Raw genomic sequence first — 56,005 nt, forward strand, 5'->3', positions numbered from 1 at the left:
ATTTTTCGAGACTGCCTGACCTGCCCGGCGCGCTGGAAGCCTTGCCACTACTGGCTTTCCCGCCTCCCCGTGCGCCGGTGTCCGGAGCACGAAAGAGCGGAATTCTAGCGAGCCCCAACGGGACTTGCAAGCGTTATTTTGACAAGCGTATTAACGATGCTTGAAAACCGGTTTGCGCTTCTCCACGAACGCGGCCATGCCCTCTTTCTGATCTTCAGTCGCGAAGAGCGAATGGAACAGGCGGCGCTCAAAATGTACGCCTTCCGCGAGCGTTGTTTCATATGCGCGGTTGACCGACTCCTTCACCATCATCACCGCTGGCAGCGGGAACTCCGCAATCGTCGCTGCCGCGGCGACCGCCTCATCCAATAGCAAGGCAGCCGGGATGACGCGCGAAACCAATCCCGCACGCTCGGCTTCATTCGCATCCATGAAACGGGCGGTCAGGCACAGATCCATTGCCTTCGCCTTCGAGACCGCACGCGGCAGCCGCTGTGTGCCGCCCGCGCCCGGCATGACGCCGAGCTTGATTTCCGGCTGACCGAACTTTGCGGTGTCGGCAGCGAAAATGATGTCGCACATCATGGCCAGCTCGCAGCCACCCCCAAGCGCAAAACCCGCCACCGCAGCAATGATCGGCTTGCGGATGGAGCGAACCGTCTCCCAGTTGCGAGTGATGTAGTCGCCCTTGTAGACATCCATATAGGTATAGGCCGACATCATGCCGATGTCGGCGCCCGCGGCGAACGCCTTCTCGCTACCCGTCACCACGATCGCGCCGATCGCCTCGTCGGCGTCGAACTCGCGCAGCGCGCTCCCCAGTTCGTCCATCAAGGCGTCGTTCAATGCGTTCAACGCCTTCGGACGATTCAATGTAATCAGACCGACCCGTCCCCGCGTCTCAACCAGAATGTTCTCGTAAGCCATGCCGCCTCCTAATCTCCTAGTGGTTAATCACACGCGAAAACGCTTCGCGTGGCTCTCTTAATAATGCTACCATTCACCAACCAACCGGTCGGTCAATTATTAGACAGGCTTCCTCCCAACGCACAGCCAAGCCCCTCTGCCATGACACATCCGCTATTCACGAAACACGAAGACACGCTGCAAAAGGCACTCACCGCGGTCCAAACGCGCGGCTACTGGAGTCCGTTCGTCGAGATGCCCAGTCCGAAAGTGTACGGGGAAACAGCCAATGCGGACGGCGAAGCCGCCTTCAAAGCTCTACTCAACGCGACATTCGAACTGGACCAACCTTCGACAGGCGAAACGGTCGGCGCTGAAGTCTCGCCGTTCGGTTTCCCGCTGGGCGTGCGCTATCCGAAAAGCGACCCCGATGCATTGATCGTGGCGGCCGCCACCGCACAGAGCCGCTGGCGCGCGGCAGGCCCGCAGGCGTGGATCGGCGTGAGTCTGGAAATTCTCGCGCGGCTGAATCGCGCCAGCTTCGAAATCGGCTACAGCGTGATGCACACGACCGGCCAGGCGTTCATGATGGCTTTCCAGGCCGGCGGCCCGCACGCGCAAGACCGCGCGCTCGAAGCGGTCGTGTACGCCTGGGACCAGTTGCGCCGCATCCCCGCCGACGCTCACTGGGAAAAGCCGCAAGGCAAGAATCCGCCGCTCGCGATGCACAAACGCTACACCGTCGTACCGCGCGGCACCGGCCTTGTGCTCGGCTGCTGCACGTTCCCGACGTGGAATGGCTACCCCGGCCTCTTTGCCGACCTGGCCACGGGCAACACGGTCATCGTCAAGCCGCATCCGGGCGCGATCCTGCCGCTCGCGCTGACTGTGCGAATCGCGCGCGACGTTTTGCGTGAAGCGGGTTTCGATCCGAACGTCGTCACGTTGCTGGCCACCGAACCGAACGACGGCGCACTCGTACAGGATCTGGCTCTGCACCCGGAGATCAAACTCATCGACTTCACCGGCAGCACGCAAAACGGCACGTGGCTCGAACGTAATGCACACCAGGCTCAGGTCTACACCGAAAAAGCCGGGGTGAACCAGATCGTGATCGACTCGGTCGACGACATCAAAGCCGCCGCCCGCAATATCGCCTTTTCACTGGCGCTGTACTCGGGCCAGATGTGCACTGCGCCGCAGAACATCTACGTGCCGCGCGACGGCATCCGCACCGCCGACGGCACGCTCGGTTTCGACGAAGTCGCGCAGGCCATCGCCGGCGCCGTGCAAAAGCTCGTCGCCGACCCGGCACGCGCGGTCGAACTGCTCGGCGCGATTCAGAACGAAGGCGTCGTCCAGCGCATCGACGAAGCCGCCAGGCTCGGCCGCGTTCTTGTCCAGAGCCAGACGCTCGAACATCCATCTTTCGCCGGTGCGCGCGTGCGCACGCCGCTCGTGGTGCAACTGGACGCAACGGCCGACTACGCGCAGTTCACCAAAGAATGGTTCGGCCCGATCTCGTTCGTGATCGCGACGGACTCGACCGCGCAGTCGCTCGAGCTCGCCGGAGCGATCGCCGCCGAGCACGGCGCGCTGACGCTGTCGGTATACAGCACGGATCAAGCCGTGCTCGACGACGCGCACGAGGCATCGATCCGCGGCGGCGTCGCCCTGTCGATCAATCTGACGGGCGCAGTGTTCGTCAACCAGTCCGCCGCCTTCTCCGATTTCCACGGCACGGGCGCGAACCCGGCGGCCAATGCCGCACTGGCCGATGCGGCTTTCGTCGCGAATCGCTTCCGTGTGGTTCAAAGCCGCGTTCATGTTGAACCGAAAGCGGCGCCGTCGGTAGCTGGCTGAATGGCCTAGGACAGCGGCATAAGAAAAGCACGGCCTCGTTCCTATGCCGTTTGGCCGAATGGACCGGGTCGTGCGCCCCAACTAACATGAGACATCGGATCGGCACTGCGCGCCGCTCCGCCCGAGCGGGAATTCCCATGAACGACGCCTTCATCTGCGATGCGATTCGCACCCCCATCGGCCGCTACGGCGGCGCCCTCAAAGACGTGCGCGCCGACGACCTCGGCGCCGTACCGATCAGGGCGCTGATCGAGCGCAATCCCGGCGTCGACTGGCGCGCCCTCGACGACGTGATCTACGGCTGCGCCAACCAGGCCGGTGAAGACAATCGCAACGTCGCGCGCATGTCGGCGCTCTTGGCGGGACTGCCCACGGATGCGCCGGGCGCAACCATCAATCGCCTGTGCGGCTCGGGCATGGACGCGGTCGGCACCGCCGCGCGCGCGATCAAGGCTGGCGAAGCGCGCCTCATGATTGCGGGCGGCGTCGAAAGCATGACGCGCGCGCCGTTCGTGATGGGCAAGGCAAGCAGTGCGTTCTCGCGTCAAGCCGACATTCACGACACCACCATCGGCTGGCGCTTCATCAATCCGCTGATGAAGCGTCAATACGGCGTCGACTCGATGCCGGAGACCGCGGAAAACGTCGCCGTTCAGTTCGGTGTGAGCCGTGCGGATCAGGACGCGTTCGCGCTCGCGAGTCAGCAAAAAGCAGCCCGCGCGCAACGTGACGGCACATTGGCGCAGGAAATCGTTGGCGTCGACGTCGCGCAGAAGAAAGGTGACCCCGTGCGCATCATGCTCGACGAGCATCCGCGGGAGACGTCGCTCGAAAGTCTGGGCAAGCTCAAGGGCGTGGTTCGTCCGGACGGCAGCGTGACGGCCGGCAACGCGTCCGGTGTGAACGACGGCGCTTGCGCCCTGTTGCTCGCGAATCAGCAGGCGGCCGAACAGTACGGCCTGCGCCGCCGCGCACGCGTGGTGGGCATGGCGACCGCGGGTGTCGAGCCGCGCATCATGGGCATCGGACCGGCGCCGGCGACGCAGAAGCTGCTCAAGCAACTCGGCATGACGCTCGAACAATTCGACGTGATCGAACTGAACGAAGCATTTGCGTCGCAAGGGCTGGCGGTGTTGCGCACACTCGGTCTGCGCGATGACGATCCGCGCGTCAATCCGAACGGCGGCGCCATTGCGCTCGGCCACCCGCTGGGCGCATCCGGCGCGCGTTTGATCACCACCGCGCTGTACCAGCTGGAACGGATCAACGGCCGCTTTGCGTTGTGCACGATGTGTATCGGTGTCGGGCAAGGCATCGCGCTGGTCATCGAGCGGCTTTCATAGCAACCGCAGTAGTGCCCATCGGCTAAAGAGACTTTGAGGAGACGCCCAATGTCATATGAAGCGATTCGCCTGGACATCGACGCATCGAGCCACGTAGCAACCATCACGCTGAACCGGCCGGACAAGCTCAACAGCTTCACGCGCGCAATGCATCAGGAACTGAGCGCCGCGCTCGATGAAGTCGAAGCCTCCGGCGCCCGCGCTCTCGTGCTAACCGGTGCGGGCCGCGGCTTCTGCGCCGGCCAGGATCTCGCCGATCTCGACTTCACGCCCGGCGCATCGACGGACCTTGGCGATCTGATCGACCAGCACTTCAACCCGCTGATTCGCCGTCTGCAAGCGCTGCGGTTGCCGGTGATCGCCGCGGTCAACGGCACGGCCGCCGGCGCCGGCGCCAATCTCGCGCTGGCTTGCGACCTCGTGCTCGCGGCCCGCTCAGCAAGTTTCATTCAGGCGTTCGTGAAGATCGGCCTCGTGCCGGACTCGGGCGGCACGTGGTTCCTGCCGCAGCGCGTCGGCATGGCGCGCGCGTTGGGACTCGCGATTACCGGCGACAAGCTCAGCGCGGAAAAAGCCGAAAGCTGGGGCATGATCTGGCAGGTGCTCGACGACGCGGAACTCTCCCTCGCCGCCGCCCAGCTCGCGTCCCGACTCGCGCAGCAACCCACGCGCGCCATCGCCGCGATCAAGCGGGCCATGCGCGCGGGCGCATCGCAAACACTCGAGCAGCAGCTCGATCTCGAACGCGATCTGCAACGCGAACTCGGCGCTTCGCACGACTACACCGAAGGCGTGCAAGCGTTTGTGGAAAAACGCGCGCCACGCTTCGAGGGCCGTTGATATGTCCACTCAAACCAACCACCCCAACCAGATGACACCCGACGAACTCGCTCGCGCGACCGCTGCCGCGATGTACGAGAACGATACCTGCAGCCGGGCGCTGGGGCTCGAAATCCTGGCCGTGCGTGCGGGCTATGCGCGCCTGCGCATGGCAGTGCGCGACGACTTTCTGAACGGCCATCAGATTTGCCACGGTGGCCTGATCTTCACACTCGCCGATTCGGCGTTCGCGTTCGCCTGCAACACGTACAACATCAACACGGTCGCGGCCGGTTGTTCGATCGAGTTCCTGAAGCCGGTACGAGGCGGCGACGTGCTCACGGCGGAAGCGGTCGAGCAAACACTGAGCGGCCGCACCGGCATCTACGATATTCGCGTCACGAATCGCGCTGACGAAACTGTCGCCATGTTTCGCGGCAAATCGGCGCAAATCAAAGGCAGCCTGATTCCCACGGGCAATTGACCGGCAAACGCGCGGCGAGCCGATCGCAAAGCAGCTATGAAATCCGCCGCAGCGCCGCGGCAGAGCCGCGAACCGATGGCGGCTCACCGACGCCACGCCCCGTATAGCAGCCAGTTCCTGTTTTTGCGCACGAGCGCACCGTACATCAGACTCAAGCATTGAGGCAGCAAGGAGACATTCAATGACGACCGCCCTTCCGCTCGACCCGATCGAGACCGCCAGCCGCGACGAACTTGCCGCGCTTCAACTTGAACGGCTCAAATGGTCGCTGAACCATGCCTATGAAAATTCGCCGGTATATCGGCGCAAATTCGACGAAGCCGGCGTCCACCCCAGTGAAGTCAAGACGCTGGCGGACCTCGCGCGCTTTCCCTTCACTACCAAGAAGGATCTGCGCGACAGCTACCCGTTCGGGATGTTCGCCGTGCCGCAGGAACAGATTTCGCGGATTCACGCGTCGTCCGGTACGACGGGTAAGCCCACCGTCGTGGGCTACACGGCGCGCGATATCGACACCTGGGCGAATCTCGTCGCCCGCTCGATCCGCGCCGCCGGCGCCAGGCGCGGTGACAAGGTCCATGTGAGCTACGGCTACGGCCTGTTCACCGGCGGCCTCGGCGCGCATTACGGCGCCGAGCGCGCGGGCCTCACCGTGATCCCGTTCGGCGGCGGCCAGACCGAAAAACAGGTGCAGCTGATTCAGGACTTCCGGCCGAACATCATCATGGTGACGCCGAGCTACATGCTCTCGATTGCCGACGAACTCGAACGCCAGGGCATCGATCCCGCCAGTTGCTCACTGCGCATCGGCATCTTCGGCGCGGAGCCTTGGACCAACGACATGCGGCAAGCGATCGAGAAACGCATGGGCATCGATGCGGTCGACATCTACGGACTGTCCGAGGTGATGGGACCCGGCGTCGCGTCGGAGTGCGTGGAAACGAAGGATGGTCCGACCATCTGGGAAGACCATTTCTATCCGGAGATCATCGACCCCGAAACCGGCAAGGTGTTGCCCGACGGCGAATTCGGCGAGCTGGTGTTCACGTCGCTGACCAAGGAAGCGCTGCCGATCGTCCGGTACCGCACACGCGATCTCACGCGCCTGCTGCCGGGCAGCGCCCGCACGATGCGTCGGATGGAGAAGATCACCGGCCGCTCGGACGACATGATGATCGTGCGCGGTGTGAACGTGTTCCCGACGCAGATCGAAGAACTGCTGCTCAAACAACATGCTCTCGCGCCGCATTATCAGATCGTGCTGACCAGGGAAGGCCCGCTCGACGTATTGACGCTGAACGTCGAGCCCTGTCCGGAATCCGCGCCGGATACGGCAGCGCTGAACACGGCCAGGCAGGCCCTGGCCTATGACATCAAGGCGCTGATCGGCGTAAGCGCGGTGGTCAATGTGTTGGCGGTGAACGGCATCGAGCGTTCGGTGGGTAAGGCGCGGCGCGTGGTGGACAAGCGCAAGTCGGGGCTTTAACTCGCGCGAAAAAAAAGCGTCACGTCCGGATTGACAACCCGGACGTGACGCCTTTTTCAGCTACCCCGCGAAGCTCGCCGGAAGCAGGCGATTCTGTTGAGAACTCAGCTCGTGCAAGCTTCGGTTTGCAAATCACGCAGCGGCGGATTCGATCCCGAAAGCCACTGCTTCACCGCTCAAAGAGCCCCACGATCACGAGTTCGGCAGCAGCAACCACATCCGGCCACCCTGCTTCATCTTGCCGGCCAAGTCGCCAGCGTCGTCGCCCAGCCCCCAGAAGTAGTCAGCACGTACCCCGCCCTTGATCGCCGTACCGGTGTCCTGCGCGAACACGAGGCGATTCATCGGCGAGTTCGTCAATGGACGCGTGGTCTGCAAAAACACCGGCGTCCCCAGCGGAATCGAAGTCGGGTCGACGGCGATCGACCGCTCCGGTGTCAACGGCACACCGAGCGCTCCGATCGGACCGTCCGCGCCGCCGCTCGGCATGCTTTCACCGGACGGCATCTCACGGAAGAAAACAAAGCGCGGATTCGTATCAAGCAGCGCGTCGACACGGGTCGGATTCGCGCGCGCCCATGCCTTGATGCCCTGCATGGTCGCCTGCGCCGGCGTGAGTTCGCCGCGATCCAGCAGCCAGCGTCCGATCGACTTGTAAGGCTGGTTGTTGGTGCCACCGAAGCCGACGCGCATCACGCTGCCATCCTCCATCACGATGCGCCCCGAACCCTGCACCTGCAGGAAGAACGCTTCGATCGGATCGTCGACCCAGACCAGTTCATTGCCGTTGAGCACGCCGCTGCGCTCGAGTTGCGCACGCGCCGGCAGCGGCGCGCCCGCGCGATAATCGCCGGGCCAACGATACAGCGCCGTCTGGTACACGCCGTGCCGTGTCCGCGAGCCGCGCAGCAAAGGCTCGTAGTAACCGGTGACGAGACCGTCGAGCGTGCCGTCGGTATTGGCTAGCTGGAAAGGCGTGAAATAGGCTTCGAAAAAGGCGCGCGCGCTGGTGACGTCGAGATCGTCGATTTGTGCAGCCGCCGCGCAGGCGCGCGACCAGTTCGGTTGACGCGCGAGCCTCACGCAGTTCTGCCGCAACGCGGCGGTCGCGCCGATCAGCGAGTCGTCCTGCCAGCCCGGCACCTGCCGCCACGCGACTGCCGTGAGGCGCGTCGCGGCGATCTGGCCGGGTATGATCGCCGCGCCCGTGGGCGGCGAAACCGAGGGCCGGACCGCGCCGCCGCCACCGCAGGATGCCAGCAGCACCGCAACCGAAAGCGCCCCGAGCCACGCCCCGGCCGTGCGGACAAAACGCATACAATGTTCGTTCTTGATGGAAACCGCCATGTCTGATCTGTTCGACGAATACCCGATGCTCATCTTCGCGCTGGAGTCGCTCGTCGCGCTCTTTCTGCTCGTCTTCATCGTTGTGTGGACTTCGTCCGGCAAGAAGAAAGCGAAGCGCGCCAACGCGAGTGAACAGCCCAGGCAGCAAAAACCGCGGTAACGCGCTGCGTCAAACCGCGCATTGAGCCTCGTGTCGAACCCTTCACCCATGCGCTCAAGATGCGTTTGACTGTGTTTAAAGACCGCTGGCCCACGCCCCGGTTCAATGCAACGTGCGCGGCATGCGCAGAATGAACTCCGGGACCGGCGCGTCGAAACGCTCGCCGTCTTCCGCGACGCAAAAATAATCGCCGCGCATGGTGCCGACCGGCGTGGCGATGACCGCCCAACTCGTATATTCGAAATGCTCGCCCGGTTTGAGCAGCGGCTGATGGCCGACCACGCCGAGGCCTTTCACTTCCTGCACGTGGTTCTCGCTGTCGGTAATCACCCAGTGGCGCGCAATCAGTTGCGCGGGCACCTGGCCGGTGTTACGGATAGTCAGCGTGTATGCGAACGCATACTGGCGGAGCTCCGGGTCCGACTCTTCGGGCAGGTATTGCACCTGCGCCGAGACGCTGAATTCGTACTGGCTCATCCTGATTCCGGTCTGACGAAACGGGTGGGAAAAATCGCGCGAAGCCCCGAACGCCAATGGTTTGCGGCGTATTGGCGAAGCGGCGCGCATGGATTGGCATTCTGCTTGATGCGCGGCGTGCCCGCAACCCGCTAAAACCTTTGGCCAGGGTTCATTAGGACGCTGGGTCACCTGCGCGGCTCGACCGAGCCCGTGCTGAACGCCCGCGCTCGGGCCCAGACCCGCGCAAAACGGTAAAATGGCGCTTTCCCGCTTGCATCCGCTCCCCGCCATGACGCAATTCCGCATCGCCCCCAGCATTTTGTCCGCCGACTTCGCCCGTCTCGGCGAAGAAGTCCGCAACGTCGTCGCGGCCGGCGCCGACTGGATTCACTTCGACGTAATGGACAACCACTACGTGCCGAACCTGACCATCGGCCCGCTCGTGTGCGAAGCGATCCGCCCGCACGTGGACGTGCCGATCGACGTGCATCTGATGGTGCGTCCGGTCGACCGCATCGTGCCGGACTTCGCCGAGGCCGGCGCGAATCTGATCAGCTTCCATCCCGAAGGCTCGGACCACATCGACCGCACGCTGTCGCTGATTCGCGACCACGGCTGCAAGGCCGGCCTGGTGTTCAATCCGGCCACGTCGCTGAACTACCTCGATCATGTGATGGACAAGCTCGATCTCGTGCTGATCATGTCGGTCAATCCGGGCTTCGGCGGCCAGTCGTTCATTCCCGAGGCGCTGAACAAGCTGCGCGAGGCCCGCAAGCGGATCGACGCGTACAAGGAGCGGACCGGCCGCGAGATTCATCTGGAAGTGGACGGCGGCGTAAAGGTCGACAACATCGCGGAAATCGCGGCGGCCGGCGCGGACACGTTCGTGGCCGGTTCGGCGATCTTCGGCCAGCCAGACCACAAGGTCGTGATCGACAAGATGCGCGCGGCACTCGCCAACGTTCAGCACTAAACCGACACGCTCCATGACCGCTCCGTTCCCCGCCCCGACCTTCACCGGCCCGCGCCTGCAAGCCGCGATCATCGACCTCGACGGCACGATGATCGACACCGCCGACGACTTCACCGCCGGCCTGAACGGCATGCTCGCGCAACTCGATGCGGAGGAAACGTCGCGCGAGGAAGTGGTCGGCTATGTCGGCAAGGGCTCCGAGCATCTGATCCGCAGCGTGCTCGCGCCGCGCTTCGAAGCGGACCATGCGCAGGACCGTTTCGACGAAGCGCTCGCCATCTATCAGGCTGAATACGCGAAGATCAACGGTCTGCACACGCGGCTTTATGCCGAAGTGGAAGCCGGTCTGCGCGCGATGCGCGAGGCCGGCCTCAAGCTTGCGTGCGTGACCAACAAGCCGCATCGGTTCGCGCTCGAACTGCTGCAGCAGTACGGGCTCGCGCAGTATTTCAGCGTCGTGCTCGGCGGCGACAGCCTCGCGAAAAAGAAGCCGGACCCGCTGCCGATGCTCACCGCCGCGGCCCAACTGGGCGTCGAACCGCAAGCAACGGTCGCGATCGGCGATTCGGAAAACGATGCGCTGGCGGGTCGCGCGGCCGGCATGGCGACGCTGACCGTGCCCTACGGCTACAACCACGGCCAAGCTATACAAACGATAAAATCCGATGGTATAGTTGCCTCGCTGCTCGACGCCGCCAAGGCAATCGCAGCGCACCAATCCACGACTTGAAAAGTCCTTCATCCTCATGTTTCTGAATAAAAAACGGAGTCTGATTAGCATCGACCGGGGAGCCTGGCCCTGGCGTCGCTGGTCGCGCTAACCTCGCCTGAGGTACGCTGAAGCTCGTCTTCGGCAACCGTTTTTTACTTCGCTGCGCTCACGCGTTTTTTCCATCGTCTTGTTTCGCTGCATCGGTTGATTCGGCCCGCGTGTACCCGCAAAGTACACCTATGCCCCGAAATCCGCTGCTCGCGCCGATGGGAAACTCGCGCCGGTCCGTATCATCATTGTCGACATGTCGACGCGCGTGCTGACCGGTCGCGCCCCGCCCCGCTTTGTCCGACGCACGCTGCCGCCGGACCACCGTACAGGATCGGAACATGACCGAACTCGAATTCCAGTCCCTCGCCAATGAGGGCTTCAACCGCATTCCGCTGATCGCCGAAGCGCTGGCCGACCTCGAAACGCCGCTCTCGCTGTACCTCAAACTCGCGCAGACCGAGCGCAACGGCGCCAACTCGTTCCTGCTGGAATCGGTGGTGGGCGGCGAACGCTTCGGCCGCTATTCGTTCATCGGACTGCCCGCGCGCACGCTGCTGCGCACGCGCAACGGCGTGTCGGAAGTGGTGCGCGACGGCCAGGTCGTCGAAACGCACGAGGGCGATCCGCTCGAATTCATCCAGCAATTCCAGAGCCGCTTCAAAGTGGCGCAGCGCCCCGGGCTGCCGCGTTTCGCGGGCGGCCTCGCCGGTTACTTCGGCTATGACGCGGTGCGCTATATCGAGAAAAAGCTCGCGCACACCGCGCCGAAAGACGATCTGAATCTGCCCGACATCCAGTTGCTGCTGACCGAAGAAGTCGCGGTGATCGACAACCTTGCGGGCAAGCTCTATCTGGTGGTGTACGCCGATCCGACACAAGCCGAGGCGTACACGAAGGCCAAGCAGCGTCTGCGTGAACTGCGTCAGCGTTTGCGCACGACCGTGCAGCCGCCGGTCACGTCCGCCAGCATGCGCACCGAGACCTATCGCGAATTCGCGAAAGACGACTATCTGGCCGCCGTGCGCAAGGCGAAGGAATACATCGCCGCCGGCGAACTGATGCAGGTGCAGGTCGGCCAGCGTCTGATCAAGCCGTACCGCGACAATCCGCTGTCGCTGTATCGCGCGCTGCGCTCGCTGAATCCGTCGCCGTACATGTACTACTACAACTTCGGCGAATTTCATGTGGTGGGCGCGTCGCCGGAAATCCTGGTGCGCCAGGAAAAGCGCGGCGAGGATCGCATCGTGACGATCCGCCCGCTCGCCGGCACGCGTCCGCGCGGCAACACCCCGGAACGCGACGCGGAACTCGCGACCGAACTGCTGAACGACCCGAAGGAAATCGCCGAACACGTGATGCTGATCGACCTCGCGCGCAACGACGTGGGCCGCATCGCGCAGATCGGCTCGGTCGTCGTGACCGACAAGATGGTGATCGAAAAGTACTCGCACGTGCAGCACATCGTGAGTTCGGTCGAAGGCAAGCTGAAGCCCGGCACCACCAATTTCGACGTGCTGCGCGCGACGTTCCCGGCCGGCACGCTGTCGGGCGCGCCGAAGGTCCGCGCGATGGAACTCATCGACGAACTGGAACCCGTGAAGCGCGGCCTGTACGGCGGGGCGGTCGGCTACCTGTCGTTCACCGGTGAAATGGATCTGGCCATCACGATCCGCACCGGCGTGATCGCGAACGGCAATCTGTATGTGCAGGCGGCCGCGGGTGTGGTCGCGGATTCGGTGCCGGAATCCGAATGGCAAGAGACCGAGAACAAAGCGCGCGCCGTGCTGCGCGCCGCCGAACAGGTTCAAGACGGCCTCGATAGCGACTTCTGACCGGAGACACACCATGCTGCTCATGATCGACAACTACGACTCGTTCACCTACAACCTGGTGCAGTACTTCGGCGAACTCGGCGAAGACGTGCGCACCTATCGGAACGACGAAATCACGCTGGCCGAGATCGCCAGGCTCAACCCCGAGCGCATCTGCCTGTCGCCCGGCCCCAGCAATCCGCAACACGCCGGCATCACGCTCGACGTGCTGCGCGAATTCGCCGGCAAGATGCCGATTCTCGGCGTCTGCCTCGGCCACCAGGCGATCGGCGAAGCGTTCGGCGGCCGCGTGGTGCGCGCGCAAACCATCATGCACGGCAAGGTGAGCACGATCGAAACGGACTGCAAAGGCGTGTTCGCCGACCTGCCGAAGCATTTCGTCGTGACCCGCTATCATTCGCTCGCGATCGAACGCGAATCGCTGCCCGATTGCCTCGAAGTGTCGGCATGGACCGAGGACGGCGAGATCATGGGGGTGCGCCACAAGGAACTCGCGGTCGAAGGCGTGCAGTTCCATCCGGAATCGATCCTGTCCGAACACGGGCACGCGCTGCTGGAAAACTTCGTGAAGCAGTCGAAGCTCGCCCGCAGCGGTGCGACCCACAGCACGTCCCCACGCAACGCCTGATAAGAGAGACGAAGCCATGTCGATTACACCCCAGGAAGCGCTGCAACGGACTATCGAGCACCGCGAGATTTTCCACGACGAAATGCTGCATCTGATGCGGCTCATCATGCGCGGCGAACTCTCGCCCGTGATGTCGGCTGCGATCATCACCGGCTTGCGCGTCAAAAAAGAGACCATCGGCGAGATCACAGCCGCCGCCACGGTGATGCGTGAATTTGCCCGGCACGTCGACGTGCAAGACAACTCGAACTTCGTCGATATCGTCGGCACCGGCGGCGACGGCGCGCATACCTTCAACATTTCCACCGCCACCATGTTCGTGTCGGCGGCCGCCGGCGCGAAGGTCGCGAAGCACGGCAATCGCGGCGTGTCGAGTAAATCGGGCAGCGCGGACGTGCTCGAAGCGCTCGGCGTGAATATCGATCTGCAACCGGACCAGGTGGCGGCGTCGATTGCGGAAACCGGCATGGGCTTCATGTTCGCGCCGAACCATCACCCGGCGATGAAGAACATCGCCGCCGTGCGCCGCGAGCTCGGCGTGCGTACCATCTTCAACATTCTCGGCCCGCTGACCAACCCGGCCGGCGCACCGAACCAGTTGATGGGCGTGTTCCACGCGGACCTCGTCGGCATTCAGGTGCGCGTGATGCAGCGCCTCGGCGCGAAGCACGTGCTGGTGGTGTACGGCATGGACGGCATGGACGAAGTGTCGCTCGGCGCGGCCACGCAAGTCGGCGAGTTGCGCGACGGCGAGGTCCGCGAGTACGAGATTCATCCGGAAGACTTCGGCATGCAGATGGTCTCGAACCGCACGCTGAAAGTGGCCGACGCGAGCGAATCCAAAGCGATGCTGCTCGAGGCGCTGGACAACAAGCCTGGCGTCGCGCGCGAAATCGTCACGCTGAACGCGGGCACGGCGCTGTATTCGGCGAACGTGGCGTCGTCGATCGCGGACGGCATTCAACTGGCGCGCGAAGCGATCGCGAGCGGCAAGGCCCGCGCGAAGGTCGACGACCTGATCCGCTTCACCCAGCAATTCAAGCAGTAATCACGTAGCGAGACACTTATGAGCGACATCCTCGACCGCATCATCGCGGTCAAACGCGAAGAAGTCCGCGCGGCCGAACAGAGCGCGCCGCTCGAAGAACTGCGCCTCGAAGCATCGTCGCGCGATATTCGCGATTTCGTCGGCGCGTTGCGCGCCAAGCACGCAGCGGGTCTGGCCGCGGTGATTTCCGAAGTGAAGAAGGCGAGCCCGTCCAAGGGCGTGCTGCGCGAGCACTTCGACCCGGCAGGGATCGCACGTTCGTATGAGAAGCACGGCGCGGCCTGTCTATCGGTGCTGACCGACGTGCAGTTCTTCCAGGGCAGCGTCGCGTATCTGCAGCAGGCGCGCGCCGCGTGCAAGCTGCCGGTGCTGCGCAAGGACTTCATCATCGATCCGTACCAGATCGTCGAAGCCCGCGCGATGGGCGCCGACGCGATCCTGCTGATCGCCGCCGCGCTCGACACCGCGCAGATGCAGGACCTCGAAGCGCTCGCGCATTCGCTGGGGCTCGCGGTGCTGGTCGAAGTACACGACAGCGACGAACTGCAGGAAGCGCTGACGCTGAAGACGCCGCTGATCGGCATCAACAATCGCAATCTGCGTACTTTCGAAACGTCGATCGTCACCACCATCGGCATGCTCGACTCGATTCCCGACGACCGCATCGTCGTCACGGAGTCGGGCATTCTGGCGCGCGCCGATGTCGAACGCCTGCGCGCGATGGACGTGCACACGTTCCTCGTCGGCGAGGCGTTCATGCGCGCGGATGAGCCGGGCGTCGAACTGGCGCGGATGTTTTTCTAGGCACGGCGGCCGCATAGCGAGCGAAGCAGATCATGGGCATGGAACGCGAAATCAAGCTGGCCCTGCCGGCTGAGCAGGTGCAAGCCGCGACGCAATGGTTCGTCGCGCGTACCGGTGAAGAAGGGCGCCGGGTCAAGCTGGTGAACATCTACTTCGATACGCCGCAGCTCACGTTGGCGACGTCGAAGAGCGCGCTGCGTCTGCGTCAGACGCCGGACGGATGGCTGCAAACCTTCAAGACGGTGGGCCATGCGAACAATGGTTTGCACAGCCGGCATGAATGGGAAATGCCGGTGGCGAGCGCGAAGCTGGAAATCGACGCCTTGCTGCGCGCCTGCGACGAGCCGGCCGCAGCCGACTCGTTACGCGAGGCGGCGCCCGCATTGACCGAACTGTTCCGCACGAATTTCACCCGCACGCTGTGGCATGTCAACGCGGATGGCGCGGAGATCGAAGCTGCGATCGATCAGGGCGAGGTGCTTGCCGAAGTCGACGGCAAGACCCGCCGCGCGCCGATCTGCGAAATCGAACTCGAACTGAAGTCCGGCGACGAAGCCGCGCTGCACGCGCTCGCCGCGCAACTCGGCAAACAAATAACCGCCCTTGCGCCCGACAACATTAGCAAGGCGCAGCGCGGCTATCGCCTGCGGGCGGGCTGAGTGGCTTCGCGAAGCGCACGTCGCCGTACCTTGAGCCAGAGCGCGTTTGCTGCGACACTCCCCCGCCATGACCTCTGCTTCCCGAAACCGCCCCCACCCGTCGCAGGCATCCCTGTTCGGCGACGCCGCATCTCAACTGGACAGTGACCTGACCACCCCGCCGCCGAGCGCCGACGCTCCGCCGATGCTCGAAGCCCAATTCGCCGCACTGCCCCAGGCATGGCGCGCGCATCTCAAGCCGTTCATCGAAAGCGACACGTACGCGCCGCTTTGCCGCTTTGTCGACGGCGAGCGTGCGGCCGGCAAAACCGTTTATCCCGCCGACGTGTTCCGCGCGCTGCGCCTGACGAGCCCCGACGACGTCAAAGTGGTGATCCTCGGCCAAGACCCGTATCACGGCGAGGACCGCGGCACGCCGCAAGCGCACGGGCTTGCATTTTCGGTCGCGCCGAACGTGCGCACGCCGCCTTCGCTGCGCAACATCTTCAAGGAAATCGCCGCGAGTCTCGGCCACGAACCGCCGCGCCACGGCTGCCTCGACACTTGGGCCAAGCAAGGCGTGCTGCTGCTGAACACGGTGCTGACCGTCGAGCGCGACAGCGCCGCGAGTCACGCGAAACGCGGCTGGGAAAAGTGCACGGACACACTGATCCATGAACTGGCGATGCGTCACGACGGCCTCGTGTTCATGCTGTGGGGCGCGCATGCGCAAGCCAAGCGTGCGCTGCTCGGCGGCAAGTCGCACTACGTGCTGGAGGCGCCGCATCCGTCGCCGCTCTCGGCGCATCGCGGCTTTCTCGGCTGCGGGCACTTTGCCAAGGCCAACGAATATCTCGTGAAACACGGCCGCGAACCGATCGACTGGCGCTTGCCCGACGAAGCGCAAATGCTTGCCTAGCCACGCAGGCCGCTCCTCAACAAGAAAAAACGCCACGGACTCACACGTCCGTGGCGTTTCTCATTGCACCGCTATCTGCCGCGTTGAAGCGGCAACTCCTTACGCAGCGGCGATCGCCTCGCGCGCGGCAGCCAGCGCTGCGTCCGCTGCTTCCGGGCCCATGTTCAGGCCTTCGGCGTAGATGAAGCTCACGTCGGTCATGCCGAGAAAGCTTAGGAAGCTCTTCAGATACGGCGTCTGGCTGTCGTTCGGCGTACCGAGGTACTTGCCGCCGCGTGCCGACACGATGTGGACCTTCTTGCCCTTCACGAGACCTTCGGGGCCGTTCGCCGTGTACTGGAACGTGATGCCGGCGCGGGCGATGAAGTCGAAGTACGTCTTGAGCTGCGACGAGATGCCGAAGTTGTACATCGGTGCGCCGATCACGACGATGTCGGCGGCTTGCAGTTCGGCGATCAGCGCTTCGCTGCGCGCGGCGATCGCGGCTTGCTCGGCGGTGCGCTGGTCGGCCGGCGTGAAGAACGCGCCGAGGACGGCGTCGTCCAGGTGCGGCAGCGGTTCGGCTTGCAGATTGCGGACGACGACTTGCGCGCCCGGATTCGACTGTTGCAGTTTTTCGGTCAGCTCGTTGACGAGCAGCGTCGAGTTCGCGCCTTGCGAACGGGCTGCCGAGTTGATTTGCAGGATCGTGGTCATGGTGGACTCCAGTAGGGGCGCGCAGTGTTGCGCGAGTGGAGTCATTGTGTTTTTTTACCGGCTCGGGAAAAAGCCATCCAGCGGCGACGGATTGTTGCATTGGTAGAACAATCCGCCCTCCTCGCGCGTTAATTGATAGCAGTGGCGATTACGATCAGCTTGCCAGCCAGCGTTCACGCGCCTTACGCGGGGCAGGCCGCTTGTCGCTGACAGCGAGCTTGTAGCGCGCCGCCTCAGGCCCGTCCAGCTTGACTTGCGTGGTGCGCAGCTCATCGCGGCGGAACGCGTGAATTTCGACTTTCGCGCCCGGCTGATAGCGCGCGAGCAGGCCGTCAAGATTCGAGCCGGTCACGCGCAGGCCGTCGAGCGCGATCAGCACATCGCCCGCCGAGAGTCCCGCTTTCTGCGCCGCGCTGCCGTCATGGACCGCTGCCAACGCGCAATCCGCGCCGCCGCGCAGACGCACGCCGAGCGACGGCTTGCCGTCCTTGTCGAGTTCCGGCGCCAGCGAAACACCGAACGGCGCGAGTAGCGCATCGAGCGGCAGATCGCCCGTGCCGTGCACGGCCTCGGCGAACAGTTCGTCGAGCTGGGCGCCGGTGGCTTCCGCGAAAATCGCCTCGATCTGGCCCTCGTCGACACCAACCGGTTTGCCGCGGTAGAAGTCGCGGCCGAAGCGCTGCCACAGCAGACGCATCACGTCGTCGAGCGATTTGCGGTTGCCGGTCTGCTCGCGGATCGTCAGATCGAACGCGAGCGCGACGAGCGAGCCCTTGGTGTAATAGCTGACGATCGCGTTCGGCGCGTTCTCGTCCTGCCGGTAGTATTTGACCCACGCGTCGAATGAGCTTTCGGCGACGGATTGCTTCAGCCGGCCGCTGCCGCGCTGTACGCCGCCGATCACCTTGCCGAGCATGCCGAAATAGTCGTCCTGGGAAATCAGGCCGCTGCGCACCAGGATCAGGTCGTCGTAATAAGACGTAAAGCCCTCGAACAGCCACAGCAGCGACGTGTAGTTTTCGACGCTCAGGTCGTACGGCGCGAACACGGCCGGTTTGATGCGCTTCACGTTCCACGTGTGGAAATATTCGTGGCTGCACAGGCCGAGGTAAGTCCGGTAGCCTTCGCTCATCGCGTCGCGGCCTTGCGCCGGCAGATCACCGCGATTGCAGATCAGCGCCGTCGACGCGCGGTGCTCCAGCCCGCCGTAACCGTCGGTGACGGCCTGCGTCATGAACACGTAGCGATCGACGGGCGCTTTCTTCGTCTTCGGTTCGAACAACGCGATCTGCGCTTCGCAGATGCGCTTCAGGTCGGCGGACAGGCGCGCCATGTCCAGCCCGATCACGCGCCCCGCGATCACGATGTCGTGCGGCACGCCATGCGCGTCGAACGTCGCCAGCTCGAATTCGCCCAGCGTGACCGGATGATCGATCAGTTCGTCGTAGTTCTGCGCGCGGTAATCGCCAAAGCCGTAGCGCTTCGTGCCACGTGCTTCCGGCAGCGCGGTCGCAACGCGCCAGTTGCGATAGGCCGTACCTGCCGGCTTCTGAATCTCCACCACGCACTGCGCTTGCTCATGCCCGAGCGGCGACAGGAACACGCTCGTGCCGTTGAAGAAGCCGGTCGTATCGTCGAGATGCGCGGCGCGCACCGACAGGTCCCACGCGTACACCTCGTAGCGCAGCGTCAGGGCGCCCTTGACCGGCGCGGCCTGCCACGTGTGCTTGTCGGTTTTCTCCACACGCACCTTGCGGCCCGCGTCGTTCACGGCGCGCAGCGTGACGATGTTGCGCGCGAACTCGCGCACCATGTAGCTGCCCGGAATCCACACCGGCAGCATGAAACGCTGGCCGGCCGGATCGGGATCGGCGACGGTCACGGTGACTTCGAACAGGTGGGCGGCGGGTTGCTTGGGAACGATGGTGTAGCGGATCGGCTTCATCGGCGGCGAGTAGGAGGTGTGAGGCGGGAATCTGCGGGGCTTGATGCGAAAGGAGGCGCCCTGCGCGCCTCCTCGTCTTTATGTGTGCCGCGTGCTCAATGCACGCCGGACATTTCCTTGTCCAGCCGGTCTGCCGGCACGGCGCCCGGCAGGCGGCGGCCGTCGGCGAGGAACACGGTAGGCGTGCCCTCGACGTTCATCGCGTGACCGAGCGCCAGGTTCTTGTCGATCGCGGCGGTGTCGCAGGTGGCGGCGGCGGTGGGCGCCTGATGGTCCTGCATCCACGATTCCCAGGCTTTCGCGCGATCCGCCGAACACCAGATCGACTTCGACTTGGCCGTCGAATCCGGCGACAGAACCGGATACAGGAACGTGTAGACCGTCACGTTGTCGAGCGACTTCAACGACGTCTCGAGCTGCTTGCAGTACGGGCAGTTCGGATCGGAGAACACGGCGATCTTGCGCGCGCCGTTGCCCCGCACGACCTTCACCGCGTTCGCAAACGGCAGGCTCGCGAAATCGATACGGTTGGTGTCCGACAAGCGCGCTTCGGTCAGATTCTTGCGGGTCTTCGCGTCGACCATGTCGCCGAGCAACAGGTAATCGCCGTTCGCGTCGCTATAGACGATCTGGGTGCCGAGGTTCACTTCGTACAGCCCGGCGATCGGCGACTTCGTGATGCCCTTGATCTGCACGTCGGCCAGCCGCGATTGCAGCGTGGCTTTGAGCTTGTCGGTGGTCTGGTCGGCCTGCGCCGAGCAGCCGATCGTGACGGCGGCGATCGCGATCGCGCCAGCCACCATGCGGAAGGTCTTTTTCATGCTGAATTCCTGGGTTCGATCGCGCATCGTGCGCGGTGTATCACGTGTCGGGTCCGGCTGGAACGGTGTCAATCCGTCAATGATACCTGTGTTGCAGGCCGCGCCGGCCGCGCCCCGCGTTATCCGAGCGCGGTCGACACCAGCCAGCGCTTGATGAACGGCTGCGCGCCGACGAACGCCATGCCGCTATTGCGCAGCGCCTTGGCGAACGGACCGGGGACCGCGAAGAGTTTTTGCAGGCCATCCGTGGCGATCATCAGCGCGCGGATGTCTTCGCGGCGAGCGCGTTCGTAGCGGCGCAGCAGCACCATGTCGCCGAGATCGCGGAACGATTCCTTGCCGGCGACCGTGTCGGTGAGCGCCGCGACGTCGCGCAAACCGAGGTTCATGCCTTGCCCGGCCAGCGGGTGAATCAGATGTGCGGCATCGCCGACCAGCGCGACGCGCGGCGCCACCAGCCGGTCCACCGTTTGCAGCGCGAGCGGGAAACCTTGCGCGGGCGTCACGCATTCGAGCGCGCCGAACTGGCCGCCGCTCACGCGTTCCACTTCGGCGGCGAGTTGCGCCGGATCCAGCGCGAGCAGTTGCCCGGCGTGCTCGGTGCGCGCCGACCAGACCAGCGACAGATGACCGTCGGGCATGGGCAGCAGCGCGACGATCTCGCCGTCGCGGAACCATTGGTAGGCGGTTTCGCCGTGCGGCTTGCTCGCCTTGAAGTTAGCGACCACGCCGGTTTGCCGGTAGTCGCGCCGATTCATCTTCGAGCCGATCTGCGCCCGGACCCACGAATGCGCGCCGTCCGCGCCGACCACCAGGTCGGTCTCGACGACGTTGCCGTTCGCGAGCCCCACACTCGCGCTCTCGGCGGTGAAGTCCAACGCCTGAGCGCGCGTGTCGATCCAGGTGAGATTCGGCTGGAAGCGCAGCGCCGCATCCAGCGCGCGCTCGATCAGCGACGATTCGACGATCCACGCCAGTTGCGGCACCGACGCCTGAAACGCGGAGAAATGCAGCTCGGCGTGCGCGTCGCCGTAGACGCGCATGTCGTAGACGGGCCCGAGCCGCGATAGATCGAGCGCCTGCCAGACCCGCAAGCGCTCCAGCAACGCCTGCGAACTCGCCGACAACGCGTAGACCCGCGAGTCGAACCCGGCGCCTGCGGGCAACGCCGCGCACGGCTGCGCGAGCAGCGCCACGCGCAGGCCGCCTTGCGTGAGCGCGAGCGCCGCGGTCTTGCCGACGAGCCCGCCGCCGATCACGGCGGCATCAAAGGTCTGGTGGTGTTCGTTCATCCGCGCATTATAGCCGCGGGGGTTGCGGGGGACGGATCGGCGCGTGCGGCATGTGCGCCGGGAAAAACAGCGCAGCGCAGGTTAATGCGAACCCGACGCCAGCGCCGCATTCGCCTCGCGCAGGCGCATGAATTTGCGGTCCGATTGCAGGATTCCACGCGATCGCTTCGAGCCGGGCTTTGCGCTCGCGCTGGTCGCCTCGCACGGCGCAATCCGGGAACACTCGGTCGTACACGCGCCACAAGGAATCGAAGTCGTTTTTATCGGCGAATTGCGCGATCTGCGCCTGGTCTTCCGCCGTCAGGCGGTTCGTCATGCACTCGACGGTCTGCCGATCCGTGTTGGCCTGGGCTTCGTCGAAGCCCGGCGCCAGCCATGTCGCGACGGCGGCGCCTGCCAGCCCCACGGGCCAACCCCGCTACCAACTATCCAACTATGCGCATACCTTTTCCCCGGAGAGAACTCTAGCGGCCCTGAACTGACAATTTTACAGCGGCCTCAAGGAAATCGGCTGAGGAAATGGATTGCGGCCAGCGGCCGGCCGCATGGTGTTGCTGCGGTCGCACACGCTGCCCAGGCCAGTCCCGCTTTCCCGCCCCCGCACCGGTAAGCCGATCCGAACGGGTTACAATTGCGCTTTCCGTGAAAACTCGCACTCAATCGTTGAGTCAACGCCCCGATTCGGTGACTTGTCCCCGCTCCGCTACGATTGCCGCGCCAGGCCAGACGCGCTGGCTTCCCGAATCCGCACACGGCGTCGAGCGCATCACGCAACTTACTGATTCACTGAAGGATTCCCATGAGCCTCAAATGCGGCATCGTCGGCCTGCCTAACGTCGGCAAGTCCACCCTGTTCAATGCGCTGACCAAGGCGGGCATCGCCGCCGAAAACTATCCGTTCTGCACGATCGAGCCGAATGTCGGCGTAGTCGAGGTGCCGGACGCGCGTCTGAAGGCACTCGCCGACATCGTCAAGCCGGAGCGCATCCTGCCGGCGGTGGTGGAATTCGTCGACATCGCCGGTCTCGTGGCGGGCGCGAGCAAGGGCGAAGGCCTCGGCAACCAGTTCCTCGCGAACATTCGCGAAACCGACGCGATCACGCACGTGGTGCGCTGCTTCGAAGACGACAACGTGATTCACGTCGCGAACAAGATCGATCCGCTGTCGGATATCGAAGTGATCAACACCGAACTGGCGCTGGCCGACCTCGCCACCGTCGAAAAGGCGCTGACGCGCTATTCGAAGGCCGCCAAGTCGGGCAACGACAAGGAAGCCGCCAAGAACGCCGCCGTGCTGGAAAAGGTGCGCGCGCAGCTCGACCAGGCCAAGCCGGTCCGCGCGCTCGATCTGACGGACGAGGAAAAAGCGACGCTCAAGCCGTTCTGCCTGATCACCGCCAAGCCGACCATGTACGTGGCCAACGTGAAGGACGACGGTTTCCACAACAACCCGCATCTGGACGCGGTGACGAAATTCGCCGCGGGCGAAAATGCGCCGGTGGTGGCCGTGTGCGCCGCGATCGAAGCGGAAATCGCCGACCTCGACGAAGCCGACATGCAAGTGTTCCTCGCCGACATGGGTATGGAAGAGCCGGGCCTGAACCGCGTGATTCGCGCGGGTTTCAAGCTGCTCGGCCTGCAAACCTACTTCACGGCCGGCGTGAAGGAAGTGCGCGCGTGGACGATCCATGTCGGCGACACCGCGCCGCAAGCGGCGGGTGCGATCCACACCGACTTCGAGCGCGGCTTCATTCGCGCGCAGACGATCTCGTACAACGACTACATCACCTATAAGGGTGAGCAGGGCGCGAAGGAAGCCGGCAAGATGCGCGCTGAAGGCAAGGAATACATCGTGCACGACGGCGACGTGATGAACTTCCTGTTCAACGTCTGAGCGGGCGCCAGCCTCCCGCTTCAGCACCGCGCGCGCGGCGACGCCAAACTCAAGCGCGATCGCGCGCCTCTGCATTCAGAAAGCCCGCTTTTTGCGGGCTTTTTTGCGCGCTTCTTTCGCGGATGCCTGCATGAGCGCCGCTCGCTTGCGCGAACTTCGCCGACGCCTCGCCATCACCGGCGTACACCGTCGTCCGCCTCGCCTCCCCACGCTGCTCGCCCCGATTGTTTCCGTTTCATGACAGCCGATGTTAAATTGCGGCTTCCGACGCCCGTCAAACGCGGCCCGCGCCGCCTGGCCCATGACGCCGGACTGTCATTGAACACAAATAGAATCGCGCGATTCGCATTCGCGCCCGTTCCGTACCATCTGGGATCGGAGTAAGCGCTGAAGCGCCAACTCCTATCGACCACTTTGCATGGGGAGACAAATCGATGAATTGCAAGCCGCTGTTTCGTTCGCTATCCGTTGCCGCCGTCTTGGGTATCGGCATCAGCCAGACTGCCCACGCCGCCACTGAAATCCAGTTCTGGCACGCAATGGAAGCCGCCTTGGGCGAACGTCTGAACGACATCGCCAACGACTTCAACGCGTCGCAAACCGACTACAAGATCGTGCCGGTCTTCAAGGGCACCTACGACCAGACGCTCGCGGCCGGCATCGCCGCGTATCGCAGCGGCAACGCACCGGCCATTCTGCAAGTCTACGAAGTCGGCACCGCCACGATGATGCAGGCGAAAAAGGCCGTGGTCCCGGTGACGGAAGTGTTCAAGCAAGCGGGCGTGCCGCTCGACCAGAAGGCGTTCGTGCCGACCATCGCGAGCTATTACAGCGACGCAAAAACCGGCCAGCTGATCTCGATGCCGTTCAACAGCTCGACGCCGGTGCTCTACTACAACAAGGACGCGTTCAAGAAAGCCGGGCTCGACCCGAACCAGCCGCCGAAAACCTGGGCCGAGTTGCAGACCGACGCGCAGAAGCTGAAAGCGTCGGGCATGGCATGCGGCTATTCGTCGGGCTGGCAGAGCTGGATTCAGCTCGAGAACTACAGCGCGTGGCATGCCGCGCCGTTCGCGTCGAAGAACAATGGTTTCGACGGACTCGACGCGCAGCTCGAGTTCAACAAGCCATTGCAGATCGCGCACATCCAGTTCCTGCAGAACATGCAGAAAGACGGCACCTTCACCTATGTCGGCCGCAAGGACGAACCGGTGTCGAAGTTCTATAGCGGCGACTGCGGGATCATCACGAACTCGTCCGGTTCGCTCGCCACGATCAAGAAGTACGCGAAGTTCAACTTCGGCACCGGCATGATGCCGTACGACGCGAACGTGAAGGGCGCGCCGCAGAACGCGATCATTGGCGGGGCGAGCTTGTGGGTGTTGTCGGGCAAGGACCCGGCAGTCTACAAAGGCGTGGCGACATTCCTCGCGTATCTGAGCTCGCCGCCGGTGGCCGCGAAGTGGCATCAGGACACGGGCTACCTGCCGGTCACGACCGCCGCGTATGACCTGACCCGCCAGCAAGGCTTCTACGACAAGAACCCCGGCAGCGACACCGCGATCCGCCAGATGCTCAACAAGCCGCCGCTGCCGTTCACGAAGGGCTTACGTCTGGGCAACATGCCGCAGATCCGCACGGTGATCGACGAAGAACTCGAACAGGTGTGGGCACAGAAGAAGACGCCGCAACAGGCGCTCGATGCGTCGGTATCGCGCGGCGACGAGCTGCTGCGCCGCTTCGAAAAAGCCGGCAACTAAGGCATTCGCCGGTACGGTTCCGGCACGCTCGCGCCGGAACCCCTAGTTGCAGCCAACCTTGGAATCCTCGATGGAAAAGCGCTCCAGCTTCGGCACCAGCCTGCTGCCCTATCTGCTCGTCGCGCCGCAACTCGCGATCACGCTGCTGTTCTTCCTGTGGCCGGCCGGCGAGGCGCTCTGGCAATCCACCCAAAGCCAGGATGCGTTCGGCACGTCGAGCGAATTCGTCGGGCTCGCGAACTTCCGGCAATTGCTCGCCGATCCGCTTTATCTGTCGTCGTTCAATACGACGCTGATCTTCTGCGCGCTCGTCACCGTGTCGGGGCTCGTGATCTCGCTGTTGCTGGCGGTCTGCGCGGATCGCGTGACGCGCGGCGCGAAGACCTACCAGACGCTGCTGATCTGGCCTTATGCGGTCGCGCCCGCCATCGCCGCGGTGCTGTGGTCCTTCCTGTTCAACCCGAGCATCGGCCTCGTCACCTACGCGCTGGCGAAGTACGGCATCGTGTGGAATCACGCGTTGAATGCCGGCCAGGCGATGTTTCTGGTGGTGCTCGCGTCGGTCTGGAAACAGGTCAGCTATAACTTCCTGTTCTTCTATGCGGGCTTGCAGGCGATCCCGCGCTCGCTGATCGAAGCGGCCGCGATCGACGGTGCTGGTCCGGTGCGGCGCTTCTTCGGCATCGCGCTGCCGTTGTTGTCGCCCACCAGTTTCTTCCTGCTGGTGATCAACATCACCTACGCGTTCTTCGACACCTTCCCCGTGATCGACGCCGCCACCGGCGGCGGCCCCGCGCAAGCGACCCGCACGCTGATCTACAAGATCTTCGCCGAAGGTTTCCAGGGGCTCGACATCGGCAGCTCGGGCGCGCAGTCGGTGATCCTGATGGTGATCGTCGTCGCGCTGACGGTCGTGCAATTCCGCTTCATCGAACGCCGGGTTCAATACTCATGATCGAGAACCGCCGCGGTTTCGACCTCTTCTGCCACGCGGTGCTGATACTCGGCGTCGCGCTGGTGGTGTTTCCCGTGTACGTCGCGTTCTGCGCGGCGACGATGAGCGAGCATGAAGTGTTCACGGTGCCGCTGTCGCTCGTGCCGAGCACGCATCTGTTCGAGAACATCGCGACCGTCTGGTCGCACGGCAGCGGCAATGCGGCGGCGCCATTCGGGCGCATGCTGTTCAACAGCCTCGTGATGGCGCTGGTGATTTCGATCGGCAAGATCGCCGTGTCGATGATCTCCGCGTACGCGATCGTGTTCTTCCGCTTTCCGTTTCGCACGTTCGCGTTCTGGCTGATCTTCGTCACGCTGATGCTGCCGGTCGAAGTGCGGATCTTCCCGACTGTGCAGGTCGTGTCGTCGATGCATCTGAGCAATACGTACAGCGGTTTGACGTTGCCGCTGATCGCATCGGCCACCGCGACGTTTCTGTTCCGCCAGTTCTTCATGACGCTGCCGGACGAATTGATGGAAGCGGCGCGCATCGACGGCGCGGGCGCGATGCGCTTCTTCTGGGACGTCGTGTTGCCGCTGTCCAAGACGAACATGGCGGCGCTCTTCGTGATCACGTTCATCTACGGCTGGAATCAGTATCTGTGGCCGATCCTGATTACGAGCCAGCAGTCGCTGACCACTGCCGTGGTCGGCATCAGAAGCATGATCGCGTCCGGCGACACCGCGACCGAATGGCATCTCGTGATGACCGCGACGCTGCTCGCGATGCTGCCCCCGCTCGCCGTCGTGCTGACGATGCAGCGCTGGTTCGTGCGCGGGCTGGTGGATTCGGAGAAGTAATCCGCGTCGCCCGGCGAGCTTCTTCAGACATCGGAATACCCAACACCGCGCGAGCGCGGCAAGCAACGAAAGGCTAAAACGGCATGGCTGCACTGACTCTGCAAGGCGTTAAAAAAACCTACGACGGCAAACAGTTCGTACTGCACGGGATCGACGTGGACGTGGCCGACGGCGAGTTCGTCGTGATGGTGGGCCCGTCCGGCTGCGGCAAGTCCACGTTGCTGCGGATGGTCGCCGGACTCGAACGCATCTCCGACGGGCACATCTCGATCGCGGGCAAAGTGGTCAACGCGCTGGAGCCGAAGGACCGCAACATCGCGATGGTGTTCCAGAACTACGCGCTGTACCCGCATATGAGCGTGGCCGAGAACATGGGCTACGCGCTGAAGATCGCGGGCGTCGAGCGCGCGCAGATCGCAAAGCGCGTAGGGGCCGCCGCGCAGATTCTCGAACTCGAAGCGCTGCTGCAACGCAAGCCGCGCGAGTTGTCCGGCGGCCAGCGGCAGCGCGTCGCGATGGGCCGCGCGATCGTGCGTGAGCCGGCGGTGTTTCTGTTCGACGAGCCGTTGTCGAATCTGGACGCGCGTTTGCGTGTGCAGATGCGCCTCGAAATCCAGCGCCTGCACGCGCGCCTCGCGACCACGAGCCTGTACGTGACGCACGATCAGATCGAAGCGATGACGCTGGCGCAGCGCGTGATCGTGATGAACAAGGGCCACGCCGAACAGATCGGCGCGCCGACCGAGGTCTATGAGCGGCCGGCCACGATGTTCGTCGCGAGCTTCATCGGTTCGCCGGGGATGAATCTGCTCGAAGGCCGCGTGTCGGATGACGGCGCGACGTTCGATGTCGCCGGCAACGGTCCCAAGCTGCCGCTGACGGGCATGGCGTCGATCGGCCGCGAAGTCGCCAAGGGGCGCGAGTGGACGCTCGGGATTCGCCCCGAACATATGAGCCCGCAGCAGGCGGACGCCGCGCACACAACGCTCACCGTCGACTCGTGCGAACTGCTCGGCGCGGACAATCTAGCGCACGGCCGCTGGGGCAAACACGACGTGACGGTGCGCTTGCCGCACGCGCATCGGCCGGCGGCGGGCGACTTGCTGCAAGTGGCGCTGCCGGCGCGGCATCTGCATTTCTTCGATCCGGCGACGGGACGGCGCGCGAACTGAGACCGAGGCGAAGCACATGCCCGGTCGGTACGAATAACAACGACTAGAAAAACCATGGCAGGCATCGCGCTCAACAGCGTTCGCTTCCATGCGGCCATGGCCGTGGCGCTGCTGTTCAGCGTGTCGTCGGCGCCGGCGTTCGCGTATGTCGCCGATGGCGCGTCGCCCGACGAAGCGAACCTCAGCAATCACAACACCTACACCAATCACGACGGCAACACCGTGCATGCGCCGGCCCGCTCGCTGTCAGGCAACGTGCCCCAACGCGCGACCGCACACTGCCGTGACGGCACCTACAGCTTCAGCCGTCATCACAGCGGCACGTGCTCGCGGCATGGCGGCGTCGCCGAATGGCGCTGAGCGTCGACGAAGTCCACGAAAGCGGGCGCGCGGAACGCCCTGCGCCAACGCCTTTAGCCGCCATCTGCCGTCCCACCCGCCCCGCGAAGTACAATGCCACCTGAACCAGCCGCCCGCGCGCGGCGCGTCGTTGAACTCGACGCCGCGCCGGCCGGCGCCGGGCACTCCGCCCGGCCTCAACACCGATTACCCATCCACCCACGACTGCCCGCCCCCGCGCGGCCGGCGTCGTCAACGTCTATTGCAAGCAAATGGCCCAATACGTTTTCACCATGAACCGGGTCGGCAAAATCGTGCCGCCCAAGCGTCAAATCCTGAAAGACATCTCGCTGTCGTTTTTCCCCGGCGCGAAGATCGGCCTGCTCGGCCTGAACGGCTCGGGCAAGTCGACGCTGATTCGCATCATGGCCGGTGTGGATAAGGACATCGAAGGCGAAGCCACGCCGATGCCGAACCTGAACATCGGCTATCTGCCGCAGGAACCGCAGCTCGATCCGACCAAGACGGTGCGTGAAGCGGTCGAGGAAGGCCTCGGCGACGTATTCAACGCGCAGAAGAAGCTCGACGAAATCTACGCGGCCTACGCGGAGCCGGACGCCGACTTCGACGCGCTCGCCGCCGAACAGGCGAAGTACGAAGCGATCCTCGCAACGTCGGACGGCGGCAGCGCCGAGCAGCAGATCGAAATCGCCGCCGACGCACTGCGCCTGCCGGCCTGGGACGCGAAGATCGAGCATCTATCAGGCGGCGAAAAGCGCCGCGTCGCGCTGTGCAAGCTGCTGCTCGAAAAGCCGGACATGCTGCTGCTCGACGAACCGACCAACCACCTGGACGCGGAATCGGTCGACTGGCTCGAACAGTTCCTCACGCGCTTCCCGGGCACCGTCGTCGCCGTGACCCACGACCGCTACTTCCTCGATAACGCCGCCGAGTGGATTCTCGAACTCGACCGCGGCCACGGCATTCCATGGAAGGGCAACTACAGCAGCTGGCTCGATCAGAAGGAAGAGCGCCTGAAGCAGGAAGAATCGTCGGAATCGGCGCGTCAGAAGGCGATCAAGAAGGAGCTGGAGTGGGTGCGCCAGAATCCGAAGGGCCGTCAGGCGAAGTCGAAGGCGCGTATCGCCCGCTTCGAGGAACTGAACAGCCAGGACTACCAGAAGCGCAACGAAACGCAGGAAATCTTCATTCCGGTCGGCGATCGTCTCGGCAATGAAGTGATCGAGTTCAAGAACGTCAGCAAGTCGTATGGCGACCGGCTGCTGCTCGACGACGTCAGCTTCAAGATTCCGGCGGGCGCGATCGTCGGCATCATCGGGCCGAACGGCGCCGGCAAGTCGACGCTGTTCCGCATGCTGACCGGCCGCGAACAGCCGGATTCGGGTGAGATCGTGCAAGGCCCGACCGTCAAGCTCGCTTACGTGGACCAGAGCCGCGACGCGCTCGATGGCTCGAAGAGCGTGTTCGAAGAAATCTCCGGCGGTGCGGACGTGCTGACGGTTGGCAAGTACGAAACGCCGTCGCGTGCGTACATCGGCCGCTTCAACTTCAAGGGTGGCGATCAGCAGAAGATCGTCGGCAATCTGTCAGGCGGCGAGCGCGGCCGTTTGCATCTGGCGAAGACGCTGATCGCGGGCGGCAACGTGCTGCTGCTCGACGAACCGTCGAACGACCTCGACGTCGAAACGCTGCGCGCGCTCGAAGACGCGTTGCTGGAATTCGCGGGCTCGGTGCTGGTGATCTCGCACGATCGCTGGTTCCTCGACCGGATCGCGACGCACATCCTCGCGTTCGAAGGCGATTCGCAAATCACGTTCTTCGACGGCAATTACCAGGAATACGAAGCGGACAAGCGCGCGCGTCTCGGTGAAGAAGGGGCGCGTCCGAAGCGTCTGCGTTACAAGCCGATTACGCGTTAAGGCGAAGTGGCGGCCTGTTCTTGTGGGTTGGGAACGGGCCGCGCTTTATTGTTCCGCATTGCTGGTCCATCTCTGCGGCGCCGCTGAAACCGTCGTTCGCCGGCCCGGTAGTCAGCCGTTTCCATGTCGCTCTTCCGATAGTCTCGCTGGTCGTTGTTCAGGCCATGGCACACGCCGCACACGCCTGGCCTCAACGGAATAAACGGCATGGGCGCAACGCGTGTCAGGGCACACGCATTGCGTGCCACCTTGTGATAGATCTCGTCGTTCCGCGGAACGCAGCCGTTCCGCCAGCACCGCGTGCGCGAGGCCAGCGCTCGCAATTGCCAGTCACAGCCCACCGCGAAAGTGGTGACGAGGAGGCAAGCATGGCGATGTCGAAAGGCAAGCGCTGGATCGTCGTCGTGGGCGGCGTGTTGCTGGTGTTGATCGTCGTGACGATCGGCGGCTTGCGGTTTGCGCAGCAGCAGGTCAAGGAGCGCGTGGCCGCGGCGCTCGGGCCGCTCGGCAGCGCCGGGAGCATCGACGTCGGCCTGACCTCGGTTCATCTCACCAACGTACAGCTCAAATCGCCGCCCAACTGGCCGGCCGGCGCCCCGCTGCGGGCCGACGAGATCACCGTCACTCCCGACATCCACGATCTGCTCGCGCGCCGCATGCATATTCGCAGCGTGGTGGTGCGTGGCTTCGACATGTCCGTGCTGCGCACGAAGGACGGCTCGCTCAACCTGCTGCCGAATCTGCGCGAATCGCTGAACCGCACCGATGAAGAAGCCAGCGGCCTGGCCGCGCCCGTTTCGCGCGATAAGCAGGTCGATCACATCAGCTTCGAGCAGGGCAACTTCCATTTCTACGACATGACCGTCGGCCCGCCCGCGTTCAAGGTGACGGTCAGCAACGCCAACGCGAGCGTCGACAATCTGCAGTTGCCAGCGCTCAGCGAGCCGACGCGGGTCAGCGTCAGCGGCTCGATCAAAGGCCCGACGCACACCGGCACCGTATCGTTCGGCGGCTGGATCAAGATCGCCAGCCGGGATTCGCAGACCACCAGCAAACTGCACGGCGTCGATGTGGTGACGCTCGATCCGTATCTGCTGAAAAAGGCCGGTGGAAGGACGCAGGTGACGGGCGGCACGGTCGATCTGACGGTCGAGTCGACGGTGCGCAACTATCGGTTGCACGCACCCGGCACGGTGACGGTCCACAATCTGCAACTCGCCGACAGCGGCAATCCGCTCGATACCTTCCTGTCGATTCCGACCAAGGCGGCGGTCGCAGCGCTCAAGTCGCACAACGGCGACATCACCCTGCACTTTGTGCTGGACGGAGATCTGCGCGACCCGAAATTCTCGGTGCGGGACGGCATCATGACGCGCATCGGCGCCGGCTTCGCGAAGGCGCTAGGCGTGAGCGTCGAAGACGTGGCCAAAGGCGCCGGGGAGACCGTGAAGGGACTCGGGAACGCGTTGAAGAATCTGCTGGGTCAGTAAGCGGCGCGCAAAACAGGGGCCGCGCAAACCGCGAGCGCTCGTATTCCACTCAACCTGACAGAACCCTCAAACCGGCAAGCCCAATTCGCGCAGCTTCGCTTCGGTTTGAGCAGCGCTCGTGTGATGCACGCCCTGCCATCCGAGCGCCGTCGCGGCTTGCGCGTTCTTCGCGTTGTCGTCGATGAAAACCAGCTCGGCTGGCTCAATGCCCGGCAATTGCGCGTCGATCCGCTCGCGCATGGCCGCGAAGATCGCCGGATCGGGCTTCACCAGCTTCACCCGCCCCGACACGACGATGTCGCGAAACCGCCGCAACACCGGGTAATGCTCCCACGCATACGGAAAGGTCTCCGCCGACCAGTTGGTCAGCCCGAACAGCGGCACGCCGGCGGCTTCGAGCTTTTCCATCAGCGCGACGCCGTCGTCCAGCACGCCGGCCACCATCTCGTGCCAGCGCTCGTAGAACGCGCGGATCAGTGCTTCGTGATCCGGAAACTTCGCGATCAGCTCGTCGGTCGCCTCGACGATCGGCTGGCCGCCGTCCTGGCGGATCACCCAGTCCATCGAGCAGACGTGGGTGAGAAACCAGCGGCGCTCGGTTTCGTCCGGGATCAGCTCGCGATACAGATACTCGGGACTCCAGTCGATCAGCACCCCGCCGAAATCGAACACCACTGCCTTGATCGCCATGCGCTCTCCGTTAGCCAGGTCGTTGCCGTGCTCAGATGGGTTGCGTGCGCAACTCCAGCCACGCTTTCGCGTCGCCGGACACATGTGGCGACAGCCGCGCGCGCACCGTCTGGTGATACGCGTTGAGCCACGCGCGCTCGTCGTCGCGCAGCAGCGACAGGTCGAGGCAGCGCGTGTCGATCGGACACAGCGTCAACGTCTCGAACTTGAGGAAGTCGCCGAACTCGGTCTTCCCGGCCGGCACGTTCAGCACGAGATTTTCGATCCGCACGCCCCACTTGCCCGGCCGGTAGATGCCCGGTTCGACCGACGTGATCATCCCCTCTTCCATCGCGGTCCACGGTTCGGCCGGCGCGTAATGCGAGATCACCTGCGGCCCTTCGTGCACGTTCAGGAAGTAGCCTACCCCGTGACCGGTGCCATGGCCGTAATCGGCGCCGGCGTCCCAGATCGGCGCGCGGGCGATCGCGTCGAGCATCGGCGAGCGGATGCCGCGCGGGAATTGCGCGCGCGACAACGCCATCGTGCCCTTGAGCACGATCGTGAAATCGCGCCGCTGCGCGTCGCTCGGCGTGCCGATCGGCACCACGCGCGTGATGTCGGTGGTGCCGCTCAGATACTGCGCGCCGGAGTCGATCAGCAACAGGCCGTTGCCCTCGATCACCGAATGCGCTTCCTGGGTGGCGCGGTAGTGCGGCATCGCGCCGTTCGCGTTGAAGCCCGCGATCGTCGCGAAGCTCAGCGACACGAAGCCCGGACGACGCGCGCGCGCGGCCGTCAGGCGTTCGTCGATGGTCAGCTCGGTGATAGTCTCGCGGCCCAACGCGCTTTCGAACCACGCGAAGAATTCGGCCAGCGCCGCGCCGTCCTGTTCCATGGTCGCGCGCACATGCTCGGCTTCCGCCGCGGTCTTGCACGATTTGAGGAAGGTGGACGGATTGACGGCTTCGACCACCTTGACCGTCGGCGGCACCGATTGCAGCGAGCCGTAGGTGATGCGGCGCGGGTCGATCAGCAGCGTGCTGCCGGCGGGCAGCGCGGCGAGCGCGTCCGCGGCCTTCGCATACGGCTCGACGCTGATGCCGTCGCGCGACAGCGAGTCGGCCAGTTCCGACGACACTTTGCCGTCGGCGACGAACAGCGACACGCGATCGACGCCGATCAACGCGTGCGCGACGAACACCGGGTTATAGCTGACGTCGGCGCCGCGCAGATTCAGCAGCCACGCGAGGTCGTCGAGCGTGGAGACGAAATGCCATTGCGCGCCCTTGTCCGCCATTGCCTCGCGAATCCGCGCGAGCTTTGCCGCACGGTCGACGCTCGCATGCGGCGCGGCGTGTTCGAACACGGCCGCAGCCGGCAGCGATGGACGCTGCGGCCAGATTGCATCGAACAGATCGACGTCGGTGCGCAGTTGCACGCCGCGCGCGCTGAGCGCCTCGCTCAACGCCCGCGCCGCCGCCACGCCGAGCACGGCGCCGTCCACGCCGACCGTGCCGCCCGCCGCCACATTCTGCGCGAGCCAGTCGACATGCGGTGCGGTTTGCTGACCGCCGGTCATCTTCATCAGCTGAACGCCGGTGCCGGCCAGTTGTGCGTTGGCCTGCTCCCAATAGCGGCTGTCCGTCCAGACGCCCGCGAAGTCGGCGGAGACGACCAGTGTGCCGGCCGAACCGGTGAAGCCGGACAGCCACTGGCGTCCCTGCCAGCGCTCAGGCAGATACTCGGACAGATGCGGGTCGGCGGACGGCACCAGATAGGCGGCCACGCCTTCGCGCGCCATCGCGCTGCGCAAGCTCGCGAGGCGTTCGGGAATGGAGGAAGTTTCGGGGAGTCGGGCATTCATCGGTGTCACCTGCAAATATTTATCGACGGGAAAGCAAGCCGACCGTCGCGGCAACGGCGATCAGCGCGACGGCGGTGCATACCGGCCATTCGAGCGTATCGCCGTCATGAAAGAGACCTGTCACGTTGCCGCCCATGCGAGCAACCACCGCGCCGAGCGCGCCGGCGAGCAGCGCCATCCACCAGCGGGCGCGGCTCGCACGGCGCAGCGGATGGAACCACCACCCCGCGAAACCGATTGCCACCCCCAACACGATAATGCCGGGCCACCCCATTAGCGAGCGACCCCGCGCATTTTCAGATCTGTCTGATAGGCGCAAGGGTTGAGGACAGCTAGCATTTTTTTCTCATTAACTTTGAAGTTCAGCGCGGCGCTTTCCGCATAGCGGTTGAGTTTAGGGGGTCGGGGTGATGTTAGGCAAGCTGGGCAGGCCTCACGGACAAGCCGGCTCCCAGTCGTCGCCACCCTGAAGCCGACTATGCGAATCGCCCTCATCGAACCGGACGTCCAACACGCCAAACTGGTCGACCGGCTGATCTTCGCCGGCGGCCATGTGTGCCAGCATTTCACCACCAGCGCGGCATTCCTGCTTCGCGCCAACGACGAATTCTTCGACCTTCTGATCGCCGAAAACTGGGCCGGCGACCGCCCGGCCGAAGACGTCATCCCGCGCGCGCGCTCGATCCTGCCAAGCCTGCCGGTCATCGTGCTGATGTCGGCCCCGCGCGAGAGCCAGATCGTCGCCGCACTGCACGCCGGCGCCGACGACTGCCTGAGCAAACCGGTGCGGGGCCCGGAAATGTTGGCCCGGATCGACGCGCTCTTGCGTCGCGCGGGCCTGCGGCGGCCGGCCAACCGGCGGCGCGACATCATCGGCGGCTATGCGTTCGACGCGGCGCACTTCGCCCTCACCTACCGCCAGACGACGGTGATCCTGACCCCGAAAGAATTCCGGCTGGCGCTGATGTTATTCAACAATCTGGCGCGCCCAGTGTCGCGCGCGCATATTCTCGAAACCGTGTGGGCCCGCCGCCGCGACGTGAAGTCGCGCACCATCGACACGCACGCGTCGCGCGTGCGCAGCAAACTGCAGCTGCGCCCCGAACTGGGCTATAGCCTGACGCCGGTCTACGGCTACGGCTATCAGCTCGACGCCATCCCACAGGACGCCGCGGCGCAGGGGGACGCCTCAAAGATGTAAGAATCGTGGAAACGCTATAATAATGGGTCAAACCATAGCTCCCCAAAATGCAGCTTCTCACGATCGGAATCAATCACCACACTGCGCCTGTCGCCTTGCGCGAACGCGTGGCGTTTCCGCTCGAACAGATCAAGCCTGCATTGGACACGTTCAAAGGCGTCTGGCTTGGCCACACGGCCCGCACCGCGCCGGAAGCGGCGATTCTCTCCACCTGTAATCGCACCGAGCTCTATTGCGCCACCGACGACCAGGCCGCGCGCGAAGCCGCGGTCCAGTGGTTCTCCAAATATCACAACCTGCGCATCGACGAACTGGCGCCGCACGTGTACGCGCTGCCGCAGTCCGAAGCGGTGCGCCATGCATTCCGCGTCGCGTCGGGGCTCGATTCCATGGTGCTGGGCGAGACGCAAATCGTCGGACAAATGAAGGATGCGGTGCGCACCGCGTCCGAAGCCGGCGCGCTCGGCACCTATCTGAATCAGTTGTTCCAGCGCACCTTCGCCGTCGCGAAGGAAGTGCGCAGCACGACCGAAATCGGCGCCCAGTCGGTTTCGATGGCGGCGGCCGCGGTGCGGCTCGCGCAGCGCATTTTCGACAAGATTTCGAATCAGCGCGTGCTGTTCATCGGCGCGGGCGAAATGATCGAATTGTGCGCGACGCACTTCGCCGCGCAGCACCCGCGCGAGCTGGTGGTCGCCAATCGCACCGCCGAGCGCGGCTCGCGGCTCGCCGAGCGCTTCAACGGCCGGGCCATTCCGCTGTCGGAACTGCCGGCGCGGATGCACGAGTTCGACATCATCGTGTCGTGCACCGCGTCCACGTTGCCGATCATCGGCCTCGGCGCGGTCGAGCGAGCGGTCAAGGCTCGCCGTCACCGGCCGATCTTCATGGTCGACCTGGCGGTTCCGCGCGATATCGAACCCGAAGCCGGCCAGCTCGAAGACGTGTTTCTGTACACCGTCGACGACCTCGGCGCGATCGTCCGCGAAGGCAATGCGTCACGACAAGCCGCGGTCGCGCAGGCCGAGGCGATCATCGAAACGCGCGTGCAGAATTTCATGCAGTGGCTCGACGCGCGCAGCATCGTCCCGGTCATCCGCCACATGCATACGCAGGCCGACGTGCTGCGCCGCGCCGAAGTCGAACGCGCGCAGAAAATGCTCGCGCGTGGCGAGGATCCGGCAGCGGTGCTCGAAGCGTTGTCGCAAGCGCTCACCAACAAGCTGATCCACGGGCCCACGCACGCGCTCAACCGCGCGAGCAGCGAGAACCGTGACACGCTCATCGAACTGATGAGCGGTTTCTACAAGCACTCCGGTTCCACCGAGCGTTAGCGGCGCACTCAGCGCCGCGCGGCCGCGCCGCCCGCAAGTGGCGCGCGACGTGCTTCCGTTCCGGGCATCCGCCCCCTTCCCTAGTCGCTGTCCTTGCCGGAGCCCGCTCCGAAACCCGTCCGATGAAAACGAGCATGCAACGCAAGCTCGACCAGCTCACCACCCGGCTGGCCGAACTGAACGACCTGTTGAGCCGCGAGGACATCACCTCGAATCTCGACCAATACCGCAAGCTCACCCGCGAACATGCCGAGCTTGGACCGGTGGTCGAGCATTACGCGCTATGGCGCCACGCAATGAACGACGCGGAAACCGCGCAGGAACTGCTGGCGGATACGTCGATGCGCGACTTCGCGGAAGAGGAAATCCGCGCGTCGCGCGAGCGCATGGACAAGCTCGGCGCCGAGCTGCAGAAAATGCTGCTGCCGAAAGACCCGAACGACGAGCGCAACATCTTCGTCGAAATCCGCGCGGGCACGGGCGGCGACGAGTCCGCGCTGTTCGCGGGCGATCTGCTGCGCATGTACCTGCGCTTTGCCGAGCGCAATCGCTGGCAGGTCGAGATGATGTCGGCGAGCGAATCGGATCTCGGCGGCTACAAGGAAGTGATCGTGCGGATCGCCGGTGAGGCCGCGTATTCGAAGCTCAAGTTCGAATCCGGCGGCCATCGGGTGCAGCGCGTGCCGGCCACCGAAACCCAAGGGCGCATCCACACGTCCGCCTGCACGGTCGCGGTGATGCCGGAAGCCGACGAAATCGGCGAAGTCGAGATCAATCCCGCCGATCTGCGGATCGATACGTTCCGCGCGTCGGGCGCGGGCGGCCAGCACATCAACAAAACCGACTCCGCAGTGCGCGTCACGCACTTGCCGACCGGCATCGTCGTCGAATGTCAGGACGACCGCTCGCAGCACAAGAACAAGGACCGCGCGCTGAAGGTGCTCGCCGCGCGCATCAAGGACAAGCAGTCGCACGAGCAGCAGGCGAAGGAAGCCGCTACGCGCAAGAGCCTGATCGGCTCCGGCGACCGTTCGGAGCGGATTCGCACGTACAACTTCCCGCAAGGGCGTATGACCGACCATCGGATCAATCTGACGCTGTATCGCCTCGACGCGATCATGGACGGCGATCTGGACGAGCTGATCGCCGCGCTGGTCAGCGAGCATCAGGCCGAATTGCTGGCCTCGCTGGGCGACGCGGATTAACACCGCCGATGATGCCCGCCACGCCAGACAACCCGGCCAGTCCGGCCGCCCCGGAGCCTTCGGCCACGCCCGCCGCGCTGTTGCGCGCGTCGTCGCTGCCGCCGTTAGAAGCGCGGATTCTGCTCACGCACGTGCTCGGCTGGCGGCGCACGCAGCTGATCACACGCAGCGACGAACCGCTCGAACGCGCGAACGTCGAGCGCTACCTGGCGTTGGAAGCGCGGCGGAAGGCGGGTGAACCGGTCGCGCAACTGGTTGGCGCGCGGGAATTTTTCGGTCTGGATTTCGAAGTCACGCCGCACGTGCTGATTCCGCGTCCAGAAACCGAATTGCTGGTCGAAACCGCGCTGGGCACACTAGAAAGCCTCTCGCGACCCCGCGTGCTCGATCTTGGCACAGGCACCGGCGCGATTGCCGTGGCGATTGCGGCGACCCGGCCCGACGCGCAGGTATGGGCGCTCGACCGTTCCGCCGAAGCACTGGCGGTGGCCGCGCGCAACGCCGCTCGCCTGCTGGATGCGAAACGCCCGGGCGGCGCCGTCGCGCTCGAACAAAGCGACTGGTACGACTCGCTCGACGCCGCGCTGCGCTTCGACGTGATCGTCAGCAATCCGCCCTATATTGCCTGCGGCGATCCGCATCTGTCGGAAGGCGATCTGCGCTTCGAGCCGCGCGGCGCGCTGACCGACGAAGCCGACGGCCTCAGCGCGATCCGCACGATCGTCGCCGGCGCACCCGCACGCCTCGCCGTGAACGGCGCATTGTGGATCGAGCACGGCTACGACCGGGCTGAAGCCGTGCGCGGGCTGCTCACCGCGCAGGGTTTCGCGCAGGTATGCTCGGAACGGGATCTCGCCGGTATCGAGCGAATCAGCGGCGGCAGGTTCGGCGGCTAGCCTGCTGGATGATCTGAATACCCACAGTCGGCACACGGACAAGACGTCTGTCGGCCAGGCGTAGCGAAATCCGCTATCATTTCAGCCTATTCCCTACACATCACGGAACCGCAAGGTCAGTCATGGATACGCAACAACGCATCAAGCAAATCGTCGACGATAACAACGTCGTCCTCTTCATGAAGGGCACCGCCCAGTTCCCGATGTGCGGCTTTTCAGGCCGCGCTATCCAGATTCTGAAAGCGTGCGGCGTCGGTGAAATGAAAACCGTCAATGTGCTCGAAGACGACGAAGTCCGCCAGGGCATCAAGGTGTTCTCGAACTGGCCGACCATTCCGCAGCTCTACGTGAAGGGCGAATTCATCGGCGGCTCGGACATCATGATGGAAATGTACGAATCGGGCGAACTGCAGCAACTGTTCGCATCGGCCTGAGCGGCCGCGGTCCGCGTATCCGCATCATCGAGGCGCCGCGAGCCATGGAAACACGCGCAGCGACGCCACGCCGGCTGATCGTCGCGATCACCGGCGCAACCGGGGCCATCTACGGCATCCGGTTGCTCGAGACGTTGCGCCGGCTTGGCGGCGTCGAGAGCCACCTGCTGATTTCGAGCGCAGGCTGGCTCAATATCCAGCACGAACTTCAGTTGAGCAAAGAAGACGTGCATCCGCTCGCGGATGTCGTCCATTCGGTGCGCGATGTCGGCGCGAGCATCGCGTCCGGCTCGTTTGCCACCGACGGCATGGTGGTCGCCCCCTGCTCGATGAAGACGCTCGCGAGCGTCGCGCACGGCCTCTCCGACAATCTGATCACGCGCGCGGCCGATGTCACGCTGAAGGAGCGCCGCCGTCTCGTGCTCCTCGTGCGCGAAACGCCGTTCAATCTCGCGCATCTGCGCAATATGACCGCCGTCACCGAAATGGGCGGCGTGATCTTCCCGCCGCTGCCCGCGTTCTACAACCAACCTGCGTCGATTGACGAGATGGTCGATCACACCGTCGCGCGCGTGCTGGATCTGTTCGCGCTAGGGCCGGCTTTGTCGCCCGCGTGGGCGGGGTTGCGCGGCGCTCAGGAGTAACGCGCAAGGCAAGGTTCCTTGGCAAGGCGCGCACAGGTTGCGCCATGGGAATTGACAACGACTGCGACGCAATCAATTCTGTTTTCGCCCGTTTATCAAACGACAGTGTGAGCCTATAGTGGAAGCAATCCCACCTCTGCGCTGCGCCCTCTGGGCCGCGTTGCTGCCATGACCCGTCTACCCTCGCTTTTTCTTTCCCACGGCGCGCCCACGCTGCCGATCGACCCGTCGATGCCGTCCGCGGAATTCGGCGCGCTGAGCGCCCAACTGCCGCGTCCGCAAGCCGTGCTGATGCTGTCGGCACACTGGGGCACCGCCGAGCCGCTGGCGAGCACCGCCACGGCGCCGGAAACCATCCACGATTTCTACGGCTTTCCGCGTCAGCTGTATGAAATCCAGTACCTGGCGCCAGGTGCGCCCGAGGTCGCGCGCCGCGCCGCCGCGCTGCTCGGCGAAAGCGGCATCCTCGCGGACGTTCAGCCGCACGGACTCGATCACGGCGCGTGGGTGCCGATGCTGCTGATGTTCCCGAATGCGGACGTACCGATCGCGCAATTGTCGATCCAGCCGCGCAGGGACGCCGCACACCACTTCCGCGTGGGCCGCGCGCTGCGCGCGCTGAAAGACGACGGCGTGATGGTGATCGGCTCCGGCCAGATCACGCACAACCTGCGCGCCGCCGACTTCTCCGCGCGCCCTGAGGATGCCGACCCGCGCGTCACCGAATTCACCGACTGGTTCGAGACGAAGCTCGCCGCGCACGACGTCGACGCGCTGCTGGACTATCGGCGCCAGGCCCCGCACGCCGTGCTGATGCATCCGACCGACGAGCATCTGCTGCCGGTGTTCGCCGCACTGGGCGCCGCGGACGACGACTATTCGCTGGCGATCCAGTCGCTCGGCACCTACCAGCGCTCGCTCGCGATGACGAACTACGTGTTCGGCACCGCCTGACCCTGCACCACCACGCAGTGACGAAAAAAAGCCCGCCTGAGCAAACAACTCCGGCGGGCTTTTTACCTCCGGACCAAACCGCGATCCGGCTGACATACGGAGCGCGGCGCTTAATGCACGGCAATGCCTTCGAGCACTTCGTCGTGCGTCTGACGCTCTTCCAGGTATTCCGAGCGGTAGCCGCTGTTCACGCCCCAGTAGTAGAACACCAGCGAGAAGGCGATCACCACCAGCATGTCCCAGCCGTACGGCAGGATGCCGAAGCCGCCGAACTCCTTGCTGCCGATCAGCGACAGGATCGCCATAATCGGCAGGTAAGCGACCAGCCACCATGCCGCCTTCAGATCGCGGCCCCAGCCGGCAAAACCCGACTTTGCCTGGAAGTAGAAGTACACCGGCAGTGCGACGACCATCAGCAGAATGATTTCGCCGGTGAGCGGCCACCTGGCCCAGTACAGGATCAGCGACGCGCACACGAACGCGAACGGCGCGATCAGCTTCATCCCGGCGATATGCAGCGGACGCTCCAGGTCGGTCGCCGCGCGGCGCAAAGCCATCAGGCTGATCGGACCCGTCAGGTACGAGATCACGGTGGCGACCGAAATCACCGCCGCCAGCGAACTCCAGCCGCGGAAGAAAAACAGGAAAATGAACGACACGAACAGGTTGAACCACATCGCCTGACGCGGCACGCCATAGAACGGGTGAACGTTGCCGAACATCTTCGGCATCGTGTTGTTGCGCTCCATCGCGTAGATCATGCGGGTGGTGGTCGCCATATAGGTCGTACCGGTGCCGCTCGGGCTGACGAATGCGTCGACATACAGCAGGATCGCCAGCCAGTTCAGGTTCAGCGCGATCGCGAGTTCCGCGAACGGCGATGCGAAGTTGAACTGGCTCCAGCCCTTCATTACGTCGCTCGGGTTCACCGCGCCGATATACGCGATTTGCAGCAGGACGTAAATCACCAGGGCGAGCAGGATCGAGCCGATCACCGCGAACGGCACGCTCCTCGCCGGATTGCGCGCTTCGCCGGCGAGGTTGATCGGGCTCTGGAAGCCGTTGAACGCGAACACGATGCCGCTCGTCGCCACCGCCGTCAGCACGGAGGACCAGCCGTAGGGCGCGAACGTGCTCACTTCGCCGAAGTTTTCCTTGTGGAAGCCCGTCAGCATCAAACCGAGGATCGTCGCGCCGGGGATCAGGAACTTGAAAATCGTGATCGCCGAATTGGCGCGCGCGAACAGCTTGACGCCCCAGTAGTTGAGCAGGAAGTAAATGATCACGAGCACGGCGGACAGCAAGAGCCCGTTCGTGGTCAACGTTCCGCCGACGAATAGCGCATGCGCCCACGGATAGGGCCACGTACTCATATATTGAATGGACGCTTCCGCTTCGATCGGAATCACCGAAACGATGGCGATCCAGTTGGCCCACGCGCTGATGAAGCCGACCAGCGCACCGTGCGAATAGCGCGCGTAACGCACCATGCCGCCGGATTCGGGGAACATCGCGCCGAGTTCCGCGTAGGTCAACGCGATCGCGAGAATCACGATCGCGCCGATGACCCATGCGCAAATGGCGGCCGGGCCGGCAATTTTTGCAGCCTTCCGCGCGCCGAACAGCCAGCCCGACCCGATGATCGAACCCAGGCCGGTCAGCAATAGCGCGAACGGTCCGATGTTCCGTTGTATAGAACTTTTCACATCTTCTCCTGTATCAGAAACCATGTCGGCACCGCGTGACATCGCTTGTGGCGTTGGGAGACGGGTGACGCGCATGCATGCGCGACGGACCATTCCAGATAGGTGCAACCGACGCGCGGCGCGTAGTTTAACGGTTGCACCGTCTCGCTGCAGCGAAACCAAGGGTTCTCCCTGGTTAAATTTCGGACAAACAGAAAGATTTGTAAGCACAAATCGCACCTATCAGTCAAAAATTCGCAAAGATTCGAGGGAGAGTGTTGACCTTCTCTGAAAATGGCCGTATAACGTTCGGGCAGGATTTCAAGCGGCGAGTGAATTGGTCTTTCGTAGTTCGCCCATCAACGGTACTCCGGTTGGTCCCATTACCCCCTTCCTTGATTTTCATGCACCCTCTGGGCTTCGGCCTTATTTACCATCTTTAGGAACAAGTAATATGGAAACCGGTACCGTCAAGTGGTTCAATGACGCAAAGGGCTTTGGCTTCATCACGCCGGACGGCGGTGGCGAAGATCTGTTCGCGCATTTCTCGGAAATCCGCACGGAAGGCTTCAAGACGCTGCAAGAAAACCAAAAGGTTACGTTTGAAGTGAAGACGGGCCCGAAGGGCAAGCAAGCTGCTAACATCAAGCCGGTGTAAGCAATACGCTTCCTTCAGGACGCAAAAAAACCCCGCCTCGGCGGGGTTTTTTTATATCCGTCGCAATTGAATGCGCGGATTAACTTCGCAGTATGCGGCCGATTAATTGTTGGTTATCCGAACAAACGGCGCGCGTGAATGCCGAGTCCCGTTGCGACGCTGGCGAGGCGATCGCCGAATACCGCTTTAGCATCCGGAAACGCCGCCGCCAACGCGCCCGACAGAAACGCCAAACCCGTCGAGCCGCCCGTGAAGTAAATCGCGCCGACGTCGCGCGGCGCGACGCCGGCCGCCTGGACCGTGTCGCGCGCCGCCTGCACGATGCGCTGCGTTTCCTCGTGTCCGGCCTTGATAAGCTGGGCTTCGTCGAACGCGAGGCGCAGGTCGTCTTCCACTTCGTCGAGATCGATCAAAGTCTCACCACCCGCCGCCACGCCGATCTTCGCCTCTTCCGCATGGGCCGCCAGCGCGTGGCCGAGGCGGCGTTCCACGACGCGCATCAGACGATCGTGGTGCTTGACCTCGGTGAACAGGTGGCGCATCAGCGTGAGTTCGCTAACCCGCTTCGGCGCGTAAACCGTATTGATCAAGTGCCAGGTGGCCAGGTCGAAATAGATCCGGTTCGGAATTTCGCGCCCTTCCGGATCGAGCGACTGATAGCCGAGTTCGCGCAAGATCGTCGTCAGTTCGACGCGGCGGTCGAAGTCCGTGCCCGCGACGTGCACGCCATGATGGGCCAGCACATCGTCCTTGCGCTCCACGCGCTTCATCCGCTCCGGCCCGACGCGCACCAGCGAAAAGTCCGACGTGCCGCCGCCGATGTCACCAGCACGAGCCCCTCTTCGGTCAGATGCGATTCGTAGTCGAAGGCGGCCGCGATCGGCTCATACTGAAAGTGAATCTCCCGCAGACCGACCGAACGCGCGGCGGCTTCGAGCTGCTGCTGCGCCATCTGATCGGCGCGCGGGTCGTCGTCGACGAAAAACACCGGGCGCCCTAGCACCGCGCGATTGATCGGGCCGCCGGCGCTCATTTCGGCCGAGCGCTTCAGGTGATCGACGAAAATCGCGATCACCTCCGTGTACTTGATCGCGGAGCCGTCGCCCAGATCCGTGGAGGTTTCGGCGAGCGGTGAGCCGAGAATGCTTTTCATCGAGCGCATCAGCCGGCCGTCGAAACCGTCGATGTAGGCCGCCAGCGCCGCCCGCCCGAATTCGCGGGTGTCTTCATCGGTATTGAAAAAGACCGAGGTGGGCAGCGTCGTGTAGGCACCCTCGACCGGCGCGAGCTTCAGCACAGCGCCGTCAGGCACGGCCACGGCCGAGTTGGAAGTACCGAAGTCGATCGCGCAATAGTTCATGGCAGGAATCGCCGCTCACGGGTGGCGCGGACAGAAAGGGGAGCGGCTTTGTAACACGAAAGTTCGATCAGCATCAACTTACGCTCTCACGAAGGCCGCGGCATTGCAATATGTCGATCAACGGAACGAATATTGCTGTTTTCAACAGGATACGCCGCCAAATTCTGGATTGAGGAGACTTCAAGCAATGAGCGCGCCCCCGACTGCCGCTGTTCAAGCTAAAAAGACCACTCTGATCGAAACGGACCTGCCCTCGCGGCTCGACCGGCTGCCGTGGGGCCGCTTTCACTCGCTGATCGTGGTGGCGCTAGGGGTGACGTGGCTGCTCGACGGTCTGGAGGTGACCTTGGCGGGCGCGGTCGCGAGTGCGTTGAAATCTAGCCCGGCGTTGCACTTTTCCAACGCTGACGTGGGTCTCGCGGGCAGCGCGTATATTGCCGGCGCGGTGCTCGGCGCGCTCGGCTTCGGCTGGCTGACCGACCGGCTCGGCCGGCGCAAGCTGTTTTTCATCACGCTCGCGCTCTACCTCGCCGCCACCGCGGCGACCGCGTTCTCGTGGAATCTGGGCAGCTTCCTGCTGTTTCGTTTCCTGACCGGCGCGGGGATCGGCGGCGAATATACGGCAATCAATTCGACGATTCAGGAATTCACGCCGGCCCGGGTGCGCGGCTGGACCGATCTGGGCATCAACGGCACGTTCTGGGTGGGTGCCGGCCTCGGCGCGGCCGGCTCGCTGGTGCTGCTCGATCCGCACCTGCTGCCGGCCGACTGGGGCTGGCGCGCGTGCTTCTTTATCGGCGCGGTGCTGGCGCTGGGGATTTTGCCGATGCGCATGTGGGTGCCCGAAAGCCCGCGCTGGCTGCTCACGCACGGTGATGAGCGCGACGCGCGCTCGATCGTCGAAGGCATCGAGGCGCGTTTTCACCGTAAAGGCCACGCGCTGTCTGACGATCTCACGCGATTGCGGCTGCGCGCACGCGCGCATACACCGCTGCGCGAGGTCTTCCACACGCTCTTCAACGTGCATCGACGCCGCGCGCTGGTGGGCCTGACGCTGATGACCGCACAGGCGTTCTTTTACAACGCGATTTTCTTCACCTACGCGCTCGTGCTCACCGATTTCTATCAGGTGCCGGGCGATCACATCGGCTGGTATCTATTGCCTTTCGCGCTCGGCAACTTTCTCGGCCCGCTGCTGCTCGGCCGGCTCTTCGACGTCATCGGACGACGCAAGATGATCGCGGCGACCTACGGCATGTCCGCCATCCTGCTGACACTGAGCGGCTATCTGTTCGAACAGGAGTTGCTCACGGTCGTCACGCAGACGATTGCCTGGATGGTGATTTTCTTCTTTGCGTCGGCGGCGGCGAGCTCGGCGTATCTGACGGTCAGCGAATCGTTTCCGCTCGAAATCCGCGCGCTGGCGATTGCGGTTTTTTATGCGTTCGGCACGGCGCTCGGCGGGATTGTCGGGCCAGCGTTCTTTGGTCGGCTGATCGACACGCAGCAGCGCAGCGAAGTGTTCCTGGGCTATCTGGTGGGGTCCGGGCTGATGCTCGTGGCGGCCGTGGTCGCGGCGATCTGGGGCGTGGATGCGGAGCGGAAATCGCTGGAACATGTGGCGACGCCGCTGTCGAGCGTCGCGGACGGCGCGGAATAAAAAACGCGCGGGCGACGCCGCGCGTTTTGCTCTGCATCGAGCGCGGCAAGCCGCTCAGAAGGCTTTTTTCCAGCCGCCGCCGTAGACGATATCCGTCAGCGGCGCGCGCTGGCGCACCGACTTCTCACGCTCGCGCAGCACCGGATCCAGCTTGTCGATCTCACCGTAATGGCCGAGCGAAATGAACGCGATGGCGTCGACGTCGTTCGGCAGCGCGAATGACGTGCGGAACGCGTTCGGGTCGAAACCGCTCATTTGATGTGCGGCGAGTCCGAGCGCATGCGCCTGCAATACCAGCGCCATGGCGGCGGCGCCCGCGTCGTACTGGGCGCAGCGATTCACTTCGCCCTTGCTGGTGAGGGTGTGCACGGTCACGGCGATCAGCACCGGCGCGCGCGAATTCCAGCCCTGGTTGAACGGCACCAGCGTCGCGAAAGCCTGCTTGAACGAAACCTCGTCGACACTGCGATCGAATGCAAGAAAGCGCCACGGTTGCGCGTTGTACGAAGACGGCGCCCAGCGTGCCGCTTCGAGCACGGAACGCAGATGCTCGCGGCTGACCGGCTCGCTCGAATACGCGCGCGGGCTCCAGCGGCCAGCAATCAGCTCGTGAATGGCAACTTCGGTAGGGGCGGGTTTGTTGGTCATGCGCTTCTCTCGGTCGAAATTCATGATCGCCGGGCGGTTGCCCGCGGTCACATAGCATAACCGGGCTTCGGGGCACGCGCTCCAACAAGCGAGCAGTTTGTTTTCGCACAGGCTGCAAAAGGAAACGGCCCTTGTGCGGGGCCGTGGGGTGTTGCTTCGTCGAGCTTGTGCGCGCGAGGCTTATACCGCTTGCGGCTCCGGCACCTTCGCCGGCCGGTTGATCCGCAACACAATCACTGCGGCGACAAGGCACAAACCGCCGGAAATCATCGACGCCACCGTATAGGTGCCTAGGCTCGCGCGCAGCATGCCCGCCCCGAGCGCCGCGAACGCCGCGCCGAGCTGGTGGCCCGCGACCACCCAGCCGAACACCACCGGCGCCGATTCCTTGCCGTACACGTCGGTCGCGAGACGCACGGTCGGCGGCACAGTGGCGATCCAATCGAGCCCGTAGAAAACGGCGAACAGGGGCAGGCCGAAGAAGTCGATCCCGAACGCGTGCGGCAAATACATCAGCGACAAGCCGCGCAGACCGTAATACCAGAACAGCAGCAGGCGGCTGTTGAAGCGGTCCGATAGCCAGCCCGACAATGTCGTGCCAAACAGATCGAAGATGCCCATCGCGGCGAGCAGCGACGCGCCCTGCACCTGGCTCAGGCCATAGTCGCCGCACATGGCGATCAGATGGGTGCCGACATAGCCGTTGGTGCTCGCGCCGCAGATGAAGAAACTGAAGAACAGCAGCCAGAAATCGCGCGTCTTGCTCGCCATCGCGAGCGTGCCGAACGCAATGGCGAGCGGATTCTGTTTGGTGACGGTGTTCGTGACAGGTGCGTCGTGCGGTTCGCCATACGGGCGCAGCATCATGTCCGCCGGGCGCTCCGGCAACAGGAACGCGACCAGCGGAATCACGATCGCCGCCGCGAGCGCGACTACCCACACGACCTGGCGCCAGCCGTAATGCTCGGCGATGGCCGCAAGCATCGGGAGGAACACCAGTTGGCCGGTGGCCGAACTCGCCGTGAGAATGCCCATGACGAGGCCGCGGCGGGTCGTGAACCAGCGCGTCACCACGGTCGCCGACAACGACAGCGCCGCCACGCCCGTGGAGCCCCCGACCATCACGCCCCAGATCAGCACCATCTGCCACGGATGCGTCATCAGCGACGACAGCGCCACGCCCGCGGCCATCGTGCCGAGCGCGACTAGCAGCGTGGGACGCACGCCGAAGCGCTGCATCGCCGCCGCCGCGAACGGCCCCATCAGCCCATACAGCGCGATGTTCACGGATATGGCCAGCGAGATCGTCGCGCGGCTCCAGCCGAATTGATGCTCGAGCGGCACCATCATCACGCTCGGCGTGGCGCGCGTGCCGGCCGCCGCCAGCAGTACCAGAAACACCACCGCGACGGTCAGCCAGCCATAGTGGAAGCGTCCGCGAATCAGTCTCGCTGCCCAGTTCATTGATTCTCCAGTCGACGCTTGGCCACCGCGGGCTTCCGTCGTTCGTATCATTACGGTTCGCGTAAAAGACTTGTGACAGATCAGTCACAATGGTGTTGCGATATTAGTTACTGGTCGGTAACATGTCAAGGCGTCAGTTCAATTCAGGTGGCCATCATGTCCGACAGCGAAACCCTCAAGCCTACCGGCGAGGCTCCGGCGCGGCGTGCGCGCAGCGCGCAGACAGCCGGACCGCAGGCGCAGCAGAATTTGCTGCGCGCCGCCAGCGAGTTGTTCTATCGCGAGGGCGTGCGCGCAGTCGGCGTCGACGCCGTGGTCGAGCGCGCCGGCGTGAACAAGATGAGTCTGTATCGCCAGTTTTCGTCGAAGGACGAATTGGTGATGGCTTATCTGGAGCAAAAGGACGAGCAGTTCTTCGGCTACGTGGAGAAGAGTTTCGCCAAACATCCGGGCGAACCGGCGCGCCAGCTTCAACAGTATTTCGACGACCTCGCGGTGCGCGCGTCGATCGACGACTATCGGGGCTGTCCTTTCGTGAACGCGTCTGTGGAGTTTCCCGACACCGCGCATCCGGCGCGGCAGTTCGTGTTCCGCAACAAGCAGCGCCTGATGGCGCGCCTCACCGAATTGGCGGCCGCGGCGGGCGCCGATGACCCGGAGGCGCTTGCGAATGCGCTCGGCTTGATGATCGAGGGCGTGTATGCCGCGAGTCAGACCTACGGTCCGGGATGCGGGCCCATTCTGGCCGCGCCGAAGGTCGCCGCGCAGTTGATCGCCGCCGCGTGCAGCGGGGCCGCGCAGGAAGTGACCCGAGTCGCGTGATTTGACCCGGCAGTTTTGCGCTGGACGCAAATCGCGGCGAACCCCCGCCGTTAGAATGGCACTTTTATCCGCTGTGCCGCCCGCCATGCCGTTGCCCGCCGAATCCCACGATGCCGTCGTAGCCGCCACCCGTCACTGGCTGACCGAGGCGGTGATCGGGCTCAATTTGTGTCCGTTTGCGAAGGCCGTGCATGTGAAAGGGCAGATACGCTACGCCGTGAGCGACGCCGTCGACATGGAAGCCGTGTTGACCGATCTCGAAGCCGAGCTTCAGACACTGATCTCGACCGATCCGCAGACCATCGACACCACGCTGCTGATCCTGCCGCGCGCGCTCGGCGATTTTCTCGACTTCAACGATGGCGTGTTTTTCGCCGACCGGCTCGTCAAGCAGCTTCGGCTCGAAGGGATCGTTCAGATTGCGAGCTTTCACCCGGCTTACCAGTTTGAAGGCAGCGAGCCCGACGACATCGCAAACTACACGAACCGGGCGCCCTATCCGATCCTGCACCTGCTGCGCGAGGACAGCATCGAGCGGGCCGTGCAGGCCGTCCCCGATGCGGAAGATATTTACGAGCGCAATCAGGCAACCTTGCGGCGCATTGGACTAGCCGGCTGGAACGCGTTGATGAAGCGCTGATTCGCTCAAGAGCCGCGGCTCGCGAAGGCCGCCGCGCCTGGCAAAGAAGGTGCGCCCCCGCCGTGCGGGGCGCAGTTCAGGCAGGAGCAAAAAACCGCTCTTTCAGCTCTTCGATACCAAGCGTTTCCATCACCTCGTTGAGCCGTTCGGCTGGCCGGCGCCGCGGCAAATCCTTGTACTGCGCGATGATCAGCTCGTTCTTCATCGAGTGTTCCCATCCGACCAGCTCGGTCACGTTGACCTGATACCCGTGCGCTTCCAGCTGCAAACAGCGCAGCACGTTCGTGATCTGGCTGCCGAATTCACGGGTGTGCAGCGGATGCCGCCAGACCTCCGTCAGCGCGTTCGCGAGCGATTTGCCCTTGTTCCGCCGCAGCACGCCGGCCACCTCGGCCTGACAGCAGGGCACGACCACTATGTACTTCGCCTGTTTTTCCAGCGCGAAGCGGATCGCGTCGTCGGTTGCGGTGTTGCACGCGTGCAGCGCCGTCACGATGTCGATCTGCGCAGGCAAACTGGCCGACGTGATCGACTCCGCCACCGACAGGTTCAGAAACGACATCCCCGTAAAACCCAGCCGTGCGGCCAGCTCTTCGGACTTCGTCACGAGGTCTTCGCGAGTTTCAATGCCGTAAATGTGCGAAGCAGCACCTGCGGCCCCCTGAAACTCCTTGAAGAAAAGATCGTAGAGGATAAAACCTAGGTATGACTTGCCCGCGCCGTGATCGACGAGCGTCAAGTCACCCTGCTTGTCCTTGAGGTCTTTGAGCAGCGGCTCGATGAACTGGAACAGGTGGTACACCTGCTTCAGCTTGCGGCGGCTGTCCTGATTCATCTTGCCATCGCGGGTGAGGATGTGGAGCTCTTTCAACAGCTCGACGGACTGGTTCGGACGGATTTCGTGGGTTTTGCTGGACATCGTGTGAACCGTCGTCAATTGCAGGGCGAACGTGCGACAGATGACGGAAAAAGGGAAAAGTTACTGTCAGTTTACCTAATGTGCGGGTCGCTAACCCAAGGAGCTGCCCAAACCATTCGGGAAAAGCGGTCAATCTGGAACGCTTGCTGCTCGAAAAGCATCACGCGAACGTTTCGGGAGTGGCCAGAAAAAATCAGCTTGCGCGGCGGCCGAGCCCCATCGCGCAAGCCGTGTCGCCAGAACAAGACGCTGCCGGGCGTGACAACGCTCACGCGAACCGAATGCATGTGGGGAGGACGGACCCGAAACAGGGCCCCAACGTTACGTAACCAGCAGCGCGCCGAGATATCAACCGGACGCGCGCTCGGATGATAGAAGAGGCGGCAATGGACACGGTACCCAACGGAAACGTCGAACAGAAATTTCAGGAAATGCTGGCGAAGCTCACCGCGACGCCCGTCTGGTCGGAAAAGCAGCAACTCGAACTGGAGATGGCGCGCGATATCTCCACGGAAATGCTTCGTCTCGCCGAAGTCATGCGCGACGGCAGCGTCGACATGGAAACCTGTCTGACCATGCTCAAGTACGCCAAAGTGCTCGACTTCGTGATGACCACGCTCGCGTCGCGGCGCGACATCAAACCCCAAACGCTGCGGGTTATCTTCAAGCTCGCCGGGCTGAAGGTGGACGAGGCTTACCCCGGTTGACGATCAGGACACCCCCAAGGACACCCCCGCAGGTTGCATGACAACGCCGCGACCCGCGAACGGTTCTACGCCGCTCGCGCGGGTCGGCCGGCGCGCTTCGTCCGCGCTGGACGGCCGCTCACGTGCGCGGCGCTTCGGCCGGCGGCGTGCCTTCGTGAAACAGCGTCTTCAGTTGCGAACGCAGTTCCGGCGAATCCGTGTGTTTGTGAATGGCGACCGCGTGCTGCACGGCCGCTTCGAGCAATTCGCTCTCGCTATCGGCGGATAGCGCGACGGTGCAGTTCATTTCGCTCGGAAATTCGCGACAGTCGATGTACTTGCGGCTCATGGCAGGCTCCTCGATCCAGACAATGAAACCTTCATGCGGACATCGCACGCGCGAACCGCGTTGCCGACGATGACCGTGGCTGCGATAGCAGGCACGGCCAAATCGGCGGCAAGCTGGCGGTGGACTGGTTTAGCGCGGGGGAAAGACGCGTAGAGCGTCCGATGAAAGGCTTTTAAAAGTATAGTTCCCACCGGTCAAGAACAAAGCAGCAGCTGCGCGCCCCGATGAGGGCGAAAACGCCTAAACCCGGCTCATTTCGCCACCCTGTGCCGCCCGCACGTTTGCCCTGCGGTGTCGGCGGTGTAAAAATAGCGCCCTTCGCGCCGCTCATCGTCATTCGATCAGGCCGGCGCGCCGCCTCCTCGTTCCGCCTATCCGCAGGACCCCATGCCATCTTCCTTCGCTTCCGCCCGTGTCGCCGTGATAGGCGGCGGCCCCGCCGGCCTGATGGCCGCCGAGGCGCTCACCGGGCGCGGCTTGCAGGTCGACCTCTATGACTCGATGCCGTCTGTCGGCCGCAAGTTCCTGATGGCGGGCAAAGGCGGCATGAACATCACGCATTCGGAAGCGCTCGAACCGTTTCTCGGCCGCTATGGCGCCCGCCGCGAGAGGATCGCGCCGCTGCTGGACGTGTTCGGGCCCGGCGCGCTGCAAACCTGGTTGGAGGGGCTCGGCATCGAGACCTTCGTCGGCAGTTCCGGACGGGTTTTCCCAACCGACATGAAAGCAGCGCCGATGTTGCGTGCGTGGCTGCATCGACTGCGGGAAGCAGGGGTGCGCTTCCATATGCGGCACAAGTGGAGCGGCTGGGTGACGAACGCAGGCGGCGGCGATGGCGGTCACGCCGCCCCCGCCGCGCACACGCTGCGTTTTGCAACGCCCGCCGGCGAACACACCGTGACCTGCGATGCCGTCGTGTTCGCACTCGGCGGCGCAAGCTGGCCGCGCCTCGGATCGGATGCTGCGTGGGTGCCGCTGATGGCCGCGCGTAACGTGCCGGTGACCCCGTTGCGGCCCGCCAACTGCGGCTTCGACGCCGACTGGAGCTCGTATCTGCGCGAACGTTTCGCCGGTCAGCCCGTCAAACCGGTCGCCATTTCACTCACCGGCGTAGACAATACAGTCCACAATCGACAAGGTGAAATACTTTTGACTGAAACTGGCGTCGAAGGGAGTCTGATTTACGCGTTGTCGGCAGCCATCCGCGAGCGAATTCTGGCCGACGGCGACGTGACAATCGCGCTGGATCTGACGCCAGGCTTGACGCTCGAACGAGTGGTCGCCGAAGTCACCCGGCCGCGCGGTTCGCGCTCGATGTCGAGTCATCTGCATGGCCGGATCGGCATTGGCGGGGTCAAACTGGCGCTGCTGCATGAGATTCTGTCGAAGGAAGCTTTCGCCGATGCGCACGGCCTCGCGCATGCGATCAAGGCGCTGCCGGTACGGCTCACCCGCGCGCGGCCTATCGCGGAAGCGATCAGCACCGCCGGCGGGGTTCCGTTCGAAGCGCTCGACGCGCAGTTGATGATCGAGCACCTGCCCGGCGTGTTTTGCGCGGGAGAGATGCTAGATTGGGAAGCGCCGACCGGCGGCTATTTGCTGACCGCCTGTTTTGCGAGTGGCCTGGTGGCCGGGCGGGGGGCGGCAGCGTTTGTCGAGGCACAGAAGGGGCACGGGGCCCCGGTTTGACACGCCCCCGCGCGACTTCCCGGCTTCACAGCAAACGCCCGCCTTACCGGTCAACGCGCCTTGAGGCGCCACAGCGACGTCACTTCAGCCATCCGCGCCGTATGTAGCGCGTCGGTTTCATCTGTCGATTTCGGATGCCGGGGACGAATATCCTCGCGCCCCACCACGCTCAGTCCCCCCTTTTCGATCGCGGCAAGCAGCCCGTCGCGCGTGCGCAAGCCCAGATGCTCCGCGAAGTCCGACAGGATCAGCCACCCCTCGCCGCCCGGCGACAGATGTTCCGCGAGTCCATTCAGGAAGCCGAGCAGCATTCGGCTTTCCGGATCGTAGATCGCATATTCGACCGGCGACGCGGGCCGTGCCGGCACCCACGGCGGGTTGCAGACAACCAGCGGCGCCCGGCCTTCCGGAAACAGATCCGCCTGCACCACGTCAACCTGCTGCTCGTAGCCAAGACGCGCAATGTTCTCGCGCGCACACGCGAGGGCTCGCGGGTCTTGGTCCGTGGCGATGATTTTCTTCACGCCGCGCCTGGCGAGCAGCGCGGACAATACGCCCGTGCCCGTGCCGATATCGAACGCCTTGTTCAGCGACGGCAACGGCGTGCGCGCGACGAGATCGACATATTCCCCGCGCACGGGCGAAAACACCCCGTAGTGCGGGTGGATGCGATCGCCTAGCGCCGGAATCTCGACGCCCTTCTTGCGCCACTCATGAGCGCCGATGAGTCCGAGCAGTTCGCGCAGCGACACGACCGACGCTTCGTCGGCGGACGGTCCGTAGGTTTCGAGGCACGCCTGCTGCACGTCGGGCGCGCGGCGCAGCGGGATGCCGTAGGCGGCGTCGAGCGGAATCAGGATCATGCCGAGCGTGCGGGCGCGCTGCGACTGCGCCTGCCGGTGCAGGTTGAACGCATCGATCGGCGTTTCGCCCTGCTTGCGCGGCTTGCGCTCGAGCCGTCGCGTGACCGCCTGCAGCAGTTGGCGAGCGTTCTGGAAATCGCCGTTCCACAACAGCGCCGTTCCTTCGCAGGCGAGGCGGTAGGCCGAGTCGGCGGTAGTCCGGTCATCGGCGACAATCACGCGTTTGGGCGGCGGCACGGCCGCTTCGGAGCGCCAACGCGCGGTGCGAGGGCCGTCGGCTTCGGGCCAGGTAATGGTTGCAGGGCTGGTCATGGTGAGGTGGGATTGGTGTTGCGGGAGTGACGCGATGAGACACCGCGTCGTCGGGGGCGATGCCCGCCGGGGTACTTTGATAGCGATGCCGACTGACGCCCGAATAGTACCTCTGTCGTACGGGTTCGCGGTGGGCTATTCACCGGTGGCCCTGCTTTGCAGAGGATGGCCACAGGAAATGTGGACAAAAAAGTCTACTATCGACAAGGTGAAAGAGATATGGCGATTTTGGCTCCCTTCCGGCCTCACCGACGCTGCGGCCATCCGCGTCGCTGCGCCGTATTTCTCGATGGGCGGACCGCCTTCCGATCGAAAGCCGATCGTCAATTTCACGATGCTCGAATTAGCAACAGTTCGATCCCTGCGCTATCGACAGCGGTCGTCTTGATTTATAAAAATATGCTAAATGAATAAATAACCCGTTGATTTTCTATTGCCTCCAGATCAGCAAATAGACAGCGTCAGACCGGCTCGGTATAGTTCTCAAAAGCAGGAATTACGGCTGACCAAGAGAACCTGAGAGATCAAGAGCGGCGCGGCATGTCAGCTTGCACAGCGCCACTCGAAAAATAACTATTCAGTTGCGGGCATTTCTATGTCCGCAACTCATTTCTTCTCAAAACGCGATCACCACCACTGCGTCATTCGAATTAACGCATTCAAACTTATTTACTTCACAAATACGCGCGATTTTAATAGTGACGCGTCCAGTGCAACGACTAACGGCAAGGCTAATAAAAAACGGGGTTTCTGACTGAACAGAAACCCCGTTTCGTACTTCTGGTGCCGGCTGCAGGACTCGAACCCGCCACCTCATGATTACAAGTCAAGCGCTCTACCTGATGAGCTAAGCCGGCATGAGGCCGTGATTCTACTTCATTTCACGATCTTAAGGCGAGCCCTTCCGCCACCTTTCGATCCATCGTCGTCGGGCTGGGAGCCGTCCGTCGCACTTTCGGCCTTCGCGGCAGCCGCATCGGCCGCCGACGACGTCTCGACCGCACGCGGCGCAGCTGGCGCATCGGTCTCATCCGCCAGTTCCGCATCGGCGCCGGAGTCCTGCGCTTCGCCGCCCGCCGACTCGACCGGGAACGCCATTCCTTGCCCGTTTTCGCGCGCGTAGATGGCCAGAATATTGGCGACCGGCACCTCGATCTTGTGCGACTTGCCGGAGAAACGCGCGCTGAATTCGATCCACTCGTTGCCCATCTGCAGCTGGCTGGTCGCCTCGAAGCTGATGTTCAGCACGATTTCGTTGTCGCGCACAAACTGGCGCGGCACACGCGTCTGATTGTCGACCCGGACCGCGATGTGCGGCGTGTAGCCGTTATCCGTGCACCACTCGTACAGCGCGCGCAACAGATAAGGCTTGGTGGAAATTTCTTGCATCAACAGTCCTCTTACGGACGGGGGCGCGCACAAGCGTGC

General features: G+C 63.9%; 53 protein-coding genes, 1 tRNA gene and 1 pseudogene. 35 read left to right on the forward strand and 20 right to left on the reverse strand.

Translation table 11 applies throughout. The annotated features are described in order from the left end of the window. Positions 1-150: 150 nt before the first annotated feature. Positions 151-927 carry an enoyl-CoA hydratase gene (locus tag PQR02_RS23490; RefSeq protein WP_408236560.1) on the reverse strand — a complete coding sequence of 259 codons (777 nt, stop codon included), beginning with the start codon at positions 925-927 and terminating at the stop codon, positions 151-153. Between the two features lie 141 nt (positions 928-1,068). On the opposite strand from PQR02_RS23490, the gene paaN reads away from it, so the two are divergent. The 5 genes from paaN to paaK all read left to right on the forward strand — a co-directional run bounded on the left by paaN (position 1,069) and on the right by paaK (position 6,901). After that, entirely contained in the window at positions 1,069-2,769 is a 1,701-nt protein-coding gene (gene paaN, locus PQR02_RS23495) for a phenylacetic acid degradation protein PaaN (RefSeq protein ID WP_408236563.1), read from the forward strand. A gap of 137 nt (positions 2,770-2,906) precedes the next feature. Further along, a complete protein-coding gene (pcaF, locus tag PQR02_RS23500) occupies positions 2,907-4,112 on the forward strand; it encodes a 3-oxoadipyl-CoA thiolase (protein WP_408236566.1) in 1,206 nt (401 codons plus the stop codon). A gap of 48 nt (positions 4,113-4,160) precedes the next feature. Further along, positions 4,161-4,952, forward strand: a complete 792-nt coding sequence (paaG, locus tag PQR02_RS23505; RefSeq protein ID WP_408236569.1) for a 2-(1,2-epoxy-1,2-dihydrophenyl)acetyl-CoA isomerase PaaG — start codon at positions 4,161-4,163, stop codon at positions 4,950-4,952. A 1-nt stretch (position 4,953) separates the two neighbouring features. Next, on the forward strand, positions 4,954-5,415 hold the full coding sequence (paaI, locus tag PQR02_RS23510) for a hydroxyphenylacetyl-CoA thioesterase PaaI (protein ID WP_408236572.1): 462 nt from the start codon (positions 4,954-4,956) through the stop codon (positions 5,413-5,415). A gap of 181 nt (positions 5,416-5,596) precedes the next feature. Beyond that, positions 5,597-6,901, forward strand: a complete 1,305-nt coding sequence (gene paaK / locus PQR02_RS23515; RefSeq protein ID WP_408236575.1) for a phenylacetate--CoA ligase PaaK — start codon at positions 5,597-5,599, stop codon at positions 6,899-6,901. Between the two features lie 192 nt (positions 6,902-7,093). Here paaK and mltA read toward each other — a convergent pair whose 3' ends face one another. Then, positions 7,094-8,218: a murein transglycosylase A gene (gene mltA, locus PQR02_RS23520; RefSeq protein ID WP_408236578.1), complete on the reverse strand. Its 1,125-nt coding sequence runs from the start codon at positions 8,216-8,218 to the stop codon at positions 7,094-7,096. 28 nt (positions 8,219-8,246) lie between these two features. On the opposite strand from mltA, the gene PQR02_RS23525 reads away from it, so the two are divergent. After that, entirely contained in the window at positions 8,247-8,408 is a 162-nt protein-coding gene (locus PQR02_RS23525; RefSeq protein WP_408236581.1) for a hypothetical protein, read from the forward strand. A gap of 102 nt (positions 8,409-8,510) precedes the next feature. Here PQR02_RS23525 and apaG read toward each other — a convergent pair whose 3' ends face one another. Next, positions 8,511-8,885, reverse strand: coding sequence for a Co2+/Mg2+ efflux facilitator ApaG/CorD (apaG, locus tag PQR02_RS23530; protein WP_408236584.1), 375 nt, complete (start codon positions 8,883-8,885; stop codon positions 8,511-8,513). Positions 8,886-9,156: 271 nt separating this feature from the next. On the opposite strand from apaG, the gene rpe reads away from it, so the two are divergent. The 8 genes from rpe to PQR02_RS23570 all read left to right on the forward strand — a co-directional run bounded on the left by rpe (position 9,157) and on the right by PQR02_RS23570 (position 16,472). Then, entirely contained in the window at positions 9,157-9,840 is a 684-nt protein-coding gene (gene rpe, locus PQR02_RS23535; protein WP_408236781.1) for a ribulose-phosphate 3-epimerase, read from the forward strand. A 13-nt stretch (positions 9,841-9,853) separates the two neighbouring features. Next, the gene (locus PQR02_RS23540; protein ID WP_408236587.1) at positions 9,854-10,570 is read left to right on the forward strand and encodes a phosphoglycolate phosphatase; all 717 of its coding nucleotides are present in this window, start codon (positions 9,854-9,856) and stop codon (positions 10,568-10,570) included. A gap of 371 nt (positions 10,571-10,941) precedes the next feature. Further along, positions 10,942-12,435 (forward strand): anthranilate synthase component I, encoded by a 1,494-nt coding sequence (trpE, locus tag PQR02_RS23545; protein WP_408236590.1) that lies wholly within the window; start codon positions 10,942-10,944, stop codon positions 12,433-12,435. A 13-nt stretch (positions 12,436-12,448) separates the two neighbouring features. Continuing rightward, positions 12,449-13,063, forward strand: a complete 615-nt coding sequence (locus PQR02_RS23550; protein ID WP_408236593.1) for an aminodeoxychorismate/anthranilate synthase component II — start codon at positions 12,449-12,451, stop codon at positions 13,061-13,063. A 16-nt stretch (positions 13,064-13,079) separates the two neighbouring features. Next, positions 13,080-14,111 carry an anthranilate phosphoribosyltransferase gene (gene trpD, locus PQR02_RS23555; RefSeq protein ID WP_408236596.1) on the forward strand — a complete coding sequence of 344 codons (1,032 nt, stop codon included), beginning with the start codon at positions 13,080-13,082 and terminating at the stop codon, positions 14,109-14,111. 18 nt (positions 14,112-14,129) lie between these two features. Next, on the forward strand, positions 14,130-14,915 hold the full coding sequence (trpC, locus tag PQR02_RS23560) for an indole-3-glycerol phosphate synthase TrpC (RefSeq protein WP_408236599.1): 786 nt from the start codon (positions 14,130-14,132) through the stop codon (positions 14,913-14,915). Positions 14,916-14,947: 32 nt separating this feature from the next. Beyond that, positions 14,948-15,574: a CYTH domain-containing protein gene (locus tag PQR02_RS23565; protein WP_408236602.1), complete on the forward strand. Its 627-nt coding sequence runs from the start codon at positions 14,948-14,950 to the stop codon at positions 15,572-15,574. Positions 15,575-15,641: 67 nt separating this feature from the next. Then, positions 15,642-16,472: a uracil-DNA glycosylase gene (locus tag PQR02_RS23570; RefSeq protein WP_408236605.1), complete on the forward strand. Its 831-nt coding sequence runs from the start codon at positions 15,642-15,644 to the stop codon at positions 16,470-16,472. A 99-nt stretch (positions 16,473-16,571) separates the two neighbouring features. On the opposite strand, the gene PQR02_RS23575 is transcribed toward PQR02_RS23570, so the two are convergent. The 5 genes from PQR02_RS23575 to PQR02_RS23595 form a co-directional block, all read right to left on the reverse strand. Further along, positions 16,572-17,168 carry an FMN-dependent NADH-azoreductase gene (locus PQR02_RS23575; RefSeq protein WP_408236608.1) on the reverse strand — a complete coding sequence of 199 codons (597 nt, stop codon included), beginning with the start codon at positions 17,166-17,168 and terminating at the stop codon, positions 16,572-16,574. A gap of 154 nt (positions 17,169-17,322) precedes the next feature. Beyond that, positions 17,323-19,113 (reverse strand): M61 family metallopeptidase, encoded by a 1,791-nt coding sequence (locus tag PQR02_RS23580; protein WP_408236611.1) that lies wholly within the window; start codon positions 19,111-19,113, stop codon positions 17,323-17,325. Between the two features lie 95 nt (positions 19,114-19,208). Then, positions 19,209-19,934, reverse strand: a complete 726-nt coding sequence (locus PQR02_RS23585; protein ID WP_408236614.1) for a DsbC family protein — start codon at positions 19,932-19,934, stop codon at positions 19,209-19,211. Between the two features lie 119 nt (positions 19,935-20,053). Next, positions 20,054-21,226: a UbiH/UbiF family hydroxylase gene (locus PQR02_RS23590; protein ID WP_408236617.1), complete on the reverse strand. Its 1,173-nt coding sequence runs from the start codon at positions 21,224-21,226 to the stop codon at positions 20,054-20,056. A 7-nt stretch (positions 21,227-21,233) separates the two neighbouring features. Further along, entirely contained in the window at positions 21,234-21,632 is a 399-nt protein-coding gene (locus PQR02_RS23595; protein WP_408236620.1) for a hypothetical protein, read from the reverse strand. Positions 21,633-22,025: 393 nt separating this feature from the next. Here PQR02_RS23595 and ychF point away from each other — a divergent pair, with 393 nt between their 5' ends. The 8 genes from ychF to PQR02_RS23635 all read left to right on the forward strand — a co-directional run bounded on the left by ychF (position 22,026) and on the right by PQR02_RS23635 (position 31,618). Then, positions 22,026-23,120 (forward strand): redox-regulated ATPase YchF, encoded by a 1,095-nt coding sequence (gene ychF, locus PQR02_RS23600; RefSeq protein ID WP_408236623.1) that lies wholly within the window; start codon positions 22,026-22,028, stop codon positions 23,118-23,120. A gap of 434 nt (positions 23,121-23,554) precedes the next feature. Then, positions 23,555-24,880 (forward strand): sn-glycerol-3-phosphate ABC transporter substrate-binding protein UgpB, encoded by a 1,326-nt coding sequence (gene ugpB / locus PQR02_RS23605; protein ID WP_408236626.1) that lies wholly within the window; start codon positions 23,555-23,557, stop codon positions 24,878-24,880. Between the two features lie 70 nt (positions 24,881-24,950). Then, positions 24,951-25,835, forward strand: a complete 885-nt coding sequence (gene ugpA, locus PQR02_RS23610; RefSeq protein WP_149673065.1) for a sn-glycerol-3-phosphate ABC transporter permease UgpA — start codon at positions 24,951-24,953, stop codon at positions 25,833-25,835. Continuing rightward, positions 25,832-26,677, forward strand: coding sequence for a sn-glycerol-3-phosphate ABC transporter permease UgpE (ugpE, locus tag PQR02_RS23615; protein ID WP_408236630.1), 846 nt, complete (start codon positions 25,832-25,834; stop codon positions 26,675-26,677). Before ugpA ends, ugpE begins: the two co-directional genes overlap by 4 nt. Positions 26,678-26,760: 83 nt before the next feature. Further along, entirely contained in the window at positions 26,761-27,849 is a 1,089-nt protein-coding gene (locus PQR02_RS23620; RefSeq protein WP_408236633.1) for a sn-glycerol-3-phosphate import ATP-binding protein UgpC, read from the forward strand. A 54-nt stretch (positions 27,850-27,903) separates the two neighbouring features. Next, positions 27,904-28,209, forward strand: a complete 306-nt coding sequence (locus PQR02_RS23625) for a DUF3761 domain-containing protein (protein WP_408236636.1) — start codon at positions 27,904-27,906, stop codon at positions 28,207-28,209. Between the two features lie 251 nt (positions 28,210-28,460). Then, entirely contained in the window at positions 28,461-30,128 is a 1,668-nt protein-coding gene (ettA, locus tag PQR02_RS23630) for an energy-dependent translational throttle protein EttA (protein WP_408236639.1), read from the forward strand. A gap of 368 nt (positions 30,129-30,496) precedes the next feature. After that, positions 30,497-31,618, forward strand: coding sequence for a DUF748 domain-containing protein (locus tag PQR02_RS23635; protein ID WP_408236642.1), 1,122 nt, complete (start codon positions 30,497-30,499; stop codon positions 31,616-31,618). A gap of 66 nt (positions 31,619-31,684) precedes the next feature. Here PQR02_RS23635 and PQR02_RS23640 read toward each other — a convergent pair whose 3' ends face one another. From PQR02_RS23640 to PQR02_RS23650, 3 genes are read right to left on the reverse strand one after another with little or no spacing between them, the layout of a single operon-like run. After that, on the reverse strand, positions 31,685-32,308 hold the full coding sequence (locus tag PQR02_RS23640; RefSeq protein WP_408236645.1) for an HAD family hydrolase: 624 nt from the start codon (positions 32,306-32,308) through the stop codon (positions 31,685-31,687). A 31-nt stretch (positions 32,309-32,339) separates the two neighbouring features. After that, entirely contained in the window at positions 32,340-34,154 is a 1,815-nt protein-coding gene (locus PQR02_RS23645) for an aminopeptidase P family protein (protein ID WP_408236648.1), read from the reverse strand. Positions 34,155-34,173: 19 nt separating this feature from the next. Beyond that, complete coding sequence (locus PQR02_RS23650; protein ID WP_408236651.1) at positions 34,174-34,428, reverse strand: hypothetical protein; 255 nt, start codon at positions 34,426-34,428, stop codon at positions 34,174-34,176. Between the two features lie 204 nt (positions 34,429-34,632). Here PQR02_RS23650 and PQR02_RS23655 point away from each other — a divergent pair, with 204 nt between their 5' ends. From PQR02_RS23655 to PQR02_RS23685, 7 genes are all read left to right on the forward strand, one after another. Continuing rightward, complete coding sequence (locus PQR02_RS23655; protein WP_408236654.1) at positions 34,633-35,355, forward strand: response regulator transcription factor; 723 nt, start codon at positions 34,633-34,635, stop codon at positions 35,353-35,355. A gap of 47 nt (positions 35,356-35,402) precedes the next feature. Beyond that, positions 35,403-36,689, forward strand: coding sequence for a glutamyl-tRNA reductase (gene hemA / locus PQR02_RS23660; RefSeq protein ID WP_408236657.1), 1,287 nt, complete (start codon positions 35,403-35,405; stop codon positions 36,687-36,689). A 122-nt stretch (positions 36,690-36,811) separates the two neighbouring features. Beyond that, the gene (prfA, locus tag PQR02_RS23665; RefSeq protein ID WP_408236660.1) at positions 36,812-37,894 is read left to right on the forward strand and encodes a peptide chain release factor 1; all 1,083 of its coding nucleotides are present in this window, start codon (positions 36,812-36,814) and stop codon (positions 37,892-37,894) included. 11 nt (positions 37,895-37,905) lie between these two features. Continuing rightward, positions 37,906-38,790: a peptide chain release factor N(5)-glutamine methyltransferase gene (gene prmC / locus PQR02_RS23670; RefSeq protein ID WP_408236785.1), complete on the forward strand. Its 885-nt coding sequence runs from the start codon at positions 37,906-37,908 to the stop codon at positions 38,788-38,790. A gap of 122 nt (positions 38,791-38,912) precedes the next feature. Continuing rightward, positions 38,913-39,224 (forward strand): Grx4 family monothiol glutaredoxin, encoded by a 312-nt coding sequence (grxD, locus tag PQR02_RS23675; RefSeq protein ID WP_408236663.1) that lies wholly within the window; start codon positions 38,913-38,915, stop codon positions 39,222-39,224. Between the two features lie 44 nt (positions 39,225-39,268). Next, the gene (locus PQR02_RS23680; RefSeq protein ID WP_408236666.1) at positions 39,269-39,868 is read left to right on the forward strand and encodes a UbiX family flavin prenyltransferase; all 600 of its coding nucleotides are present in this window, start codon (positions 39,269-39,271) and stop codon (positions 39,866-39,868) included. 168 nt (positions 39,869-40,036) lie between these two features. Further along, positions 40,037-40,822, forward strand: a complete 786-nt coding sequence (locus PQR02_RS23685) for a DODA-type extradiol aromatic ring-opening family dioxygenase (protein ID WP_408236669.1) — start codon at positions 40,037-40,039, stop codon at positions 40,820-40,822. Between the two features lie 110 nt (positions 40,823-40,932). Here the strand turns inward: PQR02_RS23685 and PQR02_RS23690 are convergent, their stop codons facing one another. Further along, complete coding sequence (locus PQR02_RS23690) at positions 40,933-42,528, reverse strand: APC family permease (protein ID WP_408236672.1); 1,596 nt, start codon at positions 42,526-42,528, stop codon at positions 40,933-40,935. A gap of 433 nt (positions 42,529-42,961) precedes the next feature. Between PQR02_RS23690 and PQR02_RS23695 the strand changes: the two genes are divergently transcribed. Beyond that, on the forward strand, positions 42,962-43,165 hold the full coding sequence (locus tag PQR02_RS23695; RefSeq protein WP_007180251.1) for a cold-shock protein: 204 nt from the start codon (positions 42,962-42,964) through the stop codon (positions 43,163-43,165). A 113-nt stretch (positions 43,166-43,278) separates the two neighbouring features. Here PQR02_RS23695 and PQR02_RS23700 read toward each other — a convergent pair. Then, positions 43,279-44,525, reverse strand: a pseudogene (locus tag PQR02_RS23700) (Hsp70 family protein). A 187-nt stretch (positions 44,526-44,712) separates the two neighbouring features. Between PQR02_RS23700 and PQR02_RS23705 the strand changes: the two are divergent. Then, on the forward strand, positions 44,713-46,185 hold the full coding sequence (locus PQR02_RS23705; protein WP_408236675.1) for an MFS transporter: 1,473 nt from the start codon (positions 44,713-44,715) through the stop codon (positions 46,183-46,185). Between the two features lie 54 nt (positions 46,186-46,239). Here the strand turns inward: PQR02_RS23705 and PQR02_RS23710 are convergent, their stop codons facing one another. Beyond that, positions 46,240-46,833, reverse strand: a complete 594-nt coding sequence (locus tag PQR02_RS23710) for a nitroreductase family protein (protein ID WP_408236678.1) — start codon at positions 46,831-46,833, stop codon at positions 46,240-46,242. Between the two features lie 180 nt (positions 46,834-47,013). Next, the gene (locus tag PQR02_RS23715; RefSeq protein WP_408236681.1) at positions 47,014-48,297 is read right to left on the reverse strand and encodes an MFS transporter; all 1,284 of its coding nucleotides are present in this window, start codon (positions 48,295-48,297) and stop codon (positions 47,014-47,016) included. Positions 48,298-48,453: 156 nt separating this feature from the next. On the opposite strand from PQR02_RS23715, the gene PQR02_RS23720 reads away from it, so the two are divergent. After that, positions 48,454-49,119 carry a TetR/AcrR family transcriptional regulator gene (locus PQR02_RS23720; RefSeq protein WP_408236684.1) on the forward strand — a complete coding sequence of 222 codons (666 nt, stop codon included), beginning with the start codon at positions 48,454-48,456 and terminating at the stop codon, positions 49,117-49,119. 85 nt (positions 49,120-49,204) lie between these two features. Beyond that, a complete protein-coding gene (locus PQR02_RS23725; RefSeq protein WP_408236788.1) occupies positions 49,205-49,759 on the forward strand; it encodes a DUF1415 domain-containing protein in 555 nt (184 codons plus the stop codon). Positions 49,760-49,835: 76 nt separating this feature from the next. Here PQR02_RS23725 and PQR02_RS23730 read toward each other — a convergent pair whose 3' ends face one another. Further along, positions 49,836-50,678, reverse strand: coding sequence for a class I SAM-dependent methyltransferase (locus PQR02_RS23730; RefSeq protein WP_408236687.1), 843 nt, complete (start codon positions 50,676-50,678; stop codon positions 49,836-49,838). 386 nt (positions 50,679-51,064) lie between these two features. Here PQR02_RS23730 and PQR02_RS23735 point away from each other — a divergent pair, with 386 nt between their 5' ends. After that, entirely contained in the window at positions 51,065-51,385 is a 321-nt protein-coding gene (locus PQR02_RS23735; RefSeq protein ID WP_149673043.1) for a type II toxin-antitoxin system HicA family toxin, read from the forward strand. A 118-nt stretch (positions 51,386-51,503) separates the two neighbouring features. Here the strand turns inward: PQR02_RS23735 and PQR02_RS23740 are convergent, their stop codons facing one another. Then, on the reverse strand, positions 51,504-51,713 hold the full coding sequence (locus PQR02_RS23740) for a DUF1059 domain-containing protein (RefSeq protein ID WP_408236691.1): 210 nt from the start codon (positions 51,711-51,713) through the stop codon (positions 51,504-51,506). A 387-nt stretch (positions 51,714-52,100) separates the two neighbouring features. Between PQR02_RS23740 and PQR02_RS23745 the strand changes: the two genes are divergently transcribed. Further along, entirely contained in the window at positions 52,101-53,402 is a 1,302-nt protein-coding gene (locus PQR02_RS23745) for a TIGR03862 family flavoprotein (RefSeq protein ID WP_408236694.1), read from the forward strand. Positions 53,403-53,452: 50 nt separating this feature from the next. Here PQR02_RS23745 and PQR02_RS23750 read toward each other — a convergent pair whose 3' ends face one another. From PQR02_RS23750 to PQR02_RS23760, 3 genes are all read right to left on the reverse strand, one after another. Further along, the gene (locus PQR02_RS23750; RefSeq protein WP_408236697.1) at positions 53,453-54,577 is read right to left on the reverse strand and encodes a methyltransferase; all 1,125 of its coding nucleotides are present in this window, start codon (positions 54,575-54,577) and stop codon (positions 53,453-53,455) included. A 781-nt stretch (positions 54,578-55,358) separates the two neighbouring features. Next, a tRNA-Thr gene (locus PQR02_RS23755) sits at positions 55,359-55,434 on the reverse strand. Positions 55,435-55,453: 19 nt separating this feature from the next. Then, on the reverse strand, positions 55,454-55,966 hold the full coding sequence (locus tag PQR02_RS23760) for a ClpXP protease specificity-enhancing factor (protein ID WP_408236700.1): 513 nt from the start codon (positions 55,964-55,966) through the stop codon (positions 55,454-55,456). Positions 55,967-56,005: the final 39 nt, after the last annotated feature.

This window comes from Paraburkholderia sediminicola, assembly GCF_046026895.1.
In the GTDB taxonomy this organism is placed as follows: domain Bacteria; phylum Pseudomonadota; class Gammaproteobacteria; order Burkholderiales; family Burkholderiaceae; genus Paraburkholderia; species Paraburkholderia sediminicola_C.

Coding starts and splice junctions, on each gene's coding strand:
- PQR02_RS23490 (WP_408236560.1), bottom strand. CDS start 927: ATGGCTTACGAGAACATTCTGGTTGAGACGCGGGGACGGGTCGGTCTG.
- paaN (WP_408236563.1), top strand. CDS start 1,069: ATGACACATCCGCTATTCACGAAACACGAAGACACGCTGCAAAAGGCA.
- pcaF (WP_408236566.1), top strand. CDS start 2,907: ATGAACGACGCCTTCATCTGCGATGCGATTCGCACCCCCATCGGCCGC.
- paaG (WP_408236569.1), top strand. CDS start 4,161: ATGTCATATGAAGCGATTCGCCTGGACATCGACGCATCGAGCCACGTA.
- paaI (WP_408236572.1), top strand. CDS start 4,954: ATGTCCACTCAAACCAACCACCCCAACCAGATGACACCCGACGAACTC.
- paaK (WP_408236575.1), top strand. CDS start 5,597: ATGACGACCGCCCTTCCGCTCGACCCGATCGAGACCGCCAGCCGCGAC.
- mltA (WP_408236578.1), bottom strand. CDS start 8,218: ATGCGTTTTGTCCGCACGGCCGGGGCGTGGCTCGGGGCGCTTTCGGTT.
- PQR02_RS23525 (WP_408236581.1), top strand. CDS start 8,247: ATGTCTGATCTGTTCGACGAATACCCGATGCTCATCTTCGCGCTGGAG.
- apaG (WP_408236584.1), bottom strand. CDS start 8,885: ATGAGCCAGTACGAATTCAGCGTCTCGGCGCAGGTGCAATACCTGCCC.
- rpe (WP_408236781.1), top strand. CDS start 9,157: ATGACGCAATTCCGCATCGCCCCCAGCATTTTGTCCGCCGACTTCGCC.
- PQR02_RS23540 (WP_408236587.1), top strand. CDS start 9,854: ATGACCGCTCCGTTCCCCGCCCCGACCTTCACCGGCCCGCGCCTGCAA.
- trpE (WP_408236590.1), top strand. CDS start 10,942: ATGACCGAACTCGAATTCCAGTCCCTCGCCAATGAGGGCTTCAACCGC.
- PQR02_RS23550 (WP_408236593.1), top strand. CDS start 12,449: ATGCTGCTCATGATCGACAACTACGACTCGTTCACCTACAACCTGGTG.
- trpD (WP_408236596.1), top strand. CDS start 13,080: ATGTCGATTACACCCCAGGAAGCGCTGCAACGGACTATCGAGCACCGC.
- trpC (WP_408236599.1), top strand. CDS start 14,130: ATGAGCGACATCCTCGACCGCATCATCGCGGTCAAACGCGAAGAAGTC.
- PQR02_RS23565 (WP_408236602.1), top strand. CDS start 14,948: ATGGGCATGGAACGCGAAATCAAGCTGGCCCTGCCGGCTGAGCAGGTG.
- PQR02_RS23570 (WP_408236605.1), top strand. CDS start 15,642: ATGACCTCTGCTTCCCGAAACCGCCCCCACCCGTCGCAGGCATCCCTG.
- PQR02_RS23575 (WP_408236608.1), bottom strand. CDS start 17,168: ATGACCACGATCCTGCAAATCAACTCGGCAGCCCGTTCGCAAGGCGCG.
- PQR02_RS23580 (WP_408236611.1), bottom strand. CDS start 19,113: ATGAAGCCGATCCGCTACACCATCGTTCCCAAGCAACCCGCCGCCCAC.
- PQR02_RS23585 (WP_408236614.1), bottom strand. CDS start 19,934: ATGAAAAAGACCTTCCGCATGGTGGCTGGCGCGATCGCGATCGCCGCC.
- PQR02_RS23590 (WP_408236617.1), bottom strand. CDS start 21,226: ATGAACGAACACCACCAGACCTTTGATGCCGCCGTGATCGGCGGCGGG.
- ychF (WP_408236623.1), top strand. CDS start 22,026: ATGAGCCTCAAATGCGGCATCGTCGGCCTGCCTAACGTCGGCAAGTCC.
- ugpB (WP_408236626.1), top strand. CDS start 23,555: ATGAATTGCAAGCCGCTGTTTCGTTCGCTATCCGTTGCCGCCGTCTTG.
- ugpA (WP_149673065.1), top strand. CDS start 24,951: ATGGAAAAGCGCTCCAGCTTCGGCACCAGCCTGCTGCCCTATCTGCTC.
- ugpE (WP_408236630.1), top strand. CDS start 25,832: ATGATCGAGAACCGCCGCGGTTTCGACCTCTTCTGCCACGCGGTGCTG.
- PQR02_RS23620 (WP_408236633.1), top strand. CDS start 26,761: ATGGCTGCACTGACTCTGCAAGGCGTTAAAAAAACCTACGACGGCAAA.
- PQR02_RS23625 (WP_408236636.1), top strand. CDS start 27,904: ATGGCAGGCATCGCGCTCAACAGCGTTCGCTTCCATGCGGCCATGGCC.
- ettA (WP_408236639.1), top strand. CDS start 28,461: ATGGCCCAATACGTTTTCACCATGAACCGGGTCGGCAAAATCGTGCCG.
- PQR02_RS23635 (WP_408236642.1), top strand. CDS start 30,497: ATGGCGATGTCGAAAGGCAAGCGCTGGATCGTCGTCGTGGGCGGCGTG.
- PQR02_RS23640 (WP_408236645.1), bottom strand. CDS start 32,308: ATGGCGATCAAGGCAGTGGTGTTCGATTTCGGCGGGGTGCTGATCGAC.
- PQR02_RS23645 (WP_408236648.1), bottom strand. CDS start 34,154: ATGAATGCCCGACTCCCCGAAACTTCCTCCATTCCCGAACGCCTCGCG.
- PQR02_RS23650 (WP_408236651.1), bottom strand. CDS start 34,428: ATGGGGTGGCCCGGCATTATCGTGTTGGGGGTGGCAATCGGTTTCGCG.
- PQR02_RS23655 (WP_408236654.1), top strand. CDS start 34,633: ATGCGAATCGCCCTCATCGAACCGGACGTCCAACACGCCAAACTGGTC.
- hemA (WP_408236657.1), top strand. CDS start 35,403: ATGCAGCTTCTCACGATCGGAATCAATCACCACACTGCGCCTGTCGCC.
- prfA (WP_408236660.1), top strand. CDS start 36,812: ATGAAAACGAGCATGCAACGCAAGCTCGACCAGCTCACCACCCGGCTG.
- prmC (WP_408236785.1), top strand. CDS start 37,906: ATGCCCGCCACGCCAGACAACCCGGCCAGTCCGGCCGCCCCGGAGCCT.
- grxD (WP_408236663.1), top strand. CDS start 38,913: ATGGATACGCAACAACGCATCAAGCAAATCGTCGACGATAACAACGTC.
- PQR02_RS23680 (WP_408236666.1), top strand. CDS start 39,269: ATGGAAACACGCGCAGCGACGCCACGCCGGCTGATCGTCGCGATCACC.
- PQR02_RS23685 (WP_408236669.1), top strand. CDS start 40,037: ATGACCCGTCTACCCTCGCTTTTTCTTTCCCACGGCGCGCCCACGCTG.
- PQR02_RS23695 (WP_007180251.1), top strand. CDS start 42,962: ATGGAAACCGGTACCGTCAAGTGGTTCAATGACGCAAAGGGCTTTGGC.
- PQR02_RS23705 (WP_408236675.1), top strand. CDS start 44,713: ATGAGCGCGCCCCCGACTGCCGCTGTTCAAGCTAAAAAGACCACTCTG.
- PQR02_RS23710 (WP_408236678.1), bottom strand. CDS start 46,833: ATGACCAACAAACCCGCCCCTACCGAAGTTGCCATTCACGAGCTGATT.
- PQR02_RS23715 (WP_408236681.1), bottom strand. CDS start 48,297: ATGAACTGGGCAGCGAGACTGATTCGCGGACGCTTCCACTATGGCTGG.
- PQR02_RS23720 (WP_408236684.1), top strand. CDS start 48,454: ATGTCCGACAGCGAAACCCTCAAGCCTACCGGCGAGGCTCCGGCGCGG.
- PQR02_RS23725 (WP_408236788.1), top strand. CDS start 49,205: ATGCCGTTGCCCGCCGAATCCCACGATGCCGTCGTAGCCGCCACCCGT.
- PQR02_RS23730 (WP_408236687.1), bottom strand. CDS start 50,678: ATGTCCAGCAAAACCCACGAAATCCGTCCGAACCAGTCCGTCGAGCTG.
- PQR02_RS23735 (WP_149673043.1), top strand. CDS start 51,065: ATGGACACGGTACCCAACGGAAACGTCGAACAGAAATTTCAGGAAATG.
- PQR02_RS23740 (WP_408236691.1), bottom strand. CDS start 51,713: ATGAGCCGCAAGTACATCGACTGTCGCGAATTTCCGAGCGAAATGAAC.
- PQR02_RS23745 (WP_408236694.1), top strand. CDS start 52,101: ATGCCATCTTCCTTCGCTTCCGCCCGTGTCGCCGTGATAGGCGGCGGC.
- PQR02_RS23750 (WP_408236697.1), bottom strand. CDS start 54,577: ATGACCAGCCCTGCAACCATTACCTGGCCCGAAGCCGACGGCCCTCGC.
- PQR02_RS23760 (WP_408236700.1), bottom strand. CDS start 55,966: ATGCAAGAAATTTCCACCAAGCCTTATCTGTTGCGCGCGCTGTACGAG.